The organism is Polaribacter sp. HaHaR_3_91 (assembly GCF_019278525.1).
In the GTDB taxonomy this organism is placed as follows: Bacteria; Bacteroidota; Bacteroidia; order Flavobacteriales; family Flavobacteriaceae; genus Polaribacter.
This window is the reverse complement of sequence record NZ_CP058986.1, coordinates 576714-634384: the sequence shown is the minus strand read 5'-3', so window position 1 is coordinate 634384 and position 57671 is coordinate 576714. Positions and strand designations below refer to the sequence as shown.

Genomic DNA, 57671 nt, shown 5'->3' with positions numbered 1-57671 from the left:
CCCCTTTCACTAACAATACTTAAACTTTTACTATAATCAACTAATAGTTCATCGAAACCTTCATATGATTCTGGCAATTGATCTAACCATGATTTTGGTTTTATCTGTCGATAAATATCTACATCACAAGGAAAAATAACCACCGGAAATTCCAATCCCTTCGATTTATGAATCGTCATAATCTGAACTGCACCAGCACTTTCTGGAGCAACAATACTAAGTCGTTCTTTTTTAAGTTCCCAAAACTCTAAAAACTCTCCAACATCAGTTCCGTTTCTTTGCTGTTCTAAAACAACATCTAGAAAAAATTGTAGATATGCATCAGAAGAATTTATCAAATTAAAACCTCTAATAATTTCTTCTATTTTCTCATAAAACGGCAATTGATGAAATGCCGAAATATTAAACGTGACACCAAGGTTTTTTAAAGATTCTAAAATAGTTTGATTATCCGATTTTGCAAATTCATTAAAAAAGACATGTTTTGGTTTTTCTATCTGTAAATGTTGATGTAAAAAATACAGCATTTCAAAACGTGTTTCTTCATCACTTGGGTTTTGTAAAACCTTTAAAACATCAACAATAAAAGTAACTTTTGCACTATTTTTAAGCAATAAGGTTTCCGACGAAACAATATCAATTCCTTTTTCTGATAAATAATTTGCCACTGCAACTCCGTCTTTTCTAGTACGAGTCAACACGCAAATTTCACTCAAAGAAAAACTCTCCTTTAATTGGAGGATTTTCTCTAAAACCTTCTGCGGATATTTTACTTTTTCAAGCTCTTTGTCTTCATTTTTTTCAAGGAAGGTTAACGAAACTAAACCTCCTTTTTTAGCATTTTCTATTTGTTTATTCCCCTCTATAAAAATATTCTTATACGATTCATTCTGAATGAAATTTGCCGTATGCTGAAAAAACGAATTATTAAAATTAATAACCTCTGAATAACTTCTAAAATTGGTTTCTAAATTCTTAATTTCTTTAGAAACATGAAAAGGATTCAATCTGTCTGAACCTAATTCAATAAATTGTTCCGCTTTTCCTCCACGCCATCTATAAATGGCTTGTTTTCCATCGCCAACCAATAATAAATTGCTATTTTCTTGCGCCAACGTATTGTCTATTAATGGCACTAAATTTTGCCATTGCAACACAGAAGTATCTTGCATTTCGTCAATAAAATAATGCTGAAAACGTTGCCCAATTCTTTCATAAATAAAAGGAGCTGGTTGGTCTTTTATATTATCCGAAATCAATTGATTAAACTCTGCATTTAATCGAATATTATTGTCTTCTTTTATATTTTCTAACTCTGAATTTATATTATTTAAAACGGCTAAAGGAATAATACTTTTCAACGCCAATTTATTCATGGAGAATTGCTGATAAACAACTTCAGCTTCCTTAAATAATCGAACAATATCAGGAACAATTTGATCTATAGAACTTGCAATAAACTCTGCGGTAGACTTTGAGTAATATTGATTATTCTCGATTGCTTTTTTTATCGTTTCACTTCGTTTGATAAAATCTATATCTACAGATTTAGTGCTTAAATCTGCAAAGAATTTAGGAATAGTACCTCGCATAAAATTTTTATGCTCTAAATCGTTGTTTTCTATTAACTCAAGACACTCTTCACCAACTTTTTTAATGGAATCTTTTAATTCTTTTTGCTGATTATATAACTTCGACTTTAAGTTTGTAAAATCTTCTAATTTTTTATCCGCAAGACTTCTAAAATGTTGCACATCATCTTCATTTAATAAGATTCTTGCAAACTCACTTAAATCTCTAGAAATATCCCAAGACTTATCATCATCTGTTTTATCTAGTGAATAATCTATTAAAAGGTTTGTCAGTTTTTCATCTGTTCCAATCTTAGAAATTAAAACATCTACAGCTTCATTTAAAAGAGAAACGGCATCCATTTCTACTTCAAAATTAAGTGACAAACCTAAATCGAACGCGAAGTTTTTAATTATTTTATGTGTAAAACTATCAATTGTAGTAATTGAAAAAGCAGAATAATTTTTTAAAATTGCATCTAAAATTTTCTTACTTCTTTCCTGAATGATTGCTTTATCAATCTTTATTTCATCAACAATAATATTCAATAAATCATTTTCCTCACCATCTGCAAAATCTTCTAAACTAGACAATACACGCTCTTTCATTTCACCAGCTGCTTTATTGGTAAACGTGATTGCTAAAATTTTCTGAAATGAAAAAATATCATCAGAAGTTAATAAAACTTTAATGTATTCTTTTACGAGCGTAAAGGTTTTTCCACTTCCTGCAGAAGCGTTATAAACCTGAAAGGATGATGTATTTTGCACAATTTATTTTACTGCAAAATACAAATTAAGCAATTAATTTCAGTTAAATATCAAAATTTATTTTAGAGTGATTAGCTTAAAATTCTCCAAATTTGAGCTACCAAAAACGTAATTATAAAACCTGCTATAACGGGTAAAATTGTTGCTACCACAGTCCATTTTTTACTTTTTGTTTCTTTATAAATAGTATAAATAGTTGTGCTACAAGGATTATGCAACAAACTAAACAACATTACATTCACCGCTGTTAAAAGCGTCCATCCACCACTTTTTAAAATATCACCTGTTGCTGTAACAGAATCTAACTCAAACATTACACCCGCTCCTGCGCCACCAACAGCTCCCGTTACCATTACTGTTAACATTAATATAGACGGAATTACAATTTCATTAGCAGGAATAGCAACTACATAAGCCAATAAAATAACACCATTTAAGCCTAATAGAAATCCGAAGCCATCTAAAAAATCAATTAAATGCAACGCAATACTTTCATCACCAATAAAAATATTAGAAATTAACCATATTACCGCTCCAGCAGGTGCCGCAAACACAATGGCTCTCCATAAAACTATTAATGTTCTATCTATTAAAGAAGTGTAAATGGTTTTCCAAAATAAAGGTGTTCTATAAGGAGGCAACTCTAAATTAAAAGTTGAAACCTCTCCTTTTAAAACTGTTTTAGACAATGCCCAAGAAAAGAAAAACATAAAAAAGATTCCTAAAACGGCAATTCCTACAACAGCAACCAAAGAAATTAAACTTGAATATGTTGACGGAACAACAGCTCCAATAAAGATCGTTGCTAATAGAATCTGCGTTGGCCAACGACCATTACACAAAGAAAAATTATTAGTAATAATTGCAATTAATCGCTCTCTCGGACTATCAATAATTCTAGTTGCTACAACTCCGGCCGCATTACAACCAAAGCCCATTGTCATAGTTAAAGCCTGCTTACCATGTGCTCCAGATTTTTTAAAAAGTGAATCCATATTAAAGGCAACTCTAGGTAAATATCCAAAATCTTCTAATAAGGTAAATAATGGAAAAAAGATGGCCATTGGTGGCAACATTACAGCAATTACCCAAGCAATTGCTAAATAAATACCATCAATTAAAAAACCAGACAACCACCAAGGAAAACTCAAGAATGCAGCACCCTCTTTTAATAAAGGATGAATTGTATCTAACAACAAACTTGCCAACATAGATGATGGGTAATTTGCCCCAATAATAGTTAACCAAAGTACTAAACCTAATAACAATAGCATAATTGGAAAACCCCAAATTTTACTAGTTACTATTTTATCTATTTTAGCATTTAAATAAAAAGCCCCTTTTTTATTATCTTTTACAACTGTTTTTTCAACAATCTTAGAAGCATCAGCATAAATTGCTTCCGTTAAATTATCGTGAAAATCATCGCCAATTTGCCAACGCAATTCGTTAGATAATTCTATAATTTTATCAATGTTTTTTGTTCCCATTCTCTTCAATTAAATAAAATCACCTGTTTTTAAGGCATCTAAAATATGCGTATCTCCTTCTAAAACCCTAAAAGCTAACCACCTGCTATTTGAAACAGTTGGATACTCTTCTTTAATAGCTGCACTCAATTTCTGCACAGCATCTTCTACATGTTTTGGAATGCTTTTTATTTTATAAGGTTTACAAACTATTTTTCCGTTTGCCAAATCACTAATTGCGGCAATTAATTCTGGAATTCCTTCTTTAGATCTTGCACTTGTTGGTACCACAGGAATTCCCAATTCTCTAGATAAACTTCTATAGTCTATGTTTATATTATTTTTTTCCGCCTCGTCCATTAAGTTTAGACAAAGAACTGCGTTCGAAGAGATTTCTAAAATTTGAAGTACCAAATTTAAATTACGCTCTAACCTGCTTGCATCAACAACTATTACCGTTAATGTTGGTTTACCAAAAAGGATAAAATTTCTAGCAACTTCCTCATCCTCAGAACGAGACATTAAAGAATAGGTACCTGGTAAATCTATTAATTTAAACTTTTGTTGCTGATATTCAAACGCTCCTTCTGCTCTAGTTACTGTTTTTCCTGGCCAATTACCTGTATGCTGCCTCAACCCTGTTAATGCATTAAAAACAGTACTTTTTCCTGTATTTGGGTTTCCTGCTAACGCAATTACAAAGTCTACATTCTCTGTATCTACACCCAGTTTTTTAACACCTTCTAAAGTATGATGTGCACAAGTGTCACAAGCTGATTTTGTTGCTGTTTTCATTTTTTTATGCTTTGGTAATTAAAATTTTAACTGCCTGATCTTTTCTTAAGGCAATAGCAGTTCCTTTAATTAAAAATGCTTTTGGATCACCTAACGGATTTAATAAATCGATACTAACCGTTGCTCCTTTTACAAAACCCAAGTCTAATAATCTTCGTCTATTTTCTCCTCTGCATTCTTTAGAAACACCTATAATTGTTGCTTTTTGATTATTTTCTAAATTAGATAAACGTAACGTATCTGTTTCTACAACATCTGCTTTGTCTAAAGAAATTACAGTAATATTTTTAGCTACTATAGGTGGCAAAACAAATTGCTCTCCTTCGGATTCAAAAACAATGCGATTTTCACTTATCTCTTTCATATACACCTGAGAATGTAAATGAATATGTTTTGCTAAAATTTGCTTATAAATACTTGTAGGCTCATCTTCTATATGAATAATTTTCCCAAAATTTAAAATAGGCAAATCTGCAAGTAGCATTCCTTTTTTCTCAGGAATTTGACCAGCTTTAGTTGGAATTGGATCTCCATGAGGATCGTACCTTGGGTTTCCTAAAAGTGTAGATAAATCTTCTACTTCTTCACCAGATAACTCATGTTCTTTTTTCTCTGCCCTACTATGCCATTCAGTTTTATGAAAACCCGTTTTTTCTGATAAATATTTTTCCCATAAACGGTGTGCTCTTACAATTCTTAATGCATATTCATCGCCTTCTTCGGTCAATGAAAAAAGCTCATGCTCTTTTTTTATCAATCCAGTTTCTAGCATAGTATCAATACTTTCTAATAACAAACTATGACTAAAATCTAATTCATCAAAAATGGTACTTATAGATGTTTTAGGATCATGATACAATAACTTTAAAATATCTTCAATCGCTGTTTTTTCTGTTTCTTTACGAGCCTTGAGATATTTAAAAAAGAGTCCTTTTTTAGGATTAAATATAAAATACAAGATTAAAATAACGCCAAAAAACACTAAGAGCGCTACTATTGGGTTGTAGGTATTCATATTTTTTTTATATATAAATTGTTAGCTATTTTATTTGAAATTGATAATTTCTTATCATCAACCTTAATAGAAACGGAGTCATCAAAGTCTTCTTTTTCTAAAACCGTAATCTGTTGCCCTAAAGTAATTCCTTTTTTGTCTAAGAACTTTAAAAATTCTGAAGAAGAATCATCAACACCAATACAAATTCCGCTTTCATTTTTTAATAAAGTTGATAATAAACTTTTATCTATCGTTTTTAAATTCCCGTCTTTATCTGGAATAGGGTCTCCATGAGGATCATGCGTTGGAAAACCCAAAAAAGCATCTAATTGCTCTACTAATTTTGAAGATTTGATATGCTCTAATTGCTCCGCAACATCATGTACTTCATCCCAAGAAAAATTTAACTTATCTACCAGAAAAACTTCCCAAAGTCTGTGCTTACGTACAATATTTGCAGCAGTCTTCTTTCCTAAACTAGTTAATTTAACTCCTTTATACTTCTTATACACAACAACTTCCTTTTCAGACAATTTTTTTATCATGTCTGTAACAGAAGAAGCTTTTGTTTCTAATTTTTTAGCAATAGCATTTGTACTGATTCCTTTAACAGCATCTAACTCTAAATGATAAATTGCTTTTAAATAATTTTCTTCAGAAAGTGTAAACATCTATAAATTTTATACTACAAAGATATACTTTTTTAATTTAATAAATATATTTTTAGACAAGTCTAAAAAATAAATTATATTTGTCAAAAATATTTATCAAATGAAACTAAAAAGACTTCTATTATTTACAGCACTTATCAGCTTAAACACAATTTTTTCCCAAAATAATTCTATTTCTGGAAAAATAACGAATAGCTCAAATGCATTAGCTTACGTGAATGTTTATTTAAAAAACTCTAAAATTGGAACAGCTTCTAACGAAAACGGTTATTATAAACTAAAAGATATTCCTAAAGGAAATTACACACTTGTTGCGAGTAGTGTTGGTTATCAATCTAAATTCATAAAAATAACAATTGATGAAAATCAAAAAATTACTCAAAATTTATCTCTATCAGAAGATAACTCTTTAGATGAGATAGTTATTTCTGGAACCATGAAACCTGTTAAGAAATTAGACAGTCCTGTGCCCGTAGAAGTATACTCTCCTACCTTTTTTATGAAAAATCCATCACCATCCATATTCGAATCAATGCAGAATGTAAATGGTGTTCGTCCACAAGTAAACTGCAGTGTTTGCAACACTGGTGATATTCATATAAACGGATTAGAGGGTGCTTATACATTTGTTATGATTGACGGAATGCCAATTGTAAGCGGACTTTCTACGGTTTATGGACTAACAGGAATTCCACAAGCATTAATAGAACGTGTAGAAATTGTAAAAGGCCCCGCTTCAACTTTATATGGTTCTGAGGCAGTTGGAGGTATCATTAATATTATCACTAAAAAACCATCTTCTTCACCTTTGTTTACGATAGATTCTTACGCTAGTTCTTGGGGAGAAGTGAATACTGATATTGGCTTAAAATACAAGCTAGGAAAAACGAATGCTTTATTAGGGATCAATTATTTTAATTACCAAAACCCAATTGATAACAACAATGATGGTTTTACAGATTTAACCTTACAAAACAGAATTTCTATTTTTAATAAATTTGATTTCGAAAGAAAAAACAATCGTGTTTTTACGGTAGCTGGTCGTTATGTTTACGAAGATAGATGGGGTGGAGAAATGGATTGGACACCTGAATATAGAGGAGGAACAGAAATTTATGGAGAAAGTATTTACACAAGTAGATGGGAAACTTTTGGAACGTACCAATTACCTACAGATGAAAAATTAAATTTTCAATTTAGCGCGAATGGACATGACCAAAATTCTTACTACGGAGACACTTTTTATAAAGCTGATCAATTTATTGCTTTTGGACAATTAACATACGACACTACTTTTGGAAAAAACCATGATGTATTAATGGGAGTTGCTTATCGTTACACAAATTACGACGACAATACCACTGCAACTGGCAGTAAAACAGAAAACGATCCATCAATCACTCACTTACCAGGTGTTTTTATTCAAGATGAAATTACATTAGCACCAAAAAGCAAACTTTTGTTAGGGGCAAGATATGATCATAATAATGTACACGGAAGCGTCTTTTCTCCAAGAGTAAATTACAAATGGAATTCTGATAATAATGAAGATGTTTTAAGAGTTAGTATTGGTAATGGTTTTAGAGTTGCTAATGTTTTTACAGAAGACCATGCTGCCCTTACAGGAAACAGAGACGTATTTTTTGAAGATGAATTACTTCCAGAAACTTCTTGGAATGCAAACATTAACTATGTTAAAAAAATAGTTACAAAAAATAATACCATTATTAATTTAGATGGAAGTATTTTTTACACACATTTCAACAATAAAATAGTTGCAGATTATGAAACTGATACTTCCAAAATAATCTATGGTAACTTAGATGATGGTTATGCAGTATCTAAAGGTATATCTTTAAATACAGATATTAATTTTAGAAATGGTCTTTCAATTATAGCTGGTGCAACTTTAATGGATGTATCTACAACAGAAGAAGGAGTTACCGAAAGACAGCTATTAACAGAAAGTTTTAGTGGTACTTGGAGTATTTCTTACAGAATAAAATCTATCGATTTATTACTTGACTACACTGGTAACATTTACGGACCTATGGATTTACCTTTATTGGGAGAAAATGACCCTAGATCTCCAACATCTCCTTGGTATAGTATACAAAACATACAAGCTACTAAAAAAATTAGCAACACTTTTGAAGTTTTTGGTGGGGTAAAAAATTTATTAAACTTCACTCCTGCCGCTAACAGTATCTTAAATAGCGACAATCCTTTTGACGTTGGAGTAGATACAGAAACAAATCCCGAATTAGCGTTCGACCCAGCTTATGTATATGCCGGTAACCAAGGTATACGTATGTTTGCAGGACTTAGATATAAAATACAATAATGAAAAACACGCTTCTTTTCTTTTTTATACTTTCCACCTGTATTTTATATGGGCAGAAAAACAACACTTTACTAAATTATTCTTTTGAAGAAGCTTTTAAGTTACAAGAAAAAGAAAAGAAGCCAATTATAGTCTTTTTTCACACAAGCTGGTGTAAGTATTGTTTTGCTATGAAAAAGAATACTTTTATCGATAAAAAAGTTATAAATTTATTAAACAAACATTTTTACTTTGTTTCTTTTGATGCAGAAAGTAAAGACTTCATAAACATAAAAGGTAGAATTTTTAAAAATAAATCAGGAGTTCATCAGATAGTAGAAGTGCTCGCTTCTAAAAACAACACAATTAGCTATCCTTCTACTATTATTATAAGTACAAACAATACTATTGATGAGCAGATAGACTCTTTTCTATCAGCAGAAGAAATCACTAAAATATTAACAAGTTACATAGCGCTCAAATAAAAATCATAATGGCAAATTACCATAAGATAATAGAAGAAATTAATGCTTAGATTCCCAAATACGTTTTCTTCCAGAAGTAGAACGACCATTCCCTCCACTTAGTGAGAAACGATATGTAACACCAACTGATCCAAATGTGTGAGAACGTTGACTTTGGAATCTTTCTTCATTATACTTATGCATCAATACACCTTGTAAACCAAAATGATCAGAAATCCAAAGTGTACCACCGATACCAAAATTTAAAGTTGGTAATACATGTTTAGACTTTACAAGACTACCTCCAATTAATATATAGGGATTTATTGTGTTTTCTGAAGTACCAAAATCATATCTAACCTCACCATCATAAGTGGTGTATTTTTGACTATCATTAAAATCACTAGAAATACTACCAGCTAAAGTTATATTCTTAAAAAGGTAAGTAGCAACAGATAATCTAGGGAATTGAGGAATAAGCCTACCTCCCATATCTGGGCCATTTTCTACAGAATAAAGAACAGAACCGGTACCAATTGTTACAGCCCATTTATTAATTTCATTCTGACTGAAACTATTTAATGTGAATAAAAAAACAAGAATAAGAACTATATTTTTCATTTTAATTTTCTTTTTTAGGGAGAAGAAAAGCAATTTGCAATTTCTAATATTTTTTTTGGCAAAGATATTGATTTAACGAAGAAAATAAAGTGCTGTATATTTTATTTGCGTTAAAGTTTTATTTATTCGAAAATGATAAAAATAACACCTAATAAATTCTAAATTGATAATTTACAAACGAATACCTTACATTATAATCTACTATTTTAAGATGCAACAAAGATAATTAAATCCTCATTATAGAATATAAAACGTAAATTTCACTAAACTATTTTAATAAAAGATTATATCTTATTTAAAATAGTTTTTAAACATTTTATATTTAACAAATTCAAATTAATATCTTTGCTAAAATATTTCGGGTTGAGCAAGCAGAACATTGTAAATCAATATCAAAACTCTGCGAATGTATCGCAGATAATTAACCAACTTCAACAAGATAAAAACCATTTTCAAATATCGAATTTGGTCGGATCTTCGTTGTCTTTTGTTATTTCAGAAACTTTTAAAAAAGTAGATAAACCGTATCTTTTAATCTTCAATGATAAAGAAGAAGCAGCTTATTACCTTAACGATTTAGAACAATTGTTAGGTGAAAAAAATGTTCTTTTTTACCCAGGATCATACAGAAGGCCTTATCAGATTGAAGAAACTGATAATGCTAATGTCTTACTACGTTCAGAAGTTTTAAACCGAATTAATTCTCGTAAAAAACCTGTTGTAATTGTAACCTACCCAACTGCGTTATTCGAAAAAGTGGTTACCAAAAAAGAATTAGAAAAAAATACCTTAAAAGTAGCTGTAGGCGAAAGTTTATCACTCGATTTTGTTAACGAAGTTTTATTCGAATACAAATTTAAACGTGTAGATTTTGTTACAGAACCTGGAGACTTTTCTGTACGTGGAGGAATTATAGATGTCTTTTCTTTTTCTAATGATGAACCTTATCGAGTAGAATTTTTTGGTGATGAAATAGACAGTATTCGTTCTTTTGATGTAGAGACACAACTCTCTAATGAGAAACTGAAAAAGGTTTCTATTATGCCAAATGTAGAAAACAAAACACTACAAGAAAACAGAGAAAGTTTTCTTAAATACATTTCGCCTAAAACCGTCATTTTTGCAAAAAACATTGATTTAATTACCGGAAATCTAGATAAATTCTATCAAAAGGCAGAAGATGCTTTCCAAGATTTATCCAAAGAAATAAAACACGCAAAACCAAGTGAGTTATTTTGTGATGGAAGTTATATCAAAAATCAAATACAAGATTTTTCACTCATAGAAATATCTACTAAAACACAAACGAAAGGTCTTTCAGAAATTAAATTTAATACCATTGCACAACCTTCATTTAATAAGCAGTTCGATTTATTAATAGAGAATTTAGAAGAATATCATAAAGCAGAATTTACTAATTACATTTTTTGTGCCAACGATCAGCAAGCAAAACGTTTTCACGATATTTTTGATGATGCAGAACAAGAAGTACATTACGAAACCGTTGTTTTTCCATTATACCAAGGTTTTGTAGATGTAGATAATAGGTTGGTTTGTTACACCGATCATGAAATTTTTGAACGTTATCATAAATTTAGATTAAAAAACGGGTACGCTAAAAAACAAGCCATTACCCTTCAAGATTTAAACAAACTAGAAATTGGCGATTATGTAACACACATGGATCACGGAATTGGAAAATTTGGTGGTTTACAAAAAATTGATGTTCAAGGTAAAAAGCAAGAAGCCATTAAATTGGTCTATGGAGAAAGAGACATTTTATATGTAAGTATTCACTCGCTTCACAAAATTTCTAAATTTAATGGTAAAGACGGTAAAGCGCCTAAAATATACAAATTAGGTTCTGGAGCTTGGAAAAAAATTAAACAAAAAACAAAAGCCCGAGTTAAACATGTTGCCTTTAATTTAATTCAATTATACGCAAAAAGAAAACTTCAAAAAGGATTTGCTTTTGGTCCAGATACTCACATTCAACATGAGCTAGAAGGTAGTTTTATGTATGAAGATACACCAGATCAATTTACATCTACACAAGCTGTAAAATTAGATATGGAAAAAGAACAACCTATGGATCGTTTGGTTTGTGGTGATGTTGGTTTCGGTAAAACAGAGGTTGCCGTAAGAGCAGCTTTTAAAGCGGTAGATAATGGCAAGCAAGTCGCAATTTTAGTACCAACAACCATACTAGCTTTTCAACATTATAAAACTTTTACCGAGCGTTTAAAAGATTTCCCTGTCCGTATAGATTACCTAAACCGTTTTAGAACAGCAAAACAAAAAACCGAAGCTATAAATGGTGTAAATGATGGTTCTGTAGATATTATAATCGGCACGCATCAACTTACAAACAAACGCTTACAATTTAAAGATTTAGGTTTATTAATTATCGACGAAGAGCAAAAATTTGGTGTTTCAGTAAAAGACAAGTTAAAAACTTTAAAGGAAAATGTAGATACTTTAACCTTAACCGCAACTCCAATTCCTAGAACGTTGCAATTTAGTTTAATGGCTGCAAGAGATTTATCGGTTATAAAAACACCGCCACCAAACAGACATCCTATAGAAAGTAATGTCATCCGTTTTTCTGAAGAAACAGTACGAGACGCTATTGCTTACGAAATTTCTAGAGGAGGGCAAGTTTTCTTTATCCATAATAGAATAGAGAATATTAAAGAAGTTGCAGGTTTAATTCAACGTTTAGTGCCAAATGCAAAAGTGGGTATTGGCCACGGACAAATGGAAGGTAAAAAACTAGAGGGATTAATGCTCGGTTTTATGAATGGAGATTTTGATGTTTTGGTTTCTACAACCATTATAGAAAGTGGTTTAGATGTACCAAATGCAAACACAATTTTCATTAATAATGCTAATAATTTCGGCCTTTCAGACTTACACCAAATGCGTGGTAGAGTTGGTCGTTCTAACAAAAAAGCCTTCTGTTACTTTATAACGCCTCCATACCACATGATGACGGATGATGCCAGAAAACGTATAGAAGCCTTGGTATTATTTTCAGACTTAGGAAGCGGAATTAACATTGCCATGAAAGATTTAGAAATTCGTGGTGCTGGAGATTTATTAGGTGGAGAACAGAGTGGTTTTATCAATGATATTGGGTTTGACACCTATCAGAAAATATTGCAAGAAGCCATCGAAGAACTGAAAGAGAATGAATTTAAAGAATTGTATCCTACAGATAATTCCAAACCAAAAGAGTACGTAAAAGAGGTTACAATTGATACTGATTTCGAGATTTTATTCCCAGATGATTATATCAATTCCATTACAGAAAGATTGGCTTTGTATAATAAATTAGGCGAGCTAAAAACCGAAGAAGAATTACTAGTTTTTGAAACTGAAATTATAGATCGTTTTGGAGAAATCCCTACGCAAGTAGAAGATTTATTAGATTCTGTTCGTATAAAATGGTTGGCAAAAGAACTTGGTTTAGAGAAAGTGATTCTAAAACAAAAAAGAATGATGGGTTATTTTGTAGCAAATCAACAAAGCGATTTTTATCACACAGATGCGTTTACAAGAATGTTAAAATATGTGCAACTAAACCCTAAAAGTTGCGTAATGAAAGAGAAAGAAAGCAAAAACGGAATTCGTTTATTAATCACTTTTATAAGAATTGATACTGTAAAAACCGCATTGGGAGTCTTACAGAAAGTTTAGAAGTGTTTTTAGTAGCTATTTCCTGCTTTCCACTGTATCTTTTTATTACTGTCATTGCGAAGTTTACTTTTTTGTAAACTGTGGCAATCTCATAATTAGAAAGAGGTTGCTTCGTGCCTCGCAATGACGTCTTTTTATAGAGGTAATAAAAAGGATATCGTTTCAATCAGGGCTAAACCTGTTTGCTCGCTTTTGTTTACGGTGTTTGTCTTTTCGACCTTTTGGGAGAAATCGCATAAAGTAGCTCACGTTGTGTTATCACTGTTATGAGACTTCTCAATACTTCGAAGTGACAATTGTTACGGGTTTAAATGATTCAGTCTACCCTGTCTTTCCATACAGTTTTGTCTTTTCAACCTTTTGGGAGAAATCGCATAAAGTAGCTCACGTCGTGTTATCACTGTTATGAGACTTCTCAATACTTCGAAGTGACAATTGGGTGTTTTTTTTACGTTCTTTTGTCATTTCGATCGCAGAGAGAAATCACATAATGTTGCTCCATTTTGCGTTCTCCTCTTTATGATACTTCTCCTAAAACCGAAGTAACAATTCTATACTTTTCATCGAATTAACACACTAAACAATTTCCATTTTTTGCAATAAAAAAGAAGCATTCATGTTTTTACAAATTCCGTTTTTTAAGGTGTAATCGAAGTGCAATTCATCATCTATAATTTCTGCATCAAAATAATAGTTTTTAATACCCGAAAATTCGTTTTCTAATTCACACAAACTCACATCGTGGGTTGCAATAATTCCGGTGGACTTAGATTTTGTTAACTTTTCAACAAACTTTTTAGAACCAATTGCCTTGTCTTTACTGTTGGTTCCTTTTAAAATTTCATCTAAAATGATAAAGTAATCTGTAGTTTTAATTTCATCAACAATAAACTTTAAACGCTTTAATTCAGAATAAAAATACGATTCATCTTCCGTTAAAGAATCTGTAGTTCGCATACTTGTAATCAACTTAATTGGCGCATATTTAAAACTCTCTGCACAAACGGGTAAACCACAATTTGCCATAACAATAGACAAAGAAATAGTTCTTAAAAAAGTACTTTTTCCAGCCATATTTGCTCCTGTAACAATAAAAAACTGTTCTTTATCAATAGTAAAATCGTTGTCAATTCTTTTATCAACCTTTAATAAAGGATGTCCTAAATTAGCAGCTTTTATAACTCCTTTCTCTACTGTAATTTCTGGGAAAATGAATTTTGTATGATTAAAATGAAAGTTTGCTAACGAATTTTGAGCATCAAAAAAAGCAACCACAGAAAACCATTTATCTACCGTGTGTTTGTAGGTAGTAATCCATTTTTCTACTCTGCAAGCATTGAAAATTTCGATTAAAAAAAGTCCGTTACCAACCACTGAAATTAAAATATTATTACGTTGATCAAATCCATCTAAAACTTTAGAAAATTCTTTAAAAATTGTAGAAGCTTTTTTACTCTCGGAATTAATAATAGCTTGTTTTTCTACTAAAACTTTAGAAGTAAATTTTTCGCTTTCAATTTCATTTAATAATACGTGATATTGCTTAAAAGTTTCTCTCACTTTATCTGTATCAGCATATAAGTTACCTGTTTTTTTAACATAAGCTGCTGTGATAAATAGACCTATAAAAAACCAAAGAATTAAATAGGTAAACGAAACAAATCCAAAAGAAATTAAACTAATTAAAACCAAAGAAAGTATAGAAAAACCAATTTGTACTCCTTTTAAAAAAGTAGGTAAAACTGCGGTATAGTTCTGAATCCAATTTACAATAAAACCAGACGTATCTTTAGTGGTTATTAAACTTGCCAAAGCGGAAAAATGCTGCCTCCAAGTTACTTTTGTAGCTAATTCTTTAATAGTATTTTGCTTCTCTACAATTCCGTCTGTTTTATTTTCTGTAAACGTATTTGCAAGTAGTTTCTTCCCTTCACCTGTTACCGTTCTATTTGCATATTGAAAAAATGAACCAACACCAAACAAATCGATATCATTACTATAATAATGAGTTGGGTTAACAAATTCCTCTCCAGATTCTAAATGATGGAAATTCCTATTTAAAACTTCTAATTCTGTATTATTGATGTTAATTTTAGCTTTAACAATAGCTCGTTTTCTTTGTAAACTAACCTGTTTTACTACTAAAAACCCAAACAATAAAATCCCTAAAAAGGCGACGATAAAAACATCGGGATAACTACCAAAAGTTAAATACACTAAAAAGCAAGTCGATAAGAAAACAGCAAATCTAAAAACACTTAAGTTTACCGATTTACGTTTTAAAATGGAGGCTTCTTTTTCTAATGCTATCTTTTCTTGACTAAAAAAATCTACAGGGGTTTTCATTCTTTTAATTTCTTTCTAAAAATTTAATTTCTAAGTTTTTGGCTAAATCTCTACCATAATCAACTGCGTTATCAATCTCACCAAAAACAGCTATTCTATATTTTTTATTTCTAATATCCCAAATATTAACTTCGCATTCTTCTCTTACATTTAAAAATGTAGAAACTCTATCTAATTTTCTTATTCTTTTCCATTTTCCAAAGCCAACAGGTCCTACAGAATAAAATTTTCTATATTTCATTTCTTGAAAATTAAAATGATGACTTTCCAAAACCGAAAACTTAATACCAAGTATAATTAATGATGTAATAGAAAACACATTTGACCTTAACTTATTAAGAGAAAACGAACTTTCTATAATAAAATATTTATACACTAAAAACAACGTTAATGAGTAGAAAATTGCCGCAAGAGCTCTACTGAAAATAGATCTTTTGCCAAAGTGAATAATTACGTTTTTATCCTTCAAAACTTAATAAACAGATATTCCTCCAGTTAAACTTAAAACAGTTAATGCTGGATATTTTTTCTTTAATATTCTGGTCGCTCTGTAACTATTTAACCCTCTTTGGCAAACCATTACATAGGTTTTATTAAAATCTACCTGAATAGCATCTACATCAAACTCTTGAATAGGAATTGTTTGATCCACCTTAAAAGGCAATTTTAAATTCGGTAAAACGGCTATCAGTTCTAAACTTTTCGATTGCTCTTGAAGTGCCAAACGTTCTTTTAACTCTTCTGATGATATTTGCCAATCCTTATTTTGAAGCTCACAAACTGCATCAAAATAGGTTTGTATTTTAAATAAATTTGAAATCTTTTCTTTTAAAACAGTTGGCTTTAACTTCATTTTTAATTGTGTGTTTTGAAGCGAATTGTAAATCAATAATTCATTTGCTAACGGTTTTCCAACACCTGTTATCAATTTTAAAACTTCATTTACTTGTTGCGTAGCAATGAGACCAACAATAGCGTTCATAGTTCCCGCTTCTGAACAATTAGGAACATCTGATGCCATTTTTGGAAAAGCATCTCTTAAATTGGCTGAATAACTTCCGTCATTTTGTAAAACATTAAAAGTAGCTGCATAACCATCAAACTTATACAAAGAACCATAAACCAATGGCTTATTATTAAGCACACAAGCATCATTCAACAAATACTTAGTTGGTAAAGAATCTGTACCATCTACAATGATATCAAACTTAGAAATCAAGTCCAATACGTTTTCTTTTGTAATTGATTTATTAGTAAAACTAACATCAGTAAAAGCGGCTCTCTTTTTTATAAATTCTGATAAAACTTCTGCTTTTGATTTGCCAACATCTTCTAAACTATAAAAAACTTGTCTATGTAAATTAGAAACATCAACAGTATCAAAATCTACGAGGTGAATTTTCCCAATTCCGCTTGCGGCCAAATACACAGCAATCGGACTTCCTAATCCGCCACAACCAACCACTAAAACAGATGCTTTTTGTAGTTGATCCTGACCTTCTTCACCAATCTCAGATAAAGTAATTTGACGTTTAAAAAGTTGCTCTTTTGTTACACTCATTCAGCTCACAAGATAGTTAAATAAAAAAAGCCATCACAAAATTGCAATGGCTTTTAATTATCTCTAAAATATGTTTGACTTACTTATATTTTCTAATATATGAATTGCATAATTTATCATTTCGAAATGAGCTTTTTTGCGATTGAGAAATCTCATAAAAAACAGTTACTATCTTTATAAGATTCCTCCTCAATTCTTGGTTCGGAATGACAAAAACAAGCTAATACAAAAGAACACGTTACGTGTACTAGATTACGATGTTTATAATCTTACCAGGAACAATAATTACTTTTTTAGGTGCTTTTCCATCTAATTGAGTAATTGTTTTTTCATTTTCCATTACTATTTTCTCTATTTCTTCTTTTGATAAATCTAGAGGAAGTTCTAATGTAAAACGCATTTTCCCGTTAAAAGAAATAGGATAATTTTTAGCACTTTCTACTAAATGACTTGCTTCAAAAACAGGAAAATCTGCAGTAGAAATAGATTCTTTATGACCTAATAAACTCCATAACTCTTCTGCAATGTGAGGTGCATAAGGAGAAACCAAAATTGCTAAAGGTTCTAATATTGCACGTTTATTACATTTTAAAGCAGTTAACTCGTTTACAGCAATCATAAAAGTAGAAACCGATGTGTTAAAAGAGAAATTCTCTATATCATCTTCTACTTTTTTAATGGTTTTATGCAATGTCTTTAACTCGTCTTTTGTTGCTGCGGCATCAGATACTTCAAATACTTCTTCATTAAAATACAGTTTCCATAATTTCTTTAAGAAAGATGAAACTCCAGAAATACCAGAAGTTTTCCAAGGCTTCGCTTGTTCTAAAGGGCCTAAAAACATTTCGAATAAACGTAAACTATCTGCTCCGTATTCTTCACAAATAGCATCAGGATTTACAACATTGTATTTAGACTTAGACATTTTTTCTACTTCACGTCCTACTTTATAAGCTCCGTCTTCTAAAACAAATTCAGCATTTTTATAATCAGCATTTAAAGCATGATTTTTAAATCCATCAACATCTAATTCATCAGAAGCATTTACTAAAGAAACATCTGCATGTAAAGCTGTTTTAGTAATCATTACTAAATCTGCAAAATTAGGATCTAAGAATTTATTATCTAATAAGTAATTTATAACAACCGTTTCAAATTCATCATCAGAAGTAAATGCATTTTTAGACACAAATACAGTTGGTATTTTCTCTAAAACATCATCCATAGATTTTTCATCAGAACAACCACAACCATTCTTTACAAAAGCAGTTGCTTTGTAAACAAAAGCAGAAGTTCCTAAAATCATTCCTTGGTTAATCAGTTTTTTTGCAAACTCATCTACAGGTACAATTCCTTTATCGAACAAGAATTTCTGCCAAAAACGAGCATATAATAAATGCCCTGTTGCATGTTCAGATCCTCCAATATATAAATCTACTTCTTTCCAGTAGTCTAGGTTTTCTTTGCTTGCAAACTCGTTAGAATTTGTAGCATCCATGTATCTGTTAAAATACCAAGAACTACCCGCCCAACCTGGCATTGTATTTAGCTCTAAAGGATAAACAGTTTTATTTTTTAACTTATCGTTAGAAACCACTTTCTTTCCACGAGAATCCCAAGCCCATTCTGTTGCGTTCCCTAAAGGTGGTTTTCCATCTTCCGTTGGTAAGTATTTTTCTACTTCTGGTAATACGATTGGCAAATGTTCTGCATCAATCATTTGTGGCATACCGTCTTTATAATAAACTGGGAAAGGTTCTCCCCAATAACGTTGTCTGCTAAAAACAGCATCTCTTAATCTATAGTTTATTTTTCCGTAACCAAAGCCACGTTTTTCCATTTCGAAAATGGCTAATTTTAAGGCTTTCTTATATTTTAATCCTGATAAAAAATCAGAATTTGCAATCTTTGTTCCGTCTTTTCCAGTGTGTGCTTCTTCAGAAATATCTACACCTTCAAAAATATTAGGAATCGGAATTCCAAAATGTTTTGCAAAATCATAATCACGTTGATCACCACAAGGTACAGCCATAACAGCTCCTGTTCCGTAATTTGCTAATACGTAATCTCCAATCCAAATTTGAACCTTTTCACCTGAAAAAGGGTGAATTGCATACGCACCTGTAAAAGCTCCTGAAATGGTTTTTACATCTGCCATTCTATCACGTTCAGAACGTTTTGCAGTAGCTGTAATATACGCCTCAACTTCTGCTTTTTGAGCATCAGTTGTTATTTTTGATACCAACTCATGTTCTGGAGCTAATGTCATAAAACTTACTCCGTAAATGGTATCTGGTCTTGTTGTAAAAACATCAATCTTATAAGACTTCTCGTCTTTTACAAGTACTTCTGTTTCTACTGATTTTTCAATCTTTTTTGGAAACTGAATTGCAGTATTAATTGCAGCAACCACTTTTAATACATTTTCAACTACTTCTTCGTTTTTAAAACGAACAACATTAAAACTTTCATTGTTAAAAAATGCTGTTCTTGCTTCTTCATCTTCTTTACCAGAAAATTCAACAATTAAGTTTTTAGCTAAACATACATAATCTACCAAAAAGGTACCAATTGTATATTTTTTTCTAAATTTTGATGCTCCTTTTTTATTCTTTAATTCATCCCAAAGAATTACTTCTGCTTTCGATAAATTCTGACGTAATTCTTTTAATGCTTCTAATTCTTTGTATGATAATTTTACTTCCGAAGAAGTATTTTTAGCACCATTATCAACATCAAAAGAAACCATTGCTCCTTGCGAACGTCCAATCCAATTGGTTTGAGAATCTTTTAAAGATTGTGGCCAATCTATTTTTTCTAATCCATCTAACAAACGCTGTGCATATGCAGAAATTCTCATAGACCATTGTGTCATCTTTTTACGAATAACAGGATGACTTCCACGTTCTGATACTCCGTTTACAATCTCATCATTAGCTAAAACAGTTCCTAAAGCAGGACACCAGTTTACTTCTGTATCTGATAAAAATGTTAAACGGTATTGTAATAATATTTCTTCTTGTTCTTTTGTTGATAACGCTTTCCATTCATCTGCAGAAAAAGATTTAATTTCTTCATCACAAACAGCATTTACAGTTGCATTTCCATCTTTTTTAAAGATTGTTTCTAAAGTAGAAATATCTTCCGCTTTATCCGAATCTTTATTGTACCAAGAATTGAACAATTGAATAAAAATCCACTGAGTCCATTTATAATATTCCGGACTAGAAGTTCTTACTTCTCTACTCCAATCAAAAGAAAAACCGATAGTATCTAATTGTCTTCTGTAAGTAGCAACATTTTCTTCTGTTGTTTTAGCTGGATGTTGACCTGTTTGAATGGCATATTGTTCTGCCGGTAAACCAAAAGAATCATATCCTTGCGGATGCAGTACATTAAAACCTTTATGACGCTTGTAACGTGCATAAATATCACTGGCAATATATCCTAGAGGATGCCCAACATGTAAACCTGCTCCGGATGGATAAGGAAACATGTCTAAAACATAATATTTAGGTTTTTCCGATTCATTGCTGGCTTTAAAAGTTTGGTTCTCTGCCCAAAATTTTTGCCATTTCTTTTCTATATCTAAGTGATTATATTGCATTTGATTCTTTTATTAAAGTGCACAAATTTACGTTTATTCTTTGTAAGCAAGAAATTCATTTCTTTAAATTAAATGACATAAAAAATCCGTCTAAATTTCTTTAGACGGATTCAATTATTTCTTAAAGAAAATTATTTAATAGAAACAGAAACTATTGTATTAGCCCATCCCATTTTTAAAGTCATATCATCTGCAAACATCATAGAAAACGCTTCTATGTTTTTATCTGATGTAGAAACCGTACCTGGTACTCTAACAACATCTTGGTCTTCTTTATAAAAATAAGATCCCCAAACATTTTTTGCTGTACTTAAAATTACAACCCAATCTCCTTCGGTTTTAGGAATTGTAAATAACGTATAAGTTCCTGCTTTTACAGCCTTACCACCAAAAACAACATCTTTGTAGAAAGTAATTTCTGAAGCTTCATTTGCACCTGTTCTCCAAACTTCATCAACAGGAGCTAATTTACTTAATTCTCTTCCATTTAATTGTGGTCTTCCGTAAGTTACTTTTACAACTTTGTCTGAAATTTTATAACTACTTGGGTATGCAGCACCATCCATTGGGCTTTTATCTAAACCTTTAAAGTCTTGTGCATTTGTTCCTGTTGAACTAATTAATGTAATAGCAAAAATTGCAATTGATAAAATAGATTTTTTCATGGTTTGTTATATTTATTTATAATATTAGTATTCAAGTCCTCTTAAAAGTGAAAACCTTACAAAGGTTTATGATTATTTATGCTAAAATAAGTATAATAGCAAATAAACACCAAAACGACTGATTAAATTCATTGTTATAAAAAAAAAATCGAGATTTCAGCATGCTGAAATCTCGATCTTATATCTAAGTTTTGAAATTATTATTTCAATTTCTTCTTAACTGCTACTTCCTTGTAAGCTTCAATTACATCTCCTTCTATAATATCATTATAGTTTTTAATTTGAATACCACAATCGAATCCTTTTGTAACTTCTCTAACATCATCTTTAAAACGTTTTAACGCTGTTAAAGTTCCGTCGTGCACTACAATTCCGTCTCTAATAATTCTAATTTGAGAATCTCTTTGGATTTTACCAGACATTACCATACAACCTGCAATGTTACCAACTTTAGAGATTTTATAGATTTCTCTAATTTCTACATTACCAGTAACTTCTTCTTTCATTTCTGGAGATAACATTCCTTCCATGGCGTCTTTTAAGTCATTGATAGCTGCATAAATAATAGAGTATGTTCTAATATCTACTTCTTCTCTATCGGCTACTGCTCTTGCATTTCCTTGCGGACGTACATTAAACCCAACAATAATTGCATCTGAAGCTGTTGCTAATAACACATCACTTTCTGTAATGGCTCCAACACCTTTATGTAAAATATTTACTTGAATTTCTTCTGTTGATAGTTTTTGGAAAGAATCTGTTAAAGCTTCTACAGAACCATCTACATCTCCTTTTAAGATAATGTTTAATTCTTTAAAGTCTCCTAGCGCAATTCTACGTCCAATTTCATCTAACGTTAATGTTTTCTGAGTTCTTACAGATTGCTCACGTTGTAATTGAGAACGTTTAGAGGCAATTTGTTTTGCTTCTCTTTCATCATCAAATACTACAAACTTGTCTCCAGCTTGTGGCGCTCCGTCTAAACCTAAAATAGATACTGGTGTTGATGGTCCGGCAGTTTTTAAATTGTTTCCTTTATCATCAAACATTGCTCTTACTTTACCACTGTGCTTACCTGCTAACAAGTAATCTCCAATTTTTAAAGTTCCTGCTTGTACTAGTATCGTAGAAACGTATCCTCTACCTTTATCTAATAATGCTTCCACTACTGCACCAACTGCATTTTTATTAGGGTTTGCTTTCAATTCTAAAATTTCAGCTTCTAATAAAACTTTCTCTAATAATTCTGGAACACCTGTTCCATGTTTTGCTGATATATCTTGAGACTGTATGTTACCACCCCATTCTTCTATCAACAAATTCATTTGAGATAATTGCGTTTTTACATTATCTGGATTTGCATTTGGTTTATCAATTTTATTGATTGCAAATATAATAGGCACTCCCGCAGCTTGCGCATGAGAAATTGCTTCTTTAGTTTGCGGCATCACATCATCATCTGCTGCAACTACAATAATAACTAAATCCGTTACCTGAGCTCCACGTGCACGCATTGCTGTAAACGCCTCGTGACCTGGTGTATCTAAAAATGCTATTTTTTGATCTCCAACTTTTACAGAGTACGCACCAATATGCTGTGTAATTCCTCCGCTTTCGCCTTCAATAACATTTGCTTTTCTAATATAATCTAATAAAGATGTTTTACCATGATCTACGTGACCCATTACCGTAATAATTGGTGCACGATTTTCTAATTCTTCTGGTTTATCAACTACCTCTTCTATAGACTCCTCTACTTCTGCACCAACAAATTCTACTTTGTGGTTAAATTCTTCAGCAACAATAACTAATGTTTCTGCGTCTAAACGCTGATTCATTGTTACCATCATACCTAAAGACATACATGCAGAAATAATATTTGTTACAGGAACTTCCATCATTGTAGCAACTTCACTTACAGTAACAAACTCTGTTACTTTTAAGATCTTGTTGTCTAATGCTTGAGCTTCTAACTCAGCATCAGAATGTTCTCTGTGGGCATCCCTTTTATTTCTACGGTATTTTGCTCCTTTACCTCTAGAAGATTTTCCTTGCAGTTTCTCAAGTGTTTCTCTTACTTGTTTTTGAATTTCTGCTTCAGTTGGTTCCTCTTTTTTAACTGCTGCTGGTCTAGCGGCACCTCTACCACCTCTATTAAATGGAGGTCTACTTCCACCTGCTCTATTTCCTTGACCTGGTCTACTTGGTCTTGCCGTAGCAGAACCTGGTGCACCAGCTTTAGTTACAATACGCTTACGTTTCTTTTTGTCTGCGTTTGCATCTTTTTTAGGTTCAGGTTTCTTTTTCTTAGGTCTTTCAAATTGTTTTAAGTCAATTTTCTTACCTGTAAAATTAGGACCGTCTAATTTTTTATATTGCGTTTTGATAGCTTCTGCATTTTCTGCAGTAACCTCTTCAGCTTTCTCTTCTGATTTTGAAGCGTCTTTTTTCCCTTTTGGTTTATCACCAACTTTAGAAACTTCTTTTTCTATTTCAGAAACAGATTTCTTAACCTCTGGTGCTGCCACCTTTGGTTTTTCTTCAACTGGTTTTTCAACAGCCGGAGTTTCTTGTTCCTTAGAAGCTTCTGCTTTAGTCTCTACAACTGGTGCTTCTGCTACTACTTTAGGTTCTTCAACTTTAGGCTCTTCTGTTTTAGCTTTAGGTTCTGCAACAACCTCTACAGGTTCTTCTTTTACCTTTTCAACTTTTTCAGCAGGTTTTTTACCAATATTATCAATATCGATTTTACCAACAGTCTTAAACTCTAATTTATCTGCTTTGGCTCTTAAAACCTCTTCCTTCTTAACCTCTTCCGCTCTTTTCTTCTCTAATTTAGCTTCATGCTCTAAACGAATAGCTTCTTTCTCTTTTCGTTTTTCTTCACCAACTTCTTTAGATGCAGCTTTCTTATTAGCATCTTTTTCAAAGCCATCAAGTAAAACTTGATAGACATCACCCGTAATTTTAGTGGTTGGCCTCGATTCTATTTCGTGACCCTTTCCCGCTAAATATTCGACTGCTCTATCAAGAGAAATGTTTAATTCTCTTAAAACTTTATTAAGCCTCATTGTTTTGCCTACAGACATATATTCTTTTTAACTTTATACTTGTAAAAATATGCTTTTTACGTTACTTCTTTACTATACTTAGTCCTCAAATTCTTCTTTCAAGATTTTTTGAACATCCGTAATTGTTTCTTCTTCTAAATCGGTTCTTTTTACCAACTCTGCAACACTAGTTTCTAATACGCTTCTAGCAGTATCTAAACCAATCTTCTTGAATTCAGCAATAACCCAATCTTCAATTTCGTCTCCAAATTCTGTTAACTCTACGTCTTCTTCTTCTAGACCTTCTCTCTTAACGTCTATTTCGTAACCGGTTAACTCACTTGCCAAACGAATATTTACACCACCTCTACCAATTGCTTTAGAAACTTCTTCTGGTTTTAATAAAACGCTTACACGTCCTTTTTTACCATTTCGTTCTTCTTCAAACATTTCTATTTCCATTGAAGTCACTTTTGCAGGACTTAATGCTCTTGAAATAAATAACTGCTCGTTTTTGGTATAGTTAATAACATCTATATTCTCATTACCTAACTCACGTACAATACCATGAATTCTTGAACCTTTAACACCAACACAAGCTCCAACAGGATCTATTCTATCATCATAAGAATCTACCGCTACTTTTGCTTTTTCCCCTGGTATTCTTGCAACTCCTTCAACAGTAATTAAACCATCAAAAACTTCTGGAATTTCTTGCTCAAATAATTTATTTAAGAAAACAGGCGATGTTCTAGATAAAATAATCGCTGGTTTGTTTCCTCTTAATTCTACCGTTTTAATAATTCCTTTTACAGAATCTCCTTTTCTAAAAAAGTCTGAACGGATTTGCTCGCTTTTCGGTAATACAATTTCGTTTCCTTCATCATCAAGCAAAATAATTGCATTGTGACGAATGTGATGTACTTCGGCAGTATACAACTCGCCTTCTAAATCCTTAAATTGTTTAAAGATATTTGTACTATCGTGTTCGTAAATTTTAGAAATTAAGTTCTGACGTAATGCTAAGATAGCTCTTCTACCTAAATCTATCAACTTAACTTCTTCAGATACATCTTCACCAATTTCAAAATCCGGCTCAATTAATCTTGCTTCCGCTAATTCAATTTCTTCATTATCATCTTCAGAAAAACCATCTGCAACAACAACTCTATTTCTCCAAATTTCTAAATCTCCTTTATCTGGGTTAATAATTATATCAAAATTATCATCCGAACCAAACTTACGTTTTAGGGCAGCTCTAAAAACCTCTTCTAAAATAGACATTAATGTTACTCTGTCTATACTCTTGTTATCTTTAAATTCTGAAAACGAATCAATTAATGCTATATTCTCCATTACATTTTTTGCTTAAAATACAATCTTCACTTTTGCTTCTATAATATCCTTATAAGCTAAAGTTGCTGTTTTTGTTACAGTAACCTTCCCTTTACCTATTGGCTTTGGCTCTCTTGCTTTCCAATTTAAAACAATTTTATCCTCATCCGCTTCTACCAAAGTTCCTTCAAATTCTTCTTCAGAAGTTTTTACTTTAAGTATTCTATTGATGTTTTTAATATATTGTCTCTTCACTTTTAGTGGATGCGCTATGTCTGGTGTAGAAACCTCTAGAGAAAAATCTTCTTCTTCTCTGTCAAAATTACCATCTACACTTTTACTAATTCTAATGCATTCACTTAAAGGAACACCATTATCACCATCTACTGTAACCTGAATTTTGTTGTTTTCTGAGATAGACAAATCTATCAAATATAACGACTCATTCTCGGCCAGTGCTTCCTCTACTAAATTTCTTACTTTGGTTTGGTCCATTTTAAATCCTAAAATAAAATATAAAAAGAGGGGACTCTTTAGTCCCCTTCCTTCTCCATTTATTGTAAATTTCGGTGCAAATATACTAAATGTTTGGGATTTACCAAACTAAGTTGAAGTCAATTATTTTTTGTAACTTTATATACAATCACTTTAACCTCTAATTTGTTGTACTATGAAAAAAATTTTAGTCCCAATAGATTTTTCTAAAACTTCTGAATACGCATGTAAAATGGCCGAAAAAATGGCTAGAAAAACAAAGGCCACCGTTTATCTTATTCATTTAATAGAACTCCCTAAAGGTATTACAGACATGGGATATGGAAGTAAATTTAGTATTCCTGAAAGCATGTTGTATTTAAGAAAAGTTAGAGAAAAGATACTAGAATTTAAAGAAAACTTTTTTAGTAAAGACACCCATGTTAAGTATTTTATAAAACTGAACAATCCTTTTGAGGGCATACAAAAATATGCAGATAAAATTGATACAGATTTAATAATAATGGGTTCTAAAGGTCATTCTGAACTAGAAGAAATACTTATTGGCTCTAATACAGAAAAAGTAGTACGAAATTCTAAAAGACCAGTTATTGTTGTAAAAAAAGACAGTAAAAAGTTTAAATTAAAAAATTTAGTTTTCGCATCTAACTTCAAAGAAGAGAATAAGGAAGTGTTTGGTAAGTTTGTTGATTTTTCAAAAATTTTTAATAGCAATATCCATTTACTAAAAATAAATACTCCCGCGAACTTTCAATCAACTTCGGAAGCAAAACAAAAAATAAAAGACTTTATTACCGATTTTAATTTACCTAATCACAAAATAAATGTTTATAGTGATGTTTCTGTAGAAAAAGGCATCTTAAACTTTTCTAAAGATATTAATGCAGACTTAATTGCTTTAAGCACGCATGGTAGAAGTGGTTTGGCACATTTATTTACCGGTAGTGTTACTAAAAATTTATCTAAAAACGCTTTAAAACCTATGTTTACAATTAAAGTATAGACGGTAAGTAGGTTTCAATAAATATTATTTGCTAAAAACATGAGCTTAATCACCATAAAAAAATCACATAATATATCTGATTTATTTATTTTAAAAAGCAGGTTAGAATCTGAAGGGATTAAATGTTTTTTACTAAATGAGTTTACAACTCAGTTAATGCCGCACATGTTATCATTTGAAGTAGAACTTCAAGTTTATGGTACAGATTTAGATAAAGTAAAAGAAATTTTAACTGAAGTAAATCAAATCTAAAAAATTATTATTCACCTCTTTTAGAACACTTAGTAAAATATTTACTAAAAATAAAAAACCTCCAAAATTGGAGGTTTTTTAAATATATAATTTCTACATTTTTTTACAAAAGATAATCTGTATTAATAAAATTAGATGCCTTTTTATCTAACAACTCTTCTAAAATAGCATTGTTGTAAGGTGTGTCTTTAGAAGCTACAAAAGTTCTAATAGAAAAAGAACGCAAAGCATCATGTACACTTAAAGTTGATACTGCAGAGTCTTTTCTTCCCGTAAACGGATATACATCTGGACCTCTTTGCGCAGCACTATTTAAGTTTACTCTACACACTAAATTAACCAAAGTATCAATTAACGGTGCCAAAGTTTTTACTTCACTACCAAAAACACTTACTTGTTGTCCGTAATTAGATTCTGCCATATCATCTAAAGGCTCTTGAATATTTTTAAAAGAAACAATAGGAGTTACTGGTCCAAATTGCTCTTCTTTAAAAACTCTCATATCTTTAGAAACTGGATATAAAACAGCAGGAAAAATATAGTTTTCAGAAGTTTTACCTCCTTTTTTATTAATTACCTTTGCTCCTTTAGAAGTCGCATCGTCAATTAATTCTTGAATATATGCTGGTTTCTCTGGTTCTGGTAAAGGTGTTAATTTTACACCATCTTCCCATGGGTTTCCAAATTTTAAAGCATCAACTCTCTTTGCAAATCGTTTGTTAAATTTATCTACAATATGCTCATGTACATATAAAATTTTCAATGCAGTACAACGTTGTCCATTAAAAGAAGTTGCTCCAGAAAGGCATTCATCTATTGCCAAGTCTAAATCTGCATCCGGCAATACAATTCCAGGATTTTTAGCCTCTAAACCTAACACTAAACGCAATCTGTTTTTAAAAGGGTGATTTGCTTGAATTGCATTCGCAGATTTACTGTTACCTATTAAAGCCAACACATCTACTTTACCTGTTTTCATGATAGGCGTAGCTAAAACCCTACCTCTACCATAAATAATATTCACCACACCTTCTGGAAAACTATTTTGAAAAGCCTCTAACAACGGAGATAATAATAAAACTCCATGTTTTGCAGGTTTAAAAACAGCTGTATTCCCCATAATTAATGCAGGAATCAACAAAGCGAACGTTTCGTTTAAAGGATAATTATAAGGGCCTAAACATAAAACTACACCTAAAGGACCACGTCTAATATGCGCGTGTACTCCACTACTTTTTTCAAACTTAGCAGAATCTCTATCCATTTGCTTATAGTCTTCAATAGTATCGTAGATATACTCAATGGTTCTATCAAATTCTTTTTCAGAATCCGGTAATGCCTTTCCTATCTCCCACATTAGCAGTTTTACAACTTCATCTCGTTTAGTTTTCATTTGCTCTGCAAACTCCTCCATACATTCAATTCTGTCTGCAACACGCATTGTTGGCCATAAACCCTGCCCTTTATCATAAGCTCTATAAGCAGAATTTAATGCTTCTAAACCTTCTTCTCCTGTTAAATTAGGAACAGTACCCAATAAGGTTGGTTTGTATTCTTTTGTTGATGAAATTGTAGAATATACTTCTGTAGTTTCACCTTTCCACTCTTTTAACTCACCACTAACTAAATATGTTTTTTGGTGCAATAGTGATGTTATCTTATATGCTTCTGGAATCTCTGTAAATTGTTTCTTCATAAATTAATTTTATAAATTGTATAAAAAAAATAATAATTAAAAATAAATAGTTTAATTATTTATAGTCCAAAATTAACTAAAAATAACTGTATAACACCTCATTTACACTTTTAAACACGAAATGGTTTTCGAGGTTCTATTTTTATTATAATTTAAATATTCAATGTAATTACACCAAAAATTGAAATAAATCTGGCTTGTCATTTAGGTAGTCGCCAAAGAAATTGTTTTCTTTCATTCTTTGAATTAAAGGAGCCAAATCTTGAGAAGATTTTAACTCTAAACCAACTACAGCAGACCCATTTGTTCTATTATTCTTTTTGGTATATTCAAAATGAGTTATATCATCATTAGGCCCTAAAATCTCTACTACAAACTCTTTTAATGCCCCTGCTCTTTGTGGAAACTTTACTATAAAGTAATGCTTAAGATTTGCATACAACAATGCACGTTCTTTAATTTCTGCAGTTCTTGTAATATCATTATTACTACCACTAACTACACAGACTACATTCTTTCCTTTAATTTTATCAGCAAAAAAATCTAAAGCAGCAATACTTAAAGCACCTGCAGGCTCTACTACAATAGCATCTTTATTGTACAAATCTAAAATGGTCTGGCATATTTTACCTTCGGGAACTGTAATTACTTCCGCTAGGTTTTGCTGACAAATAGCAAAGTTTAAATCGCCTACTTTCTTTACAGCAGCTCCATCCACAAAAGCATCAATTTTATCTAGCGTTGTATTTTCTTTATTTTGAATAGATGTCAGCATAGAAGGAGCTCCCTCTGGCTCAACACCAATTATTTTTGTTTCTGGTGATAGATATTTAAAAACAGAAGACAATCCTGCAGACAAACCTCCACCTCCAATAGGCACAAAAACATAATCTATTTTTTCTTTAGTTTGATTTAAAACCTCTAAACCAACCGTAGCCTGCCCCTCTATTACCTTTTCATCATTAAAAGGATGGATAAAAGTTTTGTTCCTTGAGTCACATTCTAGTTTTGCAGCATCAGAAGCATCATCAAAAGTATCTCCCTCAATTACAATTTCTATAAAATCTTCACCAAACATTTTTACTTGGTTAATTTTCTGATTTGGTGTTGGAGACGGCATAAAAATAGTTCCCTTAATCTGCAGTAGTTTACAAGACAAAGCAACTCCTTGTGCATGATTACCAGCGCTTGCACAAACAATTCCTCGCTGTTTTTCATCTAAAGTTAAAGAAGACATCTTATTATATGCTCCTCTAATTTTATAAGAACGAACCACCTGTAAGTCTTCCCTTTTAAAAAGAATGTTTGCTGCTAGTTCTTTTGATAAATTAAAGTTTTTACTAAGCGGCGTCTCAAAAGCGACACCTTTTAAGTTTTCTAAAGCCTCTCTTACACTTTCTAAACTTGGATAATAAATTTGGTTTGTTTGCATCGATCAAATGTAAAAATAAAACCTGTCAGATTATGAAATCTAACAGGTTTTTTTAACTCAATTTTTGGGGGACATTATAATTTATAGAAACCTAAATTACACCTCTTTCAAGGATTTATTTCATTATAAAAACGAACTATATTAAGCCGTTTTTATAACTTTCATAGCTGTCATAGAAGCTCTTAATTTTGCTCCTACTACCTCTACTGGATGGTTTCTAATAATAGCATTAATTCTAATTAATTCTTGGTTATCAACTCCATTTTCTGAGCTAAAAGATTTACCAATAATATCAGTTTTTACATTCTTCATAAAATCTGTTAATAAAGGCTTACAAGCATGGTCAAACAAATAACAACCATATTCTGCAGTATCAGAAATTACACGGTTCATTTCTGCCAATTTCATTCTTGCAATTGTATTTGCAATTAATGGCGTTTCGTGTAAAGATTCATAATAAGCAGAAGCAGCTATAATACCAGATTCTGTCATTGCTTCGAAAGCTAATTCTACACCAGCTCTTACAAAAGCAACTAATAAAGTTCCGTGATCGAAGTATTCTTGTTCAGAAATTTCATCACTTGTAATTTCTTGTTTTTCAAAAGCAGTTTCTCCTGTTGCAGCTCTCCAAGTTAATAAGTTTTTATCATCATTAGCCCAGTCTTCCATCATTGTTTGAGAGAAGTGACCTGTCATAATATCATCCATGTGTTTTTGAAACAACGGACGCATAATGTCTTTTAATTCTTCAGACAATCTAAAAGCTTCCACTTTTGCAGGATTAGACAACCTGTCCATCATATTGGTAATTCCACCATGTTTTAAAGCTTCAGTTACAGTTTCCCAACCATACTGAATTAATTTAGCAGCATAACCTGGTTCAATTCCTTCTTCAACCATTTTATCAAAAGATAAAATTGCTCCTGTTTGTAACAAACCACATAAAATAGTTTGCTCTCCCATTAAATCAGATTTTACCTCAGCAACAAAAGAAGATTGTAAAACTCCTGCTTTATGACCTCCTGTTGCAACTGCATATGCTTTTGCTTCTGCCCAACCTTTTCCTTGTGGATCATTCTCTGGATGCACTGCTATTAATGTTGGTACTCCAAATCCTCTTTTATATTCTTCTCTAACTTCTGATCCTGGAGATTTTGGCGCCACCATAATTACGGTTAAATCTTCACGAACTTGCATACCTTCTTCAACGATATTAAATCCGTGAGAATAAGATAATGTAGCTCCTTTTTTCATTAAAGGCATTACTGCTGTTACAACATTTGTATGTTGTTTATCTGGCGTTAAATTAATAACCACATCTGCACTTGGTAACATTTCTTCATAACTACCAACTTCAAAATTATTTGAAGATGCATTTATATAAGACTGTCTCTTTTGATCGATAGCAGCCTGTCTTAAAGTATAAGAAATATCTAAACCAGATTCTCTCATATTTAAACCTTGGTTTAAACCTTGTGCTCCACAACCTACAATAACAATTTTCTTCCCTTTCAATGCTTCTACCCCGTCTTCAAATTCTGAAGCGTCCATAAAACGACATTTCCCTAATTGTTCTAATTGCTCTCTTAATGTTAATGTGTTAAAATAATTTGACATTTTTATTGTTTTTGTTTGTTGTTTAGAATTAAGATTTTAGAATATAGACACCATATTAACTTTACGTAATTACCTATAACCTAACCTCTAGCCTCTTTACTCTTTTTATTTAGTTGTTGTATGTTTCTAGTAATGCTGATATTTTCATTTCTTCTTTAGTAATAGCAACACGTCCTGAACGTGTATATTGCATAATACCAAAAACGCTTAATTGATCATATAATGCTACTATCTCTTCTTTTTTTCCTGATTTTTCCAACACAAAAAACTCAGTATTTACAGTAACAATTCTTGCGTGGCTCTTTTTAATGATATTCTGAATTTGAGGTTCTTCAAATAATAATTCAGATTTAATTTTAAACAACCCAGAAATCTGATAAATTGTTTCATCATCATTATGATAATACGCCTTAATAACCTCTACTTGTTTCTCTATCTGACCAATAATTTTCTTAATATTTTCCTCTGTCATACTTACAACAATGGTAAATTTAGAAACACCAGGTATTTCTGATGGAGATGTATTTAAACTCTCTATATTTATATGTCTTCTTTGGAAAATTGCTGAAATTCTGTTCAACAATCCAATATTATTTTCAGTATAAATAGATACTGTGTAAAATTGTTTTTCTGTACTCATTTTTTTAAAGATATTAGAAGAAAGATGATAGAAAATAGACCATTATTGCCTTTTATTCTAATAAACCTTTACCCTTTGTTCTCTACTCCTTGTTCTTTTTATTACTCTAGTCTAATGTCTGAAACACTTGCTCCGGTAGGAATCATAGGAAAAACATTTCCTTCTTTCTCTACACAAACCTCTAAGAAATAAGCTTCTTTACTTGCCATCATCTCCTCAACTGCCGCAGCCAATTCTTCTCGTTTAGTAACTTTCTTTGCTTTTATATAATACCCTTCTGCAATAGCCACAAAGTTTGGGTTTGTCATCTCTGTAGAGGCATAACGTTTATCAAAAAACAATTGCTGCCATTGACGTACCATTCCTAAGAACTCATTATTTAAGACCACTACTTTTAAAGCAACTTTCTGCTGAAAGATAGTTCCTAATTCTTGAATCGTCATTTGGTAACCACCATCACCAGAAATTGAAACTACATCTCTTTCTGGAGCTGCCATTTTAGCACCAATTGCCGCTGGTAAACCAAAGCCCATGGTACCTAAACCACCAGAAGTAATATTACTTTTTGACTGATTGAACTCAGCATATCTACAAGCAATCATTTGATGTTGACCAACATCACTTACAATTGCCGCGTTTCCTTTACTCTGAATGTTGATTTCTTTTAAAACCTCACCCATAGTTAAACCTTCTTTCGTTGGATGAATATCGTCTTTAATTACTTTTTCATATTCAATAGCGTATAAATCTGCAAATTTTTGACGCCATTCTGGATGCTTATTTTCGTTTAACATTGGTAACAATAATTCTAAGCTAGCTTTTGCATCACCTAAAACTGCTACATCTGTTTTTACGTTTTTATCTACCTCAGCAGGATCAATTTCAAAGTGAATTACCTTGGCTTGTTTTGCATACGTATTTAAACTACCCGTAACACGATCATCGAAACGCATACCAATAGCAATTAAAACATCACACTCATTTGTTAAAACGTTTGGTGCATAATTACCATGCATACCAACCATACCAACATTTAATGGATGCGAAGTTGGAATTGCAGAAGCTCCTAATATTGTCCAAGCAGAAGGTATTCCTGCTTTTTCAATTACAGCTTTAAATGCTTCTTCTGCTTCACTTAAAATAACTCCCTGTCCCCAAACCACTAATGGCTTTTTAGCAGCATTAATTAATTTAGCAGCTGCTTCTAAAGTGGAAGCATCTGTTTTTGGAACTGGATTATAACTTCTAACTTTTGTACATTTTTCATATGAAAAATCGAACATTTCCTGTTGCGCATCTTTTGTAATATCAATTAAAACAGGCCCTGGTCTTCCGCTCTTTGCAATGTAAAAAGCTTTTGCCATCATTTCTGGAATTTGAGATGCTTTGGTAACTTGACAGTTCCATTTTGTAACTGGTGTAGAAATACCTACAATATCTGTTTCCTGAAACGCATCACTTCCTAATAAATGAGAAAACACCTGCCCCGTAATACACACCATTGGTGTAGAGTCTATTTGTGCATCTGCAATACCAGTAATTAAATTGGTTGCTCCCGGACCAGAAGTTGCAATACATACACCTACTTTACCAGAGATTCTTGCAAACCCTTGTGCAGAATGTGTTGCACCTTGCTCATGACGTGTTAAAACGTGATGAATTTTATCTTGATATTTATATAACTCATCATACACTGGCATAATTGCTCCACCAGGATACCCATAAATTATTTTTGTATCTTCTGCAATTAAGCACCTAACGATTGCTTCGCTACCAGAAATCCTTTCTGTAACTTTTGCTGTGTTTTGTTTATTTTGTATGGTTTGAGTTTCCATAGTTTTATATTTTTAAATACCTACAAGGCTATTGAAACCTCGTAGGATATCTTGTCTCTTTTTTTTATCTTGTTTCTTGATTTTATTATAAAACTATAAATCGGTAACACACCCTTTAGATGCTGATGCCACTGATTTTGCATATTTATATAAAATCCCTTTTTTGTGCTTTAATGCAGGGGCAATCCAATTTGCTCTTCTAGCAGCTAACTCTTCATCAGAAAGCAATACATTAATTGAATTATCTTCTGCACTAATTCTAATTTTATCACCAGTTTCAAGAATTCCGATAGTTCCTCCTTCTTGTCCTTCTGGTGTAATATGTCCAACCACAAAACCATGGGTTCCTCCAGAAAAACGACCATCTGTAATTAAAGCTACAGATTTCCCTAAACCTGCTCCCATAATTAAAGAAGTTGGTTTTAACATTTCTGGCATTCCTGGTCCTCCTTTAGGTCCAACATACCTAATGACGACTACATCTCCTCTTTCTACTTCTCCGTTTATAATTCCGGTATTTGCTGCTTGTTCCCCATCATAAACCACTGCTTTTCCTTCAAAAAGCAATCCTTCATTTCCAGATATTTTTGCTACAGCTCCTTCCTCTGCTAAGTTTCCATATAAAATCTGTAAGTTACCAGAAGACTTTAAAGCTTTATCTGTTGGGTGAATTACATCTTGTTCATCAAATTCCATTGCTACTACATCCGCCAAGTTTTCGGCTAATGTTTTACCAGTAACCGTCATACAATCTCCATGTAAGTATCCTTTATCTAACAAGTATTTCATTATTGCAGGTGTTCCTCCAATACTATGTACATCTTCCATTAAATATTTTCCAGATGGTTTTAAATCTGCAATTAACGGAGTTCTGTCACTAACTTTTTGAAAATCTTCTAATGTAAACTCAATATCTGCTGCATGCGCAATTGCTAAAAAGTGTAATACTGCATTTGTAGATCCACCTAAAGCATTTACCAACGCGATTGCATTTTCTAAAGATTTTTTAGAAATAATATCTAAAGGTTTTAAATCTAATTCTAATAAGTTTTTAATTGCCAAAGCTGTTCTTTCTGCTTCAGATAATTTATTAGGATTTTCTGCCGGTATAGATGAGTTATATGGTAAAGAGAACCCCATACATTCTATTGCAGAAGCCATTGTGTTTGCAGTATACATACCACCACAAGCTCCAGCTCCAGGAATTGCTCTTTTTATAACTTCTCTATATTCTTCCTCTTCTATTTCTCCAGCCATTTTTTGACCTAAAGCCTCAAAAGCAGAAACAATATTTAACTTTTTTCCTTTGTAGTTTCCAGATGCAATTGTACCACCATACATCATAATTGATGGACGATTTAAACGCAACATTGCAATTACGGCTCCTGGCATATTTTTATCACAACCAACTACTGATACTAAAGCATCATAACTTTGAGCATTCATTACAGTTTCTATAGAATCTGCAATAATATCTCTTGAAGCTAATGAATAATTCATACCAGAGGTTCCCATAGAAATACCATCTGAAACACCTATTGTATTGAATCCTAAACCGACTAAACCTGCAATTTTGCTTTCAATCTTGACCTCTGCAGCCAAATTGTTTAAATGCATATTACATGGGTTACCATCATAACCAGTGCTCGCAATACCAACTTGCGCTTTCTGCATGTCTTCATCCGTTAAACCTACCGCATACAACATTGCTTGTGATGCTGGTTGAGATTCGTCTTGTGTTAATCTGCTACTGTGCTTATTTAGTTTCATTTAATGTTTTCTTCAATTTGTTGTCTAAATTACTATGTTTCTCCATTTTTATTGAATAAAATTCAATAACTTACTTTAAATTCACGTGTTAAAAAAACACCTTAATCAATTGAATTTAAACTAATTAAGCCTACTTAATTATGATACTCAATCTTTAAAATAAATTCATAAAAAAACCTTCCATTTTAATGGAAGGTTCGTTTATAAAAAATATAAATATCACTTCCTTACCAATTCGTAATAATTACGATGACGTTGATAATAGAAATAATATTTAATAATTGTTTTTTCACTGGTGTAAATATTGCGATTTATATTTTAATACGCAACTAATATTTTTTTATTGATGATTGCTCACAAACAAGTCTAGCCCAGATTGAATGGTCTGTTTGAGCTCTTTTTTGTTTTTTACAAAAAAAGCGAGTAATGAAAGCTGGAAACAGCTTCTAAAAAACTTAAATTATTGTGCTTTGCCCCATATGAATGTTTTTAAAATTCATATTACTATCTTCTTGGTTCGCAATATAATCTGCTATAAAATCGCCCACTTTTGCAGTGGAAGCCGAATACTGGTTTTTGCCTTTTAAATCTTGTGTTGTTATACCTAAATCTAACGATTTTTCTACAGCTCTTTGTATTGCATCTGCTTCATCATGTAAACCCAAATGTTCTAACATAAGTGCTGCTGATAAAATAGACGCTAAAGGATTGGCAATATCTTTACCTGCTGCTTGCGGATATGAACCGTGAATTGGCTCGAATAATGCATTTTTTTCTCCTACTGAACTTGATGCCAAGATACCGATTGAACCTCCGATTACACAGGCTACATCTGAAATAACATCTCCAAAAAGGTTTTCTGTTAATATAACATCGAAACGTTTTGGGTTTAATACAATTTGCATTGCTGCATTATCTATAAACATAAAATCTAAAGCAACATCTGGATATTCTTCTCCAATTTTTGCAACTGTTTTTCTCCATAAACGAGAAGTTGCTAAAACATTTGCTTTATCAATTAAAGTTACTTTTTTCTTTCTGTCTTGAGCTGCTTTAAAAGCTAAGTGTGTAATTCTAGAAATTTCATCTACCGTATAAGAACAAACGTCTGATGCTTTTAAACCATCTTCGCTTATTTCTTTTTTACCGAAGTAAATTCCAGATGTTAACTCCCTATAAATAACGATATCTGTTCCTGAAATAATTTCTTTTTTAAGAGGAGAGTTTTTAAGTAATTTAGGATATGCTTTTACAGGTCTTACATTACAAAACAACTCTAACTCCTGTCTTAAACGCAATAAACCTTGTTCAGGTCTTACTTTTAAGGTTGGGTCATTATCATATTTTAATTCTCCAATAGCCCCACATAAAACTGCATCTGCATTTTTACATATTTCTATGGTTTCCTGCGGTAATGGATCACCTGTTTTGTCAATTGCACAAGCGCCCATTTGAGCTTCTTTATATAAAAATATATGGTCGTAAACTTCTGCCACCGCATCTAAAGCTTTTTTTGCTTGCGTGGTTACTTCTGGTCCAATACCATCTCCCGGGATTATTGCAATTGTATATTTCATTCTGTACTTGTAATCTAAAATTATTCTGTTATCAAAGGTAGTTGATTATTTTTAATTGTTGTATCAAAATTCACAACTACCCTCGAAGACAAAGTTTCTTTTTACACTGTTGCTACCTTAGAGATTTTACTAACCTCTATCATAATAGCATGAATATCGTCATCTTTTACTTCTTTTTGCTTATCTGCTGTACTTAAAAAAGCATCATAAGCAACATCTAACTGAACTTTTGTTAGCTCATAACCAATCTTTTTGGCTCTGTACGCCAATGCTGCTCTACCACTTCTTGCAGTTAATACAATTGCACTTTCTGTAACACCAACATCTTCAGGATCCATAATTTCGTATGTTTCTCTGTTTTTTATAACTCCGTCTTGATGTATACCAGAACTATGCGCAAATGCATTTGCACCAACAATTGCTTTGTTAGGTTGTACCGGCATTCCCATACTCTCTCTAACCATAATACTTGTATCATACAATAGTTTTGTATCGATACTTGTTTCTAGGTTTAAATACGGGTGTTGCTTTAACACCATAACCACTTCTTCTAGCGCTGTATTTCCTGCTCTTTCTCCAATACCATTAATAGTACACTCAATTTGACGAGCACCATTAATTACACCTGCAATAGAATTTGCTGTTGCCATACCTAAATCGTTATGGCAATGGCATGAAAGAATTACGTTATCTATGCCTTTTACGTTTTCACGTAAATATTTAATTTTTGCCCCATACTCTTCTGGCAAACAATACCCCGTTGTATCTGGAATATTTAAAACTGTTGCTCCAGCTTTAATAACAGCTTCACAAACTCTTGCTAAATATTCATTATCTGTTCTACCAGCATCTTCTGCGTAAAACTCTACATCTTCTACAAAAGACTTTGAATAAGAAACTGCTTTTACAGCACGTTCTATTACTTTTTCTCTTGTTGAATTAAATTTGAATTGAATATGAGAATCACTTGTACCAATACCCGTATGAATTCTTGGGTATTTTGCATATTTTAGTGCTTCTGCAGCTACTTTAATATCATTTTCTACAGCTCTGGTTAAACCACAAACTGTAGCATTTTTTATAATTTTTGAAATCTCAGTTACTGAAATAAAATCTCCTGGGCTAGAAACCGGAAAACCAGCTTCAATTACATTTACACCCAACAAATCTAATCTTTCAGCAATTACCAATTTTTGTTTTGTATCTAACTTACACCCAGGGACCTGCTCCCCATCTCTCAATGTTGTATCAAAAATTTGAACCTTGTTATCTTGCATAATATCTGTAAAGATTATCTTATTTAAACTCAAATGTATATATCGAACTTAAAATAAATAGTTATTTTTACAGCTCCGTACGATTTCTAATATCACCTATAAAAACTTAAATACCTAATTGCCAGTTTTTTATGAGTAAAAATGTTACATTAGCCAATCAACAAAATGATGCTCTATTTGTTTTAATTAAGTCTTTAACTAAATCAGAAAAGAGGCAGTTTAACTTATATGTAGGAAGATTAGGTGGAAACATCGATGCTAAGTTTTTTTCTTTATTTAAATTTTTAGAAAAACTAAAGGTATATGATGAAAAAGTTATTATTGGCAGCGGAATTGTTTCTAAACAACAACTTTCTAACTTAAAGGCGCATTTATACAAACAAATTTTAATTAGTTTACGTTTAAACCCTGCTCATAAAAACGTACGAATTCAAATTAGAGAACAATTAGATTTTGCAACGGTATTATATCAAAAAGGACTCTACAAACAAAGTTTGAAACTTTTAGAAAAGGCCAAAAACATGGCTTTGGATAATGAGGAAAAAAATATAGCTTATGAAATTGTAGAACTAGAAAAGGTAATAGAAACACAATACATTACAAGGAGTTTAAGCAACAGAGCAAATCAACTATCTGTACAAGCAAAAGAATTAAGTCAAGACAATGTAATTCATAGTAAACTTTCTAATTTATCGCTACAGTTATACAGTCATTTAATACAAAACGGCTATGTAAAAAACGAAGAAGAATTACAGTTTGTTGATAAATATTTTAGCGACCGAATGCCAAAGTACGATTATCAAAAATTAGGATTTCGTGAAAAATTATGGCTATACAAGGCACATTTATGGCATAGTTTTTTGGTGCAAGACTTTTTATTAAGCTATAAATACGCTAAAAAATGTGTAGATTTATTTGACTGCCCTAAACTGATAAACACGCACCCAGTTTTTTATTTAAAATCTAAAAACTACCTATTAGAATCTTGTTTTCTCGTAAAAAAAGTATCAACCTTTAAAAAAGAACTTACCGCTTTTGAAGAGGAAATTGACAGGAAAGAAATACCAATGAATACCAATACAGAGTTGTTGATATTCTTGTATTTGTACGCTAACAAACTACACTTACACTTCTTAGAAGGCTCTTTTGAAAAAGGAGAATATCTTGTTGAAATTATTAATAATAAAATTGAAAAGTATAAAAACAGACTAGACAGTCATTTTATTGTTTTACTCTATTATAAAATAGCTTGCTTGTATTTTGGAATGGGTAAAAACAAATTGTGCATTATTTATTTACAAAAAATAATTCGCTCTAAGAACATAGGTTCTGCAGAGGACTTACAATGTTTTGCACGTATTTTAAACTTGATTGCACATTATGAATGTGGATTAGATTACGATCTAGAAAGACAGTTTGTAGATACCTACAAGTTCTTACTAAAAATGGAAAACCTACAAGAAGTACAAAAGGTTTTTCTAACTTCCATTAGAGATTTAAGTGATGTTTTTCCACATGAGATTAAAAATGAATTTAAGAAGATTCATGCCAAATTAAAAACATTTGAGAACCATCCGTATGAAAAAAGAGCCTTCTTATATTTAGACATCCTATCTTGGTTAGAAAGCAAAATTCAAAATAAACCGATTGCTTTAATAATTAAAGAAAAAATAAAACCAATTAACAAATAATCGTAAAACCATATTAGAAATAGCCTATTTTTAATAATACTGCATAAATCATTAAATTTTACGAAATAATCTCCATCAAAAGGGGAAATATTAAATAATACTCCTATTTTTGCTTTGTGAGTTTATCTAATACACATATTAATTCTTCTAAAACTACCAACGTAGTTTATACTTCTATGCGCACAATTACACGCACGATTACAACAATTACCCTTTAGGGGTTCTACTATATTCATATCACCACAGGTTATATATTGTTTCGGGTAAAAACGAAACAAACTCAAAAAAAATTTAATTACTTAAACTATTCATTAAAAATGAAAGTATTAAAATTTGGCGGTTCATCTGTCGCAAGTTCAGAGAAAATACAAAAAGTCTTAGCTATTGTTGAGGCTGCATCTAAAAAAGAAAAAATAGCCGTAGTAGTTTCTGCATTCGGAAAAACTACCGATAAATTATTAGCCGGTGCTAATGAAGCTTTAGAAGACATTACCACAGCTAAAGAAACATTAGAAACCATTAAAGAACTTCATTTTGAAGTAATTGATGATTTAATTGTAAAAAACAAAAAAGAAGTTCACGAAGAAATCACCTATTTATTCGATAGATTAACATCTATTTACGAAGGCGTTTTCTTATTGCAAGAATTATCTGACAAAACATTAGCAAAAGTATATAGTTTTGGAGAAAGACTATCATCTTACATTATTGCAAATGCTGCAAAAGAATTGTTTGACGCTGCTCATAAAGAAAGCAGAGATTTAATTATTACTAACAATGAATATTTAAATGCGCAGGTAAACTTTAAAGTCACTAATAATAATATTACTTCATTTTTTGAAAAAAATAAGCATCAGGTTGTTGTTTTAGGAGGTTTTATCTCTTCTAATATTTTTGAAGAAACAACTACTCTAGGCAGAGGTGGTTCTGATTTTACCGCTGCCATTTATGCTGCTGCTTTAGAAACAAATGAATTACAAATCTGGACAGACGTTTCTGGTATGTTCACTGCAAACCCTAGAGTTGTAAAGCACGCATATCCTATTTCAGAAATTTCTTATGAAGAAGCCATGGAATTGTCACATTTTGGAGCAAAAGTTTTGTACCCACCAACAATTCAACCTGCTTTAAGAAAAGGAATTGCTATTCGTATTAAAAACACGTTCGAACCAGAAAGCGCAGGAACTTTAATTTGTAAGAATCCAGAAAACGGAAATGAAGTAAAAGGTATTTCTCATATAGAAGACATTAGCTTAATCACTTTAGAAGGTGGTGGAATGGTTGGAATTCCTGGTTTTTCTAAACGCTTGTTCGAAACTCTTTCTGTCGCTAAAATAAATGTTGTTTTTATTACTCAAGCTTCATCAGAACACTCTATTTGTGTAGGAGTCTTTGAAAATGATGCAGCAAAAGCTAAAGAACTTTTAGACGATACCTTCAGTATAGAAATAGACAAGAAAAAAATAAAACCAATTATTGTTGAAAGTAATTTAGCAATTATTGCCGTAGTTGGTGAAAGCATGAAAAACTACCAAGGTTTAAGCGGACAAATGTTTAGCGCCTTAGGTAGAAACAATGTAAATGTTAGAGCAATTGCACAAGGTTCATCAGAAAAAAACATCTCTGCTGTAATTAATAAATATGATGCAAAAAAGGCTTTAAACACATTACATGAGCAATTCTTTGAAGAAAGAACGAAACAACTAAACTTGTTTGTAACTGGTGTTGGCAATGTTGGCGAACGCTTTTTAGCTCAAATACATCAACAAAAAAAGTTCTTAAAAGATAACTTAAAATTAAGTATTAAGGTTATTGGAATTGCGAATTCTAGAAAAATGGCTTTCGATGATAATGGTATCGATCTAAATAATTGGAAAGAAGCTTTAGAAAACGGAGAACCTACAACTTTAGACAGTTTTCATAAAAAAGTAAAAGAAAGCAACCATATTAATAGTGTTTTTATAGACAATACTGCAAATCAGCAAGTTTCTGAAATCTATGAAAAATATTTACGAGACAGTATTTCTGTTGTAACTTGTAATAAAATTGCTTGTGCTTCTAGCTTCGACAATTATAAAACCTTAAAACAAGTTTCTAGAAAATACAATGCTTCTTTCTTATTTGAAACAAATGTTGGTGCAGGTTTACCAATTATAGATACTTTAAAGAATTTAGTAAACTCTGGCGATAGAGTCAATAAAATTCAAGCAGTATTATCTGGAAGTTTAAATTTTGTTTTCAATAACTTTAATGCAGATTCAACTTTTCATGATGTAGTTGCTGCTGCTCAAAAAGAAGGATATACAGAACCAGATCCAAAGATTGATTTAAGTGGTGTTGATGTTGCTAGAAAAATCTTAATTTTAGCCAGAGAAAGTGGCTATAAAATGGAATTAGAAGACATTGCAAAAAATGCCTTTTTACCTGAAGACAGTTTAAAAACCACTAATAATGATGATTTTTACGCATCATTAACTAAAAACGAAGCACATTTTCAAAATATATTTAAAGAAGCAAACGACAAAGATTGCCGCTTAAAATATGTTGCAGAATTTGCTGATGGAAAAGCAAATGTTGGCTTACAACACATTCCGTCAGATCATCCTTTTTATAATTTAGAAGGAAGTGATAATATTGTGTTATTCTTTACAGACAGATACCCAGAAAACCCTTTAATTATAAAAGGTGCTGGTGCTGGTGCAGATGTTACTGCTTCTGGTATTTTTGCTGATGTAATTAGAATTGCAAATAAATAAAAAAGCATTCAGTTGGCAGTAGCAGTTTTCAGTTAACAACTGACTGAAAACTGAATACTGTAGACTGCAAACTAAAAAATATGGATTATTTAAAAATTTTTGCTCCCGCTACTGTTGCTAATGTTTCTTGCGGATTCGATTCTCTAGGTTTTGCTGTTGATGCAATTGGAGATGAAATGACTTTTACAAAAACAACTGAAAAAGGCGTTAAAATAACAAATATTACCGGTGCAAATTTAACATACAATGTTGATGAAAATGCTGCAAGTGCCGTTGTTAAAAAAATACTGAATGAAGCAAACGCAGATTTTGGAATCGAATTAACAATTCACAAAGGCTTTTCTCCAGGAAGTGGCTTAGGAAGTTCTGCCGCTAGTGCTGCTGGTGCTGCTTTTGGTGCAAATCAATTATTAGGTAATATTTATTCGGATTTAGAATTGACAAAATTTGCCATGTTTGGTGAAGAAGTAGCTTGCGGAACTCCAATTGCCGACAATGTTTCGGCTGCAATTTATGGAGGTTTTGTTTTAGTAAGAAGCTATAGTCCTTTAGAAATTATAAAATTACCGGTTCCTAGTGAATTAAGAGTTGTGGCAATTCATCCGCAGGTAGAAGTAAAAACAAAAGATGCTAGAGAAGTTTTACCTACAGAAATAGCTTTGAAAGATGCTGTTACACAATGGGCTAATGTTGGTGGTTTAATTAGCGGTTTATACTCTGATAACTACAACTTAATCAGTAATTCTTTAGTAGATATTATTGTAGAACCTCATCGTAAAAAATTAATTCCACATTTTGACGATGTTAAAAACGCAGCCATAAAAGCAGGTGCTTTAGGTGCAGGAATTAGTGGTTCCGGCCCCACAATTTTCGCGCTTTGTAAAGGTGATGAAATTGCCAATAAGGTTTACAAAAGCATCGAAGAAAGCTATAAAAACACAGGAATCGCCTTTGAAATGTTTATTTCTAAAGTGAATCATGAAGGAATGAAAATATTAAAACAAAATTAATCGTCATTACGAAGGGAAAATGACAGAAGTAATCTCTTTATAGCAAACAGATTACTTCGTTCCTCTCGCAATGACTAATAATCAACAAAAAATGAACTACTACAGTTTACACCATAAATCGCCAAAATCAACATTTAAAAACGCAGTTGTAGAAGGCTTAGCAAAAGATAGAGGAATTTATTTTCCTGATAATATTCAACAGCTTTCAAAAGATTTTATCGAAAACATTTCTGATTATTCGAATCATGAAATTGCTTATGAAGTAATTAAACAGTTTGTAGGAGATGAAATTCCTGCTGAAAAATTAAAAGACATTGTTGCAAAAACGGTTTCTTTCGATTTTCCCTTGGTAAAAGTGGATGATAATATTGCTTCTTTAGAATTGTTTCATGGTCCAACCATGGCTTTTAAAGACGTTGGCGCAAAATTTATGGCACAATGTTTAGAGTATTTTAATAAAGATAATGACGATGAAGTTACTGTTTTAGTAGCAACTTCTGGAGATACTGGTGGTGCAGTTGCAAACGGATTTTTAGGCGCAAAAGGCGTAAACGTTGTTATTTTATATCCTTCAGGAAAAGTAAGTGACATTCAAGAAAAACAATTAACAACTCTTGGTCAGAATATTACTGCTTTAGAAGTTGATGGAGTTTTTGATGATTGTCAAGAAATGGTAAAAACTGCTTTTTTAGATGAAGAAATTACAAAAACATTAACCTCAGCAAATTCTATAAACGTTGCACGTTGGTTACCACAAATGTTTTACTTTTTCTTTGCTTATAAAGAATTACACAAAAAACACAAAGATTTAATCTTTTCTGTACCAAGCGGAAACTTCGGAAACATCTGTGCAGGAATTATGGCTCAAAAATTAGGTTTACCTATCAAACACTTTGTAGCTTCTACAAACGTAAATGATACCGTACCTAATTATTTAGTAGACGGAATTTACAAACCAAAACCATCTAAAGCAACCATCTCTAACGCTATGGACGTTGGTAACCCAAGTAACTTTATCAGAATACAAGAATTATTCAATAATGATTTAGAAGCTCTTAAAAGTGCTTTTTCTTCGTATAGTTTTTCTGATGATGAAACGCGTGCCACTATGAAAGAAATTTATTCAAACTCTGGTTATGTTGCAGATCCTCATGGAGCCGTTGGTTATTTAGGATTAAAAAAACATGGATTAAAAGAAAACGAATTTGGTGTTTTCTTAGAAACAGCTCATCCAGTAAAGTTTTTAGATGTTGTAGAAGAAACCTTACCCGTTAAAGTAGAAATACCAGCACAAATTAAAAAAGTAATCAACAATACTAAAGTTGCTATAAAAGCTTCTAGCTATGAAGATTTAAAGGCTTATTTGATGAAATAATCAAATAAGTTCCTTTTATAAAAATAAAAACTCCTAACAATTTAAATTGTTAGGAGTTTTTATTTTAAATACGTTCTAAATCCTTTTAAGTAATTTTAGTACACAACGCTAGATTTCTTATTTAATATTGCCTTTTTATTTGTTTTTGTCATATATTTTCCGAAACAGTAACAATATAGTTAACATGATTACAAAAAATAATATAATTCCAAAATTCCCAGAAACTTCACTTTTAGGAGTTATTAAGCTTATCATCATTAAATTTATAATTTAATTAATTTTGTTACTAAAACACCTACTCACTTTCAAAATAAAGGTAGCATTTAATAAAATCTTTTTTAACACTACCTTTTTCACTAGATACAACATTTAGTTTTCATCTATTTCAATCAATTCTTTTTACTGGTACTGTCGCATTTATTGGTTTAATTTCAACCCTTCTATTTAATTGTCTACCTCCAGCATTCTCGTTAGAGAATTTAGGTCTAGATTCACCATAACCTTTAGGTTCTAATCTTTCGTTAGCAATACCTTGTTTGATCATGTATTTTCTTACACTTTCTGCTCTTCTTTGAGATAAATATAAGTTGTATCTATCACTATTTCTACTATCTGTATGACCTTCAATAACAAATCTTACATCAGGTACTTGTTTCATTAGTCCTACGATTTCATCAATAGTACTATAAGACACTAACTTAATTACATCTTTATTGGTATCAAAGTAAATACTAGTAGCTAACAATCCAATTTGTTGTGTAATGTTAACAGGAGCTACTGCTTCTTGTTTAGGACAACCTCTGTTTTCTACTGGACCTGGAGTATTAGGACATAAATCTTTTGCATCCATTACACCGTCTCCGTCTGTATCTATATTTAAAGGACAACCTTCATTTGATAGTGGTCCATATTCTAAAGGACATTTATCTTTGTAATCTGGTAAACCATCTCCGTCTGTATCTACAGCCTGACCGTTACCATATACCATTGCACCTTTTGGAGTGTTTGGCTCTACATCTAATTCATCCATTACACCATCGTTATCTGTATCAACAATTTTAAATTGTGCTCCAGGAGCTTCTTCAGCAGCCCATATAATGTATTCTTTTTTCTTTCCTAATTTAAAAACAACTCCTAAACTAGTCACAAAAAAGCTTTCCCAAGTTTGTTTATCAGAAACAGCTGCGTCTAAATGATCTTCATTATTAAAGTACATTCCTGTTCTAAATTCTAGATCTAATCTTCTACTTATTTTTCTTTTTACACCTAGTTGTGCAGATAAAAAGATAGAACTTGCTTCATTTACACTATTTCTATCAGGGTTGTAACCAAAGTCAACTAAAAGTTCATCTGGTGTTGCTCCTGTTGGATCTGTTTTATAAAGAGCAGAATCATATTGATGATATCCAACTCCAAAATATCCTGTAGCACGCCATTTAGTAGACTCTCTTTTAAACATATTTGTAAAACTTACGATTAAATTTAACTCAGCACCATAAGATCTACCTTCAAAGCGAAAATCAGCATCACTAATAACATTATTTGGTACATATCTGAGAGAATATCCGTTTGAGAATGATTGTACTCCTCCAGACATTTTAGTATATGTAGCTTTAAGTTCTAAACCTAAGATTGGGTTGAACATTTTATCTACATAAATATAACCACCGAAATTCCAATAATTAAAATCATCAGCAACGCTTATAGAACGTAGATCTCCATGCATGATAAAATTACTAAAACCACCACCAATTGCCCAGGTGTTATTGTCTTTAATAATGTCCTTACCTTTTACTTCGGTACTGTCTGTGTTTATGATGTTTTTTTCGGTAGATTGACCGAATGATTGTGTAATAATAAAAGTACTAAATAGAATATATAAAAAACTTCTCATCAATGTTGTTTTATATCAGTTAAAAATTAACTTAGTTATTATTTTGAATTGTAAAAACAACCTTACGCTTTACTTTAGAAAACAGTAGTATTACAAATACATTTTTACATTCATATTTTTTAGTAAGAATAGGTATTCCTTTATAAAAATAACTTTTAAGTAAACGATTAATTTTTTTTGAATTACAAATAGGGCAATTTTTTGAATGGTACTTACTGGATTTTGCCCTAATAAGTAGTATTCCATAAATAACAGCAATAATTAGTAATGTAATTACTCCTGAATCAATAGGAAGTCCTGGAGGTGGTGGTGGTCCCATTGGTGGTGGTACTTGTAAAAAAATCATATATTCTTCTTTTTTTAAAAAGGCTCAATAGAAAAGAGTTTAGTTCTATGGGGATTGAACTAAAAATTACAATTAAAAGGAGAAACTTACTTAAAACCTCTCTAATTAATCTTTTCTATTATAGCCTTATTTCTATTCGTTTTTTGTATTTTTAGAAAAACTATCTCTACTTTTTTATTCTACTACAACTTTCTTATTTATGATACCATTATCCGTGTTTATTTTTACGATGTAAATACCTGTTGGAATTTGCTTTTCAATCTCTAATTGGTAAGACGTTTTCTGTTCATTAATATTCCAAAAGCTTACTTTTTTACCTAGAATATCAAACAATTCTACTTTGTGAAGGTTTAAGTCTAGATTTTTAGAAATTACAATACTATGGTTCTTATTATCCGAATAAATATGAAGACCATTGGACCAAACATTTCCTTCTAAACCAAGCACACCAATCTCTCTAAAAGCAAGTACGAAACGATCTGAATAAATACCTTTTTCTATGGCTACAGTAACTTTTCCATCTGTAATATTATAAGAGGTATTGGTTAATTTATCTATTATATAAACATTTTTATTAATTGCATTCCATTCATCTATACCAAACGTTACTTCTCCGTTTTTAGACATTAGCAATTCTAAAGGCACTTCTAAATCATCAGAAATACTTTGTACACCAGCAATTACATATTTACTATCATCACCTGGAAACTTCCAATAAAGATCCGTAGTTCCGATATCAAAAATTCCGGTATCATATCCTTTATCAAACTCAAATGAATTGTTATTTTTAAAAGAAACACCTAATTGTCTATGCAGTCCTAAATTATCATCATTAACATAATCCATTCCTAATTTAATAATAGGTAACGTATTTTGATAAGTTGTTGTTTTAGTACTAGATTCCTTGTTTTCACTTTTAAAGAAATGAGAATTTGCTCCTTCTTGCATATACTCTCTCTGGCTATTGTTAAATTTAATATTATCTACACCTGTAGAGGCCACATCATCTCCTTCTATAAAGAATCCTTGGCCGATAGCAATAAAAGCTTTTGGCGCTGTATAAGAACCACTCCCTAAACTCGGAGCACCATCGTTAGGGTCATCAGCGTTTATCGATACATTATTAGCCGCAGTTCCCATAGATAGGTTTCTTACTCCATAACCTCCAATATACCCACCATAATAATGACCTCTAATATCGTTATCCCCTAAAACACTTTGTTCATGCTCCCAGAAATATAAACTACCAGTACTTGTGTCTAAATTATCTTCTATAAACTTTTTAACACTTATAGCAGATGCATACGGATTTCCTATTAAATAAGATTCTCCTGCACCAATAGTCGTTTCTAACAAACCGTCTTTTGGCATACCTACAAACGTATAGTTTTGTCCATTTGTATTTTGATTTTCACTCCCTGGTCCTTTAAAGATAAATCCATCTGTTTGTTTGATATCCCCAGATTTATACATGTGGTTCCAATTAGATCTTCCATCTGAAGATGCTGTGTAATTATAAATCCAGTAATCTGCAATTTCTATAGGAGATTTTGTATAATCTCCATCATAACCAGCTACAAAAGTAATGTCTGTAATCGCAGAAATATCACTTAATGGTATTGTTCCGTCTTTTAAAACATCTTCTATAGAGTAGGTTATAGCTCCGATAGTATTTACAGGAGAACTTAAATAGTTATATCTGTATCTACTTGGTATTGTAGAGTTTTGGTCTATTAACAATTTACCACCTCCTGTTACTTTAGACTCAGTTGTATGCGTTTGTATTAACTGAGATTTGTTAGTATCATCAGAACTAATTAATCTAATTTCATCATTAGTAGCTGTTATTACTACTTCATTGGTAACTACTAATAAATTATCCGTAACACTAAGTGTACTTCCGTTTCTTACCTCTAACTTTCTTGCACTTAATTTATTTAAGACATTATCATTGTGATTATAATCTTCTGAAACCTTTACATTTCTAGATCTATCTGGGTATCCATTAGACCAAATAGTATTATTTGCATCATTTGGGTCTGTAATTCTATCAGTTAATTTAATTCTATGCAAACCTAATCTAATATTTGCTTCTGCATTTGCATTTGCAATCTCAGAAATTAATGGCGCATGTGCATGACGCTCTACATCATTTATATCATCTAATGGATTAGAATAAGATTCAATTGCATCGTCTATAAAAATCACCCATTCATCAGCTTCATAGTCTTTATTTGGTACTAATGTTTCATCTATTCTTACGTAAGAAGTGTTATCTGCAAAAGATAGAACAACATCATATCTATTTTCGTAAGAAGTAGCGTCATTTGTTGTAGACAACGTAATCATATCATCTCCTCCAGAAAAAGTTGTTAAATTATCATCAGTTATAATTCTAGATGCTTCAGAATCTTCAATATTTGTTATTGTATTTCCTGTCTTTTTAAACAATATAGATTTACCAGCAGCTAATGCTGAAGAAAAAGTGTACGATGCAGTAGGTGCTGTTGTTTGCGCTCCTATCCTATCTGTATACAATTGAACCTTAATTAAATTAGCAGGAATATCTGTGTTACCAATATTAGTAACTTCTATCCATTTTTCTGTTCCTTTTTGATATACTTGTGTAATCATTGGTACTCCACTCAGTTCTGTATCTCTATAATCTACATCGCCATTAAATAATACATCGCCATCTGTATCTGTAAAGTCTGTTTTTGGGTCTTCGAAAATTCCGTTAACATCTTCATAGCCTTGGTCGTTTCCATCCGTTTCTGCATTATCTACTAATCCATTTGTTCCTAAGTTGCCAGTTACCATTCCGATTCCATCATTAGGAAAATTACTACCAGACTCAACTACATCATAATCACCATCATTGTCAGCATCTAAATCAATATAATCTGGAACTCCATCTTCATCGGTATCTACAGGTATTAAACCTCCTGTATAAGCTGTATCTACACCATCTCCATCATAATCACCATTTGGAGTAATATAACCTACTGTAGTTTGTGCTTCAATATTGTCTGGAATACCATCATTATCACTATCTAAATCTAAATGATTTGGGAGTCCATCTCCATCTGTATCTAATTCTAAAGGAAGATTAGAACAAAAATCGTTAAATCGTATAATTTGATAATTTACACTACCTCCGGTTGAAGCAGTATAACCAAAATAAACGTTACTAACTCCACCAAAATAACTAGTGACTGGATTAGATGTTGGAAATGTATAACTACCTGCAGTGGTTCCTCCAACAGTATAAGATAGGTTTTTGGTTGTGGCATTCCAAGTGATAACAACTTCTTTCCATGTTCCATCTTCTACATTTCCCAAGCTTATAGCTGATGTTAAAAACCCAGCACCTGCTTGATTATCAGCTACCCAAATCTGGCCATGATCATCTGAGATATCTCCTGCTCCACTACCATTATCGTAAGTATCAATTTCAAGTACTATTCCATTTTCTATATCTAACGCACCTAAACCTCCTCCTGTAGCTCCTGTAGCATTTTGTCCATCGGGATCATTATGAAAAACTGTTGCTATTCCATCTGCGCCATTAGCATCATTGGTACCTAAGTAAGCTTCATAACTAATAACAAAATCTTTAGCAAAATCTACTTTTCCGTTACTCCAAGCTTGTCCTGACTGGCCATTATTATTGGTAGTTAATTGAATCATATTGGTGCCAGCTTGAAGTGCTGATCCATTTAATTGAAAAATGTCATCTACACTCGTAGTGGATGAGAACCCTCTTTCTACACAATCTAAAATACCATCGTTATCATCATCTAAGTCGCAAACATCAGAAACCCCATCACCATCTGTATCTATACCAGTAGAACAAGCACAAGCATCTGCTATGCTAGCATCCTGTGAATTTCCAATAGTTTGATTTCCTGCAACTGTTACACCGTTTTCATCAACAGCTCCTGATAACATATTGTTCTCATCTAAATCACTTGCTATAAAGTTTCCGCTTCCTTCTAACGCATCCGGACATCCATCATTATCACTATCTGTATCTAAATAATTTGGTGTGCCATCTCCATCTGTATCTAAATTACATGTAACACTAACATTAGTACAATTCATAAACTCAGGATCCACACTTGCAGGTGCAAATTCATGGGATGTTGTATTGCTAGGAGCAGTATTTTCTGTATCAAAAGTTGAACTAATAGAATTTGAACTGTCATAAAAATTTAATTGCTCTGTAGCAGAACCACTAAAAGTACTTTGGTTAGTTGTACTTCCTGTAAAATAGAATTGCCCATTTGCTCCCGTCATTGTACCACTATTCCTAAAATTTACACCAACAACAAGACCATTGTTTTTCCAAACTCCACTATTAGAAGTTTCACCACTATTTACATAAACTTTTCCATTGTTTACAAAGTCAATATTAGAATTATTATTAAAACCTAAATCTGCAATTAGTGTACAACCATTTGTTGTGGTTGAGTTAGCGTTTATATTAATAAAACCAGTAGAATGTAGCGTCCCATAATTAAGAAATGCCCCGTTGGGATTAAAATTATTATCATTCTCAATAGTAAACATACCATAGTTATTTACTTGAGTACCATTATTAGAACTAAACTCCTGCTCTGCAATTATGGTTCCATAATTATAAAAATTTGAATTAGCTCCTAAAGTAAACGTAGTTGAAAAATGCATTTCTGCACCTTTATAGTTATAAAATTGTGCTTCACCATTAAAATTAACACCCTGTGTAAAATTTACTAGCCCGTAACTTCTATTATTTAAGAAAAAACCTGTATTAATAGATAAGCTTCCAAAATTTATAGTCCCCAAATTATAAACAGCTCCTGATGGGCTATTGAAATTAGAGGGTGAAAAGGTTGCACCCTCCCCTACATATATTTTAGCACCAGAAGGGAAACTATTAATTCCTCCTGTAAACGTTGTACCTGGTCTGATGTACAGAATCTCTCCAGAAGACATGTTGATATTATTAGCTGTTTCATCATAATCCCACGAATCAGGGATGTAGTCTGAAAAATCTCTACACTCATCTTCATCTAAAATACCATCGTTATCATTATCTAAATCACATGCGTCGGCAACACCATCTCCGTCTGTATCTGTACCAAATGTAGCTGTAATTGTTGCTTGATTACTTCTATACGCTTCATCATTATATGGAGATTCAAGACCTTTTACATTATAGCTTATTGTAGATTCTCCATAAAAACCAGTAACTGGGGTAAAAGTGGCTAATGATGTAGTAGCATTAAAACTCCATGTTCCTTCTCCCGAAATCGTATAAGACTGCCCTTGAGAAGTCCCTAAAGCATCTATAAATTGAAAAGAAGTTGGGTCTATATTAGTGCTAGCCGCAACAAGTGAGGTATTGTGAGCCAAATCATTTAATAATGGATTTACACTACTAGCCGTTCCATTTCCACAATACTCCATAGCATCTGGTTCTGCTTCTGCACCATAAGGCAATGTGATTTTTAAGTTTTTTATTAAGTGATTGTTATTAGCTCCTCCTGTAGAAGCCGCAAAACCAAATCTAAAATAATCTGGAACCGTAGCATCTAAAGTATGTGTTGTACTTGCTCCTGCTGATGAACCTGCTGCATCTGTATAATCTGAAACTGCAGGGTTTGCATTTTCCGTATATACTAAAGACTCTGGATAATAAAAATTATCTATAACTGTAGTAACAATAGTACCATGTTGAATTTTAACCGTAATATTAAAACCACCTGATGGATTAGGCACTAAATCTATAAAGCATTTTCTATAGTTAGCATCACCTTCACTAGTACTAAGGCCACTTGTAGCAAATTCAAAATCATCGCTTAATCCGGCCCCAAAAGTATAAGACCCATCTGTTGTATCTATTTCTGCAGAACCTATAGTACCAGAGTAATTTTTAGTAGATTGTGTTATTAAAACCGGATATCCTGTATAACCTGATCGCAAACCATTACTAACATTAATTACTTTCCCTTTAGCCCCTCTTAAGGTTACGTGACTTTTACTACCAGAAAATCCACTAGAAATAGTAGGATGTAAAACACCATTTTTCCTTTCGTTATCGGCAAATCTTTGATTTTTAAAATTCCCATATTGATCTATACCAACAGCCAAATAAGCCCCCTCTAAACCCATATACCTTTCTGCCGAGCTCGCGCTACCTACATTTCCTAAAACTCTATTGTACGTATACCCTAAAGAACTACTCGTTCCTCCAATGTTTGGTGTTCCAACAGATTGGTCAAACAAAAAGAATGTGATACCATCAGCACCACTACTACTATCATATATTTGAAACTCAAATTCGATTTGAAATCCACTATTAGAACCAAACTTTTTATCATTTACATATACGGCTCCAAATTGATTGTTTAACTTCTCTGTTAATAAAAGCCCATTAGTTGTAAATTGTGCACTATTAAAAATAGTAGTAGAAGGAGATGTTAACAAGGTAACATTACTTGGTTGCACACCACTAGTAAATGTTTCCTCATAAGGAAAATCTCCATAAGTTTGAGATTGTGTTTGAAAAACCATCAATAATACACCCCAAAATAATAAGTAATACTTTTTCATAAAATTATTTTTTAACTCAATAGTAAAATTTAGATCACAAAATGAAATTGCGATTTTTCTGTTCTTGTGTTTTTATTCTGATTCCCACCTCCAAACAACCCCTATAGCATTTTAAAATGAAACAACACTTCGTTTGCTTGCATAAATACCATGGGGCTGAAGGGGTAATAAATTTTTGTTTTTAATTATTTCTAAAAAAAACTTTCCGCAAAAGTATAACACCATCTGCTTGTTACAAACCTACAGAATAGCTGTTTTCCGTAAAACGGATACCATACAAACAATTAATAAACAATCGATTACCTATTTGTAGTAAGAAATTAACTACAGCACTATTAATAGCTATTTTATTTATAAAAAATGAAGACTTGAATCTCTTCTAAGATTAAAAAGACAAATTAAATAACGTAGCAATAACTAAATAGCTAACCATTATTTAAAAGAAAAAATAGTACAATAAATGACGATTAAGAATTCTAAAAACCAAAGCAAACCAGAAAAGTTGCTTCTATCTAAAATTAGCATAAAAACAACTTGTGTAACTAGATTAATTGAAACACTTTTTTTAAGATGAAATAGTATCATCTTTAAGATTATGAATAAATTCTGAAGGACTGACACCAAGAATACTTTTAAAACTTGCAGAGAACTTACTATGAGAAGAAAAACCACACTCTTCCGCTAAATAACTAATTTTATAATTCAAGTACTCTTTATCCGTTATTAGTTTTTCTTTAATGTAATATATTCTCAACCTAATAATATAATTATTGTAATCTGTGTTTTTGTTATTCTTAAGAAACCTTCTAAAATATTTAGAATTGATATTTAACAAACCCAACAATTTAGGTAAAGACATATTCTTATCTAAAAACAGATCAGATTCTTCAAACTCTTTTAATTTGGTTTCAAGGTAATCCTCTGTCTTTTGAGAAATTGTAAAATCTGATGATTTATCACTAACTTCAACAGAGTCCTCTTCTTTAGTAATACTTCTTTTTCTTCTGATAAAATAAAATCCGAAAGCAGAAAGTAACAACATAAGTATTATAACGTAGATTTTATTGTTAGATGATTTTTTATCTGAACGCTCATTTAACGAATTATAAGCACTATTTATCATCAATCTTTTTTCTGCTGTATTTTTAGCTAACTGAGTGTTATATTTAGAATTATAAATAGTAAAACTATCAATTTCTTTAATTTGATAATAATACTCAGACACACTTCTAAATACACGCTGTTTTAAAGAACCATGATTACTATCTTTAGAAATAGAAAGAGATCTCTTTAAATAAACACCAGCACTATCTAAATTCTTAGATTCTAAAAAAGCATTACCTAAACTTTGATAAATTAAAGACGCCCATATCGTATTGCCTGCTCCAGCATCATTTATAAAAAAGTTGGCCTTAGAAAAATGAGATATAGCCTGATCAACGTCACCTAAAAACAAATAAGAACGCCCTAACATTTCTTCTGCATTAGCCATTACAAAACATTTTGTCTGTGCATTCTCTTCTTTTTCAAACGTAAGCATTGCCAACTGTAAGTATTCTATCGTTTTTTTATAATCCTTTTCCTCTAGTGCAAATTCCGCGAGCTCTTGATTACACATAGCAATATAATTGACCACTTGTTTTTTATCAGAAAAAAGGCGACTAACTTTTATCCCTTCATTTAAAAAACTTTTCCCCTTATCTAAAAAACCAATCATCCGATACTGCGTAGCTAAAAAACCATAATTTCTAGCTAATAAGACATATTCTTTTGCTTCTTTCGCTATTTCTAAAACTTCCAACGCCTTAATAATTGCTTCTCCTCTTTTTTCTTGTTTTGCTAAAATATCAGCAACAAGCATTAATGATTTAATTTTTTGATATTTGTTGACAGAATATAGAGAAAGGGAATCTGCTAAGTGAATTGCTTTAACAGGATTTGCGGAAGAAATATTTACAGCAACATGGTAATATATAGAGTCAAATTTTTTAGATTGATTCTGTATTTGAGAAAAAACAGAAGATGGGAGTAAAAATAAAAACGTAAAAAAAAATGGTATATTAATTTTTTTTCTAAAAATCATTCTTTTAAATCAAGGTTAAAATTGGTGCACAAAACAAATTTCATTTTCTGTATTTTTGTTCTTTATTATCTTTCTAGTTAAATAGTTTTATACATCCTAAAATTTTAAGATATAATCAATTCTAAATTTCTAGATAGTTATCGTTCAAAAACAACATTAACGATATTTAAGAACCTAAAGAATACATGTTTTTTAATTAAATATTTAGGGGAAGAAAAAGGTATTAATATTTAATTACTATTTGAAAAAGAACTTTTCACAAAAGTATACTAGAATCTTTCTATTAAAAAGCTACCCACTGTCTGTTTTCCGTAAAACAGACAGTCCGCAAACACCATATAAACAAGCAACTATAAGTTATCCACTAAAAAAAACAATTA

General features: G+C 31.7%; 33 protein-coding genes and 1 pseudogene (1 of these 34 only partly in view). 9 read left to right on the top strand and 25 right to left on the bottom strand.

The features are described from left to right. The 4 genes and pseudogenes from H0I27_RS02555 to H0I27_RS02540 all read right to left on the bottom strand — a co-directional run. Positions 1-2342 carry the 5' portion of an exodeoxyribonuclease V subunit beta gene (locus H0I27_RS02555; RefSeq protein ID WP_218732363.1) on the bottom strand. The gene continues 787 nt to the left of window position 1, outside the view, so the window shows 2342 of its 3129 coding nt (coding positions 1-2342); its start codon is at positions 2340-2342; its stop codon lies beyond the left edge, outside the window. Positions 2343-2413: 71 nt separating this feature from the next. Then, positions 2414-4606, bottom strand: a pseudogene (gene feoB, locus H0I27_RS02550) (ferrous iron transport protein B). A gap of 4 nt (positions 4607-4610) precedes the next feature. Then, positions 4611-5621 carry a DtxR family transcriptional regulator gene (locus H0I27_RS02545; protein ID WP_218732362.1) on the bottom strand — a complete coding sequence of 337 codons (1011 nt, stop codon included), beginning with the start codon at positions 5619-5621 and terminating at the stop codon, positions 4611-4613. Next, positions 5618-6274: a metal-dependent transcriptional regulator gene (locus tag H0I27_RS02540; protein ID WP_218732361.1), complete on the bottom strand. Its 657-nt coding sequence runs from the start codon at positions 6272-6274 to the stop codon at positions 5618-5620. The genes H0I27_RS02545 and H0I27_RS02540 overlap by 4 nt, the downstream gene beginning before the upstream one ends. 100 nt (positions 6275-6374) lie before the next feature. Here H0I27_RS02540 and H0I27_RS02535 point away from each other — a divergent pair, with 100 nt between their 5' ends. Both H0I27_RS02535 and H0I27_RS02530 read left to right on the top strand, forming a co-directional pair. Beyond that, positions 6375-8618 (top strand): TonB-dependent receptor, encoded by a 2244-nt coding sequence (locus tag H0I27_RS02535; protein WP_218732360.1) that lies wholly within the window; start codon positions 6375-6377, stop codon positions 8616-8618. Continuing rightward, positions 8618-9082 carry a thioredoxin family protein gene (locus H0I27_RS02530; RefSeq protein WP_218732359.1) on the top strand — a complete coding sequence of 155 codons (465 nt, stop codon included), beginning with the start codon at positions 8618-8620 and terminating at the stop codon, positions 9080-9082. The genes H0I27_RS02535 and H0I27_RS02530 overlap by 1 nt, the downstream gene beginning before the upstream one ends. A gap of 39 nt (positions 9083-9121) precedes the next feature. Here H0I27_RS02530 and H0I27_RS02525 read toward each other — a convergent pair whose 3' ends face one another. After that, positions 9122-9682 (bottom strand): hypothetical protein, encoded by a 561-nt coding sequence (locus tag H0I27_RS02525; RefSeq protein WP_218732358.1) that lies wholly within the window; start codon positions 9680-9682, stop codon positions 9122-9124. Between the two features lie 363 nt (positions 9683-10045). On the opposite strand from H0I27_RS02525, the gene mfd reads away from it, so the two are divergent. After that, complete coding sequence (mfd, locus tag H0I27_RS02520; RefSeq protein ID WP_218732357.1) at positions 10046-13381, top strand: transcription-repair coupling factor; 3336 nt, start codon at positions 10046-10048, stop codon at positions 13379-13381. A gap of 576 nt (positions 13382-13957) precedes the next feature. Here mfd and H0I27_RS02515 read toward each other — a convergent pair. The 8 genes from H0I27_RS02515 to rimP form a co-directional block, all read right to left on the bottom strand. Continuing rightward, positions 13958-15727, bottom strand: coding sequence for a DNA mismatch repair protein MutS (locus tag H0I27_RS02515; RefSeq protein ID WP_218732356.1), 1770 nt, complete (start codon positions 15725-15727; stop codon positions 13958-13960). Between the two features lie 4 nt (positions 15728-15731). After that, positions 15732-15968 (bottom strand): hypothetical protein, encoded by a 237-nt coding sequence (locus H0I27_RS02510; protein WP_218732355.1) that lies wholly within the window; start codon positions 15966-15968, stop codon positions 15732-15734. Positions 15969-16199: 231 nt separating this feature from the next. Continuing rightward, complete coding sequence (locus H0I27_RS02505; protein WP_218732354.1) at positions 16200-17288, bottom strand: HesA/MoeB/ThiF family protein; 1089 nt, start codon at positions 17286-17288, stop codon at positions 16200-16202. Between the two features lie 247 nt (positions 17289-17535). Beyond that, the gene (locus H0I27_RS02500) at positions 17536-20895 is read right to left on the bottom strand and encodes a class I tRNA ligase family protein (RefSeq protein WP_218732353.1); all 3360 of its coding nucleotides are present in this window, start codon (positions 20893-20895) and stop codon (positions 17536-17538) included. A gap of 131 nt (positions 20896-21026) precedes the next feature. Next, the gene (locus tag H0I27_RS02495; protein ID WP_218732352.1) at positions 21027-21560 is read right to left on the bottom strand and encodes a DUF2911 domain-containing protein; all 534 of its coding nucleotides are present in this window, start codon (positions 21558-21560) and stop codon (positions 21027-21029) included. A 200-nt stretch (positions 21561-21760) separates the two neighbouring features. Continuing rightward, positions 21761-24649, bottom strand: a complete 2889-nt coding sequence (gene infB / locus H0I27_RS02490) for a translation initiation factor IF-2 (RefSeq protein WP_218732351.1) — start codon at positions 24647-24649, stop codon at positions 21761-21763. A gap of 60 nt (positions 24650-24709) precedes the next feature. Next, a complete protein-coding gene (gene nusA, locus H0I27_RS02485) occupies positions 24710-25966 on the bottom strand; it encodes a transcription termination factor NusA (protein ID WP_165734290.1) in 1257 nt (418 codons plus the stop codon). A 12-nt stretch (positions 25967-25978) separates the two neighbouring features. Then, positions 25979-26440: a ribosome assembly cofactor RimP gene (gene rimP / locus H0I27_RS02480; protein ID WP_218732350.1), complete on the bottom strand. Its 462-nt coding sequence runs from the start codon at positions 26438-26440 to the stop codon at positions 25979-25981. A gap of 175 nt (positions 26441-26615) precedes the next feature. Between rimP and H0I27_RS02475 the strand changes: the two genes are divergently transcribed. Together H0I27_RS02475 and H0I27_RS02470 are read left to right on the top strand one after the other, a co-directional pair. Continuing rightward, positions 26616-27443 (top strand): universal stress protein, encoded by an 828-nt coding sequence (locus H0I27_RS02475; RefSeq protein WP_218732349.1) that lies wholly within the window; start codon positions 26616-26618, stop codon positions 27441-27443. A gap of 39 nt (positions 27444-27482) precedes the next feature. Next, on the top strand, positions 27483-27695 hold the full coding sequence (locus H0I27_RS02470) for a DUF2007 domain-containing protein (RefSeq protein WP_218732348.1): 213 nt from the start codon (positions 27483-27485) through the stop codon (positions 27693-27695). A gap of 103 nt (positions 27696-27798) precedes the next feature. Here the strand turns inward: H0I27_RS02470 and H0I27_RS02465 are convergent, their stop codons facing one another. The 8 genes from H0I27_RS02465 to H0I27_RS02430 form a co-directional block, all read right to left on the bottom strand. Next, complete coding sequence (locus H0I27_RS02465; RefSeq protein ID WP_218732347.1) at positions 27799-29391, bottom strand: NADP-dependent glyceraldehyde-3-phosphate dehydrogenase; 1593 nt, start codon at positions 29389-29391, stop codon at positions 27799-27801. Between the two features lie 169 nt (positions 29392-29560). Further along, a complete protein-coding gene (gene ilvA, locus H0I27_RS02460) occupies positions 29561-30823 on the bottom strand; it encodes a threonine ammonia-lyase IlvA (protein WP_218732346.1) in 1263 nt (420 codons plus the stop codon). A gap of 141 nt (positions 30824-30964) precedes the next feature. Then, complete coding sequence (gene ilvC, locus H0I27_RS02455) at positions 30965-32440, bottom strand: ketol-acid reductoisomerase (protein ID WP_208890923.1); 1476 nt, start codon at positions 32438-32440, stop codon at positions 30965-30967. A gap of 109 nt (positions 32441-32549) precedes the next feature. Continuing rightward, positions 32550-33080, bottom strand: a complete 531-nt coding sequence (gene ilvN, locus H0I27_RS02450) for an acetolactate synthase small subunit (RefSeq protein ID WP_165734284.1) — start codon at positions 33078-33080, stop codon at positions 32550-32552. 101 nt (positions 33081-33181) lie between these two features. Continuing rightward, positions 33182-34915 (bottom strand): biosynthetic-type acetolactate synthase large subunit, encoded by a 1734-nt coding sequence (gene ilvB, locus H0I27_RS02445; RefSeq protein WP_218732345.1) that lies wholly within the window; start codon positions 34913-34915, stop codon positions 33182-33184. Positions 34916-35008: 93 nt separating this feature from the next. Then, the gene (gene ilvD / locus H0I27_RS02440) at positions 35009-36685 is read right to left on the bottom strand and encodes a dihydroxy-acid dehydratase (RefSeq protein ID WP_218732344.1); all 1677 of its coding nucleotides are present in this window, start codon (positions 36683-36685) and stop codon (positions 35009-35011) included. A 455-nt stretch (positions 36686-37140) separates the two neighbouring features. Continuing rightward, positions 37141-38262: a 3-isopropylmalate dehydrogenase gene (gene leuB / locus H0I27_RS02435; protein WP_218732343.1), complete on the bottom strand. Its 1122-nt coding sequence runs from the start codon at positions 38260-38262 to the stop codon at positions 37141-37143. A 101-nt stretch (positions 38263-38363) separates the two neighbouring features. Next, entirely contained in the window at positions 38364-39539 is a 1176-nt protein-coding gene (locus H0I27_RS02430; RefSeq protein WP_218732342.1) for a 2-isopropylmalate synthase, read from the bottom strand. Positions 39540-39670: 131 nt separating this feature from the next. Between H0I27_RS02430 and H0I27_RS02425 the strand changes: the two genes are divergently transcribed. The 4 genes from H0I27_RS02425 to thrC all read left to right on the top strand — a co-directional run bounded on the left by H0I27_RS02425 (position 39671) and on the right by thrC (position 46371). Beyond that, positions 39671-41230 carry a hypothetical protein gene (locus tag H0I27_RS02425; RefSeq protein WP_218732341.1) on the top strand — a complete coding sequence of 520 codons (1560 nt, stop codon included), beginning with the start codon at positions 39671-39673 and terminating at the stop codon, positions 41228-41230. 317 nt (positions 41231-41547) lie between these two features. Further along, positions 41548-43986, top strand: coding sequence for a bifunctional aspartate kinase/homoserine dehydrogenase I (gene thrA, locus H0I27_RS02420; protein ID WP_218732340.1), 2439 nt, complete (start codon positions 41548-41550; stop codon positions 43984-43986). Positions 43987-44066: 80 nt separating this feature from the next. Further along, positions 44067-44996, top strand: coding sequence for a homoserine kinase (locus tag H0I27_RS02415; RefSeq protein WP_218732339.1), 930 nt, complete (start codon positions 44067-44069; stop codon positions 44994-44996). 91 nt (positions 44997-45087) lie between these two features. Then, the gene (gene thrC / locus H0I27_RS02410; RefSeq protein WP_218732338.1) at positions 45088-46371 is read left to right on the top strand and encodes a threonine synthase; all 1284 of its coding nucleotides are present in this window, start codon (positions 45088-45090) and stop codon (positions 46369-46371) included. Between the two features lie 385 nt (positions 46372-46756). On the opposite strand, the gene H0I27_RS02405 is transcribed toward thrC, so the two are convergent. The 4 genes from H0I27_RS02405 to H0I27_RS02390 form a co-directional block, all read right to left on the bottom strand. Then, positions 46757-48265, bottom strand: coding sequence for an OmpA family protein (locus H0I27_RS02405; RefSeq protein WP_218732337.1), 1509 nt, complete (start codon positions 48263-48265; stop codon positions 46757-46759). A gap of 31 nt (positions 48266-48296) precedes the next feature. Beyond that, a complete protein-coding gene (locus H0I27_RS02400; RefSeq protein ID WP_218732336.1) occupies positions 48297-48611 on the bottom strand; it encodes a hypothetical protein in 315 nt (104 codons plus the stop codon). Between the two features lie 174 nt (positions 48612-48785). After that, a complete protein-coding gene (locus H0I27_RS02395) occupies positions 48786-55208 on the bottom strand; it encodes a T9SS type A sorting domain-containing protein (RefSeq protein ID WP_218732335.1) in 6423 nt (2140 codons plus the stop codon). A 565-nt stretch (positions 55209-55773) separates the two neighbouring features. Beyond that, entirely contained in the window at positions 55774-57291 is a 1518-nt protein-coding gene (locus H0I27_RS02390; RefSeq protein WP_218732334.1) for a helix-turn-helix domain-containing protein, read from the bottom strand. Between the last annotated feature and the right edge of the window lie 380 nt (positions 57292-57671).

Bases quoted from the DNA above. Each gene is read 5' to 3' on its own strand.
- H0I27_RS02415 (WP_218732339.1), top strand. From the start codon at position 44,067: ATGGATTATTTAAAAATTTTTGCTCCCGCTACTGTTGCTAATGTTTCT.
- H0I27_RS02430 (WP_218732342.1), bottom strand. From the start codon at position 39,539: ATGCAAGATAACAAGGTTCAAATTTTTGATACAACATTGAGAGATGGG.
- rimP (WP_218732350.1), bottom strand. From the start codon at position 26,440: ATGGACCAAACCAAAGTAAGAAATTTAGTAGAGGAAGCACTGGCCGAG.
- H0I27_RS02525 (WP_218732358.1), bottom strand. From the start codon at position 9,682: ATGAAAAATATAGTTCTTATTCTTGTTTTTTTATTCACATTAAATAGT.
- ilvB (WP_218732345.1), bottom strand. From the start codon at position 34,915: ATGGAAACTCAAACCATACAAAATAAACAAAACACAGCAAAAGTTACA.
- H0I27_RS02400 (WP_218732336.1), bottom strand. From the start codon at position 48,611: ATGATTTTTTTACAAGTACCACCACCAATGGGACCACCACCACCTCCA.
- thrA (WP_218732340.1), top strand. From the start codon at position 41,548: ATGAAAGTATTAAAATTTGGCGGTTCATCTGTCGCAAGTTCAGAGAAA.
- H0I27_RS02395 (WP_218732335.1), bottom strand. From the start codon at position 55,208: ATGAAAAAGTATTACTTATTATTTTGGGGTGTATTATTGATGGTTTTT.
- H0I27_RS02545 (WP_218732362.1), bottom strand. From the start codon at position 5,621: ATGAATACCTACAACCCAATAGTAGCGCTCTTAGTGTTTTTTGGCGTT.
- H0I27_RS02405 (WP_218732337.1), bottom strand. From the start codon at position 48,265: ATGAGAAGTTTTTTATATATTCTATTTAGTACTTTTATTATTACACAA.
- H0I27_RS02530 (WP_218732359.1), top strand. From the start codon at position 8,618: ATGAAAAACACGCTTCTTTTCTTTTTTATACTTTCCACCTGTATTTTA.
- H0I27_RS02510 (WP_218732355.1), bottom strand. From the start codon at position 15,968: ATGAAATATAGAAAATTTTATTCTGTAGGACCTGTTGGCTTTGGAAAA.
- H0I27_RS02470 (WP_218732348.1), top strand. From the start codon at position 27,483: ATGAGCTTAATCACCATAAAAAAATCACATAATATATCTGATTTATTT.
- ilvA (WP_218732346.1), bottom strand. From the start codon at position 30,823: ATGCAAACAAACCAAATTTATTATCCAAGTTTAGAAAGTGTAAGAGAG.
- nusA (WP_165734290.1), bottom strand. From the start codon at position 25,966: ATGGAGAATATAGCATTAATTGATTCGTTTTCAGAATTTAAAGATAAC.
- infB (WP_218732351.1), bottom strand. From the start codon at position 24,649: ATGTCTGTAGGCAAAACAATGAGGCTTAATAAAGTTTTAAGAGAATTA.
- H0I27_RS02535 (WP_218732360.1), top strand. From the start codon at position 6,375: ATGAAACTAAAAAGACTTCTATTATTTACAGCACTTATCAGCTTAAAC.
- H0I27_RS02495 (WP_218732352.1), bottom strand. From the start codon at position 21,560: ATGAAAAAATCTATTTTATCAATTGCAATTTTTGCTATTACATTAATT.
- ilvC (WP_208890923.1), bottom strand. From the start codon at position 32,440: ATGTCAAATTATTTTAACACATTAACATTAAGAGAGCAATTAGAACAA.
- leuB (WP_218732343.1), bottom strand. From the start codon at position 38,262: ATGAAATATACAATTGCAATAATCCCGGGAGATGGTATTGGACCAGAA.
- H0I27_RS02465 (WP_218732347.1), bottom strand. From the start codon at position 29,391: ATGAAGAAACAATTTACAGAGATTCCAGAAGCATATAAGATAACATCA.
- H0I27_RS02540 (WP_218732361.1), bottom strand. From the start codon at position 6,274: ATGTTTACACTTTCTGAAGAAAATTATTTAAAAGCAATTTATCATTTA.
- ilvD (WP_218732344.1), bottom strand. From the start codon at position 36,685: ATGAAACTAAATAAGCACAGTAGCAGATTAACACAAGACGAATCTCAA.
- H0I27_RS02390 (WP_218732334.1), bottom strand. From the start codon at position 57,291: ATGATTTTTAGAAAAAAAATTAATATACCATTTTTTTTTACGTTTTTA.
- H0I27_RS02425 (WP_218732341.1), top strand. From the start codon at position 39,671: ATGAGTAAAAATGTTACATTAGCCAATCAACAAAATGATGCTCTATTT.
- H0I27_RS02475 (WP_218732349.1), top strand. From the start codon at position 26,616: ATGAAAAAAATTTTAGTCCCAATAGATTTTTCTAAAACTTCTGAATAC.
- H0I27_RS02500 (WP_218732353.1), bottom strand. From the start codon at position 20,895: ATGCAATATAATCACTTAGATATAGAAAAGAAATGGCAAAAATTTTGG.
- H0I27_RS02505 (WP_218732354.1), bottom strand. From the start codon at position 17,288: ATGAGTGTAACAAAAGAGCAACTTTTTAAACGTCAAATTACTTTATCT.
- thrC (WP_218732338.1), top strand. From the start codon at position 45,088: ATGAACTACTACAGTTTACACCATAAATCGCCAAAATCAACATTTAAA.
- ilvN (WP_165734284.1), bottom strand. From the start codon at position 33,080: ATGAGTACAGAAAAACAATTTTACACAGTATCTATTTATACTGAAAAT.
- H0I27_RS02515 (WP_218732356.1), bottom strand. From the start codon at position 15,727: ATGAAAACCCCTGTAGATTTTTTTAGTCAAGAAAAGATAGCATTAGAA.